The organism is Micromonospora sp. DSM 43699, assembly GCF_055517075.1.
Map to the genome: position 1 here is coordinate 1 of NZ_JBTMMT010000050.1, position 52,855 is coordinate 52,855.

Below are 52,855 nucleotides of genomic sequence, written 5' to 3' on the forward strand. Positions count from 1 at the left end.
ATAGAGTTACGGCGGTCATGGCGGAGGGGAAACGCCCGGTCACATTCCGAACCCGGAAGCTAAGCCCTCCAGCGCCGATGGTACTGCACTCGGGAGGGTGTGGGAGAGTAGGACACCGCCGGACAACTTTCCAGTCGAGGGCCGCCCCAACCGGGTCGGCCCTCGACTGCGTCGCGCCGTTGGTGGCGCAATCAGGAAGGATGTACCTGTGAGTTCAGGACCGCAGGGCGGAGATCGTCCGCGCCGTTACGAAGACCGCTCCGACCGGCCCCAGCAGCGGGACGCCGGCCCCCGTCGGGACGACCGTCCCCCGTACCGGGGCGACCGCGACGACCGCGGCACCTCGCAGGGTGGACCTCGGGGCGGCGACCGGCGCGAGGAGGGTTTCCGCTCGGGCCCCCGTACCGGTGACTCCCGGCCCGGTGGTTTCCGTTCCGGTGGCGACTCCCGCGACGGCGGTTTCCGTGGCGGGGACCGCCGCGAAGGCGGTTTCCGACGCGATGCTGACGCCCCTCGAAGCGGTGGGTTCCGCAGCGGCGACCGGCGTGAGGGCACCGGTTCCGGCGGCGATCGTCGTGACGGTAGCTACCGCGCGGGACCGCGTGAGGGCGGTTTCCGGTCGGGTCCGCGTGATGGTGATTCCCGTTCGGGTGGTTTCCGCCGGGACGGTGACTCGCGTGAGGGTGGTTTCCGTGGTGGGGACCGTCGTGATGATTCGCGTGGTGGTGACCGTGGTGGTTTCCGGTCCGGTCCGCGTGAAGGTGGTTTCGGCGGTGGCGACCGCCGTGAGGGTGGCTTCCGGGGCGGTGACTCCCGCGAGGGTGGCTTCCGTGGCGGGGATCGTCGGGAGGGTGGTTTCCGGGGCGGAGACTCGCGGCCCGGTGGCTTCCGCCGGGACGGTGACTCGCGTGAGGGTGGCTTCCGGGGTGGTGACCGCCGTCCCGGCGGTGGTGACCGGCGTGAGGGTGGGTTCCAGGGTGGTGACCGCCGTGAGGGTGGTTTCCGGTCGGGTCCGCGTGACGGTGATTCCCGTTCGGGTGGTTTCCGCCAGGGCGGTGACTCGCGTGAGGGTGGTTTCCGTGGTGGGGACCGTCGTGATGATTCGCGTGGTGGTGACCGTGGTGGTTTCCGGTCCGGTCCGCGTGAAGGTGGTTTCCGGGGCGGTGACTCCCGCGAGGGTGGCTTCCGTGGCGGGGATCGTCGGGAGGGTGCTGCCGGGGGTGAGCGTCGTCCGGGTGGTTTCGGCGGTGGCGACCGCCGTGAGGGTGGCTTCCGGGGTGGTGATTCCCGTGAGGGTGGCTTCCGGGGTGGTGACCGCCGTCCCGGCGGTGGTGACCGGCGTGAGGGTGGGTTCCAGGGTGGTGACCGCCGTGAGGGTGATTCCCGTTCGGGTGGTTCCCGCCGGGACGGTGACTCGCGTGAGGGTGGTTTCCGTGGTGGGGACCGGCGTGAGGGTGGGTTCCAGGGTGGTGACCGCCGTGAGGGTGGTTTCCGGTCCGGCCCGCGTGAGGGTGGTTTCCGGGGCGGTGACTCCCGCGAGGGTGGCTTCCGGGGCGCGGATCGTGGCGGTTACGACCGGCCGCGCCGCGACGACCAGCGAGGCGACGAGGACCGACGTCGCGAGGGCGGTTTCGGCCCCGATCGGGAGCGTCGGGACGAGGCCGACGGCCGATCGGCCGCGCCGGCGCTGCCGGACGAGATTGCCGCGAGCGACCTCGACACGGCCGTTCGGGCGGAACTCCTCTCGCTGAACAAGCCGGTGGCGGAGACCGTCGCACGACACCTGGTCGCCACCGGTCAACTGATCGACGAGGACCCGGTCGAGGCACTGGCCCACGCTATGGCGGCCCGGCGGCTGGCCTCGCGGATCTCCGCCGTACGCGAGGCGGTCGGTCTGGCCGCCTACCACGCGGGGGAGTGGCAGACGGCGATCGCCGAGCTGCGTACGTTCCACCGGATGACCGGGTTGCAGAGCCACCTGGCCGTGCTCGCCGACTGTGAGCGCGCCCTGGGGCGTCCGGAGCGGGCGATCGACCTGTTCCGGGGGGCCGACAACGACAAGCTCGACAAGGCCGTCGCGGTCGAACTGCTCATCGTCGCCGGCGGTGCCCGGGGGGACCTGGGGCAGAAGGACGCGGCCGTGGCGATGCTGCAGGTCCCGGAGCTGACCACCGACGTGGCCGAGCCGTGGACCGCCCGGCTGCGCTACGCGTACGCCGACGCGCTGCTCGCGGTGGGTCGCCGCGAGGAGGCCCGGGAGTGGTTCTCGCGCGCCGCCGACGTGGACACCGACGGTGAGACCGATGCCCCGGAGCGGCTGTTGGAGCTCGACGGCGTCGTCATCGAGGGCGACGACGAGGACGACGAGCCGGTCGAAGAAGCGGCCGCCGGCGCGCTGCCGGCCGGCGCGGACACCGGACTCGGGCGAACCCCCGGCGACCGCGACGAGGACGGTGACCGCGACGACGAGGGCGACTTCGACGACGAGGGCGACTTCGACGACGAGGACGACCGCGAGGACGGGGACGGGGACGGGGACGACGATCGTGACCGCGACGGGGACGGAAGCGACGAGGATCGCGGCGACCTCGACGACGACCGGCGCGACGGTGGGCGGGAAACCGCCGCCGACGAGACCGACGGCGGTACAGCGGATACCCGGCCCGGCACGATCGCGCGTCCGGCCGACACCGTCGACGACGTGACGACCCCGGCGGAGACCCGGCCGGTGGACGGGCGTGGGTCGGGGGCGGACCAGCGATGACCGAGGTCGCCGGGGACCGGCTGATCGACGGGTACGCTCTGGTCGTCTTCGACCTGGATGGGGTGGTCTACCTGATCGACCGGCCGATCCCCGGCGCGGTCGAGGCGCTCGGTGCGCTGCGGGCCGAGGGTCGGTCGGTGGCGTTCGCCACGAACAACGCCTCACGACGTTCGAGCGAGGTCGCCGACCTGCTCACGGGGATGGGTGTACCGGCCGACCCCGCGGAGGTTCTCACCTCTGCGGCGGCCGCCGCAGAGCTGCTGCGGGACCGGTTTCCCGGCGACGCTGCGGTGCTCGTCGTCGGTGCGGAGGCGCTGCGCGCCGAGATCCGCGCCGTGGGGCTCACCCCCGTCGACCGCGCCGACGCCGCGCCGGTCGCCGTCGTCCAGGGGTACGGGCCACAGGTGAGCTGGGTGGACCTGGCCGAGGCATCGGTGGCGATCCGGGCCGGGGCGACCTGGGTGGCCACCAACACCGACCGGACGCTACCGAGTGGGCGTGGCCCGCTGCCGGGTAACGGGTCGCTGGTGGCCGCCCTGCGGCATGCCCTGGACCGGGCACCCGACGTGGTGGTCGGCAAACCCGAGCCGGCGCTCTTCGCCACCGCTGCCAGACGCGCAGGCACCGGCCGGACGCTTGTGGTCGGTGACCGGCTGGACACCGACATCGAGGGTGCCCGCCGGGCCGGGCTGGACAGCCTGCTGGTGCTCACCGGCGTCAGCGACGTACCCGAGCTGTTGACGGCTGCCGAACAGCGGCGGCCGACCCACGTCGCGGCGGACCTGGCCGGGCTCTTCGACCCGGCGGCGGTGGTCCGGGTTCCCGGCGATCCACAGGCCGGCGGATGGTCGGCGACGGCGGTGGAGGGGGCGGTGGAGCTGCGCGGTGCCGGACGGCCGCTGGACGCCCTGGCGGCGCTCTGTGCGGTCGCCTGGTCGGCCGGCACCGGTGCGGACGTGCGACCGGCCTCACCGGAGGCGGAGCAGGTGCTGGCCGGGTTCGGCCTGGCCACCTGACCATCTCGACGATCTGACAGCGGGGCCCGGGGCGGCACCGACCCGACAACGGGCGGTGCCGCCCCGGCCTGTTGGCCGGCCCACCGCACCGCACCGGGGCGCCGGTGCCGCCACTCAGAGCAGCTTGCGCAGCTTCAGCAGGTCGAACGGGCTGGCCTTGATGGAGATCCGCCGGGCGGCGACCGCCTTGGTGACGTCGAGCTGACCATGCGTCAGGGCGACCAGATCGTCACTGGTGGTGATCAGCGCGATCTTCGCCTTCGGGTCGTCGCCGTCGGCGAGATCGCGCAGTCGACCACCGCTGATCCGGCCGTGGAAGGCCGTCTCCAGGTCGGTGAGCCGGCAGGCCAGGGTGCGATCCAGATCGATCTTGCCGGATGCCTCGGCGTGCCGGTCCAGGCGATCGGCAAGATCCCGCAGAGCCTGTCGGCACTCGTCCACGCTTGCCACATCGTCTCCCTCGTACCCGCCACGCCGTTTCCCGGCACCGTACCGCAATGGGCGACTCGGGGCGCCCGGTAGCGTGAGGGCCGCACACTGCCCCGGCGGAAGGACTCGGTCATGCAGGACGCGTGGCGCGCCTACCTGGAGCTGGCCCTGGGCCTGACGGAAGCGCCCCGGAAGAGGGCACAGGACACCGCCCGACGGTTGGTCGGTACGAGCGGCGCGACCGCCGGGCAACTCCAGGCGCTCGCCGAGGAACTCCTCGCCACCGGCGCGGCGAACCGGGAGGCGCTGACCAAGCTGGTCCGGTTCGAGGTCGACCGGGCACTCGGCGCGGTGGGCCTCGCCACCGCCGACGAGGTGGCCGAGCTGACCCGTCGGGTGCACGAGCTGGAACGGCAGCTCCGTGAGGCCAAGGGTGGGTCGACCGCGCTACGGGCCGCTGACGCCGCCCCCCACACCACCGTCCCGGCAACCGCGCCGACTCAGCCGGTTCCCGGGTCGGCGGCCGGCGGAGAGCCCGGTGCCGCCGACCCACCGGCCAGGGCCGTGGCGAAAAAGGCGGTGGCGAAGAAGGCCGTGGCCAAGAAGGCGGTGAAGAAGGCGGGAGCGGCATCCGCCGGGTCGGGCCCGCTCGACGAGGGCGCACCGCCGCCGTCCCGGCCGGCCAGGAAGGCCGCCCCCGGCCGACGGGGCGCAGGCGGTGCCGAGTGAACGACGTCCCCCGGAGCCGGTCGTGACCGGCCCGGTCCGTCCGGCCCCGCCGCCGCCCGGCAGGCCCGGCCCGCCGCCGCCCGGCAGGCCCGGCCCGCCGCCCGCCGGCCGCCAGGCCCCGCCGCCGCACACCCCCCGGCCGGTTCCACCGCACGCCCCCCGGCCCGTTCCGCCGCCGGTCGTCGAGTCGGACGAGGGCGGCGACGACGCCCGGCACCCGGCCGTCGACGCCGCCGTCCGGGCGATGGCCAACGCCGAGGGCCTACCACCGGCCGACCAGATCGCCCAGTACGAGGCGGCGTACCAGACGCTGCGGGAAACCCTCGCCACCATCGACCAGGCCTGACCGGACCGGAGAGAACCGCCTCATGGCACGTCGTACCCGACTCGACGCCGAAATCGTCCGTCGCGGCCTGGCCCGTTCCCGTGAACAGGCCGCCGCGCTGATCGAGGCCGGCCGGATCCAGCTGCGCGGGGTGCCCGCGCGCAAGGCCGCCGCGATGGTCGACCCGGCCGATCCGCTGCTGGTCACCGGGGCGGACCCGGCCGACGAGTACGTCTCCCGGGGCGGCCACAAGTTGGCCGGTGCGCTCGCCGCCTTCGCCCCCGCCGGGTTGACCGTGGCCGGTCGGAGGTGCCTGGACGCCGGGGCGTCGACCGGGGGATTCACCGACGTGCTGCTGCGCGCCGACGCGGCCGAGGTGGTCGCCGTCGACGTCGGCTACGGCCAGCTCGCCTGGTCGCTGCGTACCGACGAACGGGTGCGGGTGCTGGACCGCACCAACGTGCGCACCCTCACCCCGGAGGTGATCGGCGGGACTGTCGACCTGACCGTGGCCGACCTGTCGTTCATCTCGCTGCGGTTGGTGCTGCCCGCGCTGGCCGGCTGCACCCGTACCGACGGGGACCTGGCGCTGATGGTCAAGCCGCAGTTCGAGGTCGGCAAGGAGCGGGTCGGTGCCGGCGGCGTGGTCCGAGATCCGGCGCTGCGGGCCGAGGCGGTGCTCGCGGTGGCGGCGAGCGCCGCGGGGCTCGGGCTGGGCCTGGCGGACGTGGCGGCCAGTCCGCTGCCGGGTCCGAGCGGCAACGTCGAGTTTTTCGTATGGTTACGCCGGGATGCGCCGGCGGCCGACCCCGAGCGGGTGCACGCCGTGGTGGTCGCCGGACCGGTCGGCCCCGGGCCGGACGCGGCGTCCGGGAAGGTGGCAGGGTGAGCGTGGTGGGCGACGTCGGGACGGTGTCCCGCGAGGGTGGACGGGAGGCGGGTCCGGTGGACCTCAGCGAGGACCTGGCCGACCGGGTGCGGGACGGGCGGTGGCACCGGTGAGCCGGACCGCGTTGCTGGTGACCCACACCGGGCGGCGACGGAGCACCGAGCACGCCCGGGCGGTCGCCGCCGACCTGATCGCGGCCGGGTTCGAGGTACGGGTGGTGGCCGAGGAGGCCGAGGACCTGGACCTGCCCGGGGTGGTGCCGATGGCCGGGCTGCGGGCCGCCGAGGGGGCCGAGATCGTCTTCGCGCTCGGCGGGGACGGCACCTTCCTGCGCGCCGCCGAGCTGGCCCGCCCGGCGAAGGTGCCGCTGCTCGGGATCAACCTGGGCAAGGTGGGTTTCCTCGCCGAGGCGGAGATCGACGATCTCGACACGGCCGTACGGGACGTCGTCGGGCGCAACTACACAGTGGACGAACGGCTGACCCTCGATGTCACCGCCGAGTTCGACGGTGGTCCGACCATCGAGTCGTGGGCGCTCAACGAGATCAGCGTCGAGAAGGGCGAGCGCGCCCAGATGCTGGAGCTGCTTGTCGACGTGGACGGTCGACCGCTGTCCCGCTACGGCTGCGACGGCGTGGTCTGCGCCACCCCCACCGGCTCCACCGCGTACGCGTTCTCCGGTGGGGGGCCGGTGGTCTGGCCGGAGGTGGAGGCGTTGCTGCTGGTGCCGATCAGCGCGCACGCGCTGTTCAGCCGTCCGCTGGTGACCGCGCCCACCTCGACGTTCGTCATCACCGTCGATCCGTTCACCACCCTGGCCGTGCTCTGCTGTGACGGCCGGCGCGTCTACGACCTGCCGCCGGGCGCCACGGTGACGGTGCGTCGGGGCGCCCTGCCGGTGCGGGTCGTACGGTTGCGGGACCGGCCGTTCACCGATCGGTTGGTGGCCAAGTTCGACCTGCCGGTGCAGGGCTGGCGGGGCAGCCGCCGCTGAGCCCGCCCGGTGGCGGTGTGTTCGTCGTCGCCCCGGGTGCCGCCCACCAGCGGCGCTGCCCCGGCGGCCGGCACGGTGGATCGTTCCCGGCCGCGACGCTCGCCCGTGCCGGCTGGTCAACTGTCGCAGCACGCGTCTACTGTCGGGTGCTGTGCTGGAAGAGCTGCGGATCACCGGACTGGGCGTCATCGAGGACACCACCCTGCCGCTGGCCGGCGGGATGAACGTCATCACCGGTGAGACCGGTGCCGGCAAGACGATGGTGGTGACCGGCCTCGGCCTGCTGTTCGGCGGTCGGGCCGACGCGGGTCGGGTGCGGGCCGCGCCGGGGCGGGCCACCGTCGAGGGGCGGTTGCGGCTCGGTGGCCGGGTCGCCGACGTGGTGCACGCCCGGATCGTGGACGCCGGTGGCGGGCCCGACGAGGACGGCTCGCTGCTGATGAGCCGTACGGTGACCGTGGAGGGGCGGTCCCGGGCGCACCTGGGCGGCCGGAGCATGCCGGTGTCGATGCTCGGCGAGGTCGGCGAGCAGGTGGTGGCGGTGCACGGTCAGTCCGACCAGTTGCGGTTGCTCCGCCCGGCCGAGCAGCGGGCCGCGCTGGACCGGTTCGCCGGCCCCGGGCACGAGAAGCTCGTCGACGCGCTGCGGGAGGCGTACGGGCGGTGGCGGCAGGTGGTCGACGACCTGGCCGACCGGCGCAGCAACGCCCGGGCCCGGCACCAGGAGGCCGACCTGCTGCGGCTGGGCCTGGACGAGATCACCCGGGTCGACCCGCAGCCCGGCGAGGACGACGAGCTGAAGACCGAGGCGCAGCGGTTGGAGCACGCCGAGGGGTTGCGGACAGCCGCGCAGCTGGCCCAGCAGTGCGTGGCCGGAGGGGTGGAGGCGACCGACGACACCCCGGACGCGACGGTGCTGCTCGGCACGGCCCGCCGCACCCTGGAGGCGCAGGCCGGCACCGACCCGGCGCTGGGTGAGCTGGCCGGCCGGCTGGAGGAGGCGGCCACCCTGGTGGCCGACGTGTCGGCGGAGCTGTCGACGTACCTGGCGGTGCTGGACGCCGATCCGGCCCGGTTGCAGACCGTCTACGAACGGCGGGCGGCGTTGCGGGCGTTGACCCGCAAGTACGCCGACGACGTCGACGGGGTGATCGCCTGGGCCGAGCGGGCCCGGACCCGACTGTCCGACCTGGACACCTCCGACGACGTGCTCGACGAGCTGGACCGGGAGGCCCAGCGTCTCGCCGGTGAGGTGGCCGAGTTGGCCGGTCGGCTGTCGGCTTCCCGGCAGGAGGCGGCGGTCCGGTTCGCCGAGCAGGTGACAGCGGAGTTGGCCGGGCTGGCCATGCCGCACGCCCGGATCGAGGTGGCGGTGCTGCCCCGGCCGGCCGGTCGGTCCGAGCCCACGCTGACGGTCAACGGGGTCGGGTGCGGGGTCGGTCCGGACGGCGCCGACGAGGTGGAGTTGCGGTTGCTGGCCCACCCCGGGGCGCCGTCGCTGCCGTTGCAGCGGGGTGCGTCCGGTGGCGAGCTGTCCCGGGTGATGCTCGCCATCGAGGTGGTGTTCGCCGGTTCCGGTGGCCCGCCGACCCTGGTCTTCGACGAGGTCGACGCCGGGGTGGGCGGCCAGGCGGCGGTGGAGATCGGTCGACGGTTGGCCCGGTTGGCCCGCAGCCACCAGGTGCTTGTGGTGACCCACCTGCCACAGGTGGCCGCGTTCGCCGACCGGCACCTGGTGGTGGCGAAGGACACCGGGGGCGCGGTGACCACCAGCGGTGTGCGGGTGGTGGAGGACACCGAGCGGGCCCGGGAGCTGGCCCGGATGCTTGCGGGTTTGCCGGATTCGGATCTGGGTATCGCCCACGCCGAGGAGCTCCTGGCCGTCGCGGCGAAGGAAAGGCGGCCCTGAGCGCGACGATTGTGAGCGGAGGCACACCGGCCCGCGCTCCGGTGTGCTTCCCTGGGTAGGCGGCCCTGCTCAGGCATGTCGCGCTGGAAATGCCTGCTTCCCATGCCAGGATGGTCACGATGCGTCTACCCACGTTGCGCCGGACCCGGAACGCGGAACCGGACTCAGTTCTCGGCACCGCACGTCTGGACCGCCGTACCAAAAGGCTGGTCGGCCGGCTCCGCCCCGGTGACATCGCGGTGATCGACCACGTCGACCTGGACCGGGTCGCGGCCGACTCGCTTGTCGCGGTCGGGGTCGCCGCGGTGCTCAACGCCAAGCCGTCGGTCTCCGGCCGGTATCCCAACCTCGGCCCCGAGGTGCTCATCGGTGCCGGCATCCTGCTCCTGGACGACCTCGGCGAGGGGGTCTTCGAGCGGCTCCGGGAGGGCGACACCGTCCGGATCGAGGGCAACACCGTCTTCGCCGGCGACGAGCCGGTGGCGCACGGTGACCTCCAGGACGCCGAGACGGTCGCCAAGGCGATGGCCGACGCCCGGGAGGGCCTGTCGGTGCAGTTGGAGGCGTTCGCCGCCAACACGATGGACTACCTGCGCCAGGAACGGGACCTGCTGCTCGACGGGGTGGGCGTCCCGGAGATCCAGACCCAGGTGCAGGGTCGACACTGCCTGATCGTGGTCCGGGGCTACGACTACAAGGCCGACCTGGACGTGCTGCGCCCGTACATCCGGGAGTTCAAGCCGGTGCTGATCGGCGTGGACGGCGGTGCGGACGCGCTGGTCGAGGCGGGCTACACCCCCGACATGATCATCGGGGACATGGACTCGGTCACCGACGACGTGCTGCGGTGCGGCGCCGAGGTGATCGTGCACGCCTACCCGGACGGCCGGGCGCCCGGCCTGGCCCGGGTCAACGGCCTCGGGGTTCCGGCGATCACCTTCCCGGCCGCCGCCACCAGCGAGGACCTCGCCATGCTGCTGGCCGACGAGAAGGGCGCCTCGCTGCTCGTCGCGGTCGGCACCCACGCCACCCTCGTCGAGTTCCTGGACAAGGGGCGCGGCGGGATGGCCTCCACCTTCCTCACCCGGCTCAAGGTCGGCGGCAAGCTGGTCGACGCCAAGGGCGTGAGCCGGCTCTACCGGCAGAACATCTCCGGTTCGTCCCTGCTGCTCCTGGTCCTGTCGGCGATCGCCGCGATGGCCTCCGCCGTGGCGGTCTCCACCGTCGGCAAGGCGTATTTGGGAGTGGTCTCCGAGTGGTGGGACAATTTCGTGTTCCAGCTCGGCCAGCTCTTCTAGCTCCCGATCGATCAAGAGGCTGCAAGCGTGATCAACTTCCGGTACCACGTGGTGTCCCTGACCGCGGTCTTCCTGGCGTTGGCGATCGGCCTGGTGGTCGGCACGGCCGCCCTCAACGGCCCGGTCGCCGACTCGCTCAAGGAGACCGTCAACTCGCTGCGCAAGGACAACCAGCAGATGCGCCAGTCGGTCAACAGCCTCCAGAAGGAGCTGGACCTCGAGGAGGACTTCGCCGCCGAGATGGCGCAGCTCTACCTGCCCGGCAAGCTCACCGGCAAGCGCGTGATGGTGCTCAGCCTGCCCACCGGCCGGGAGCACACCGAGGGCGTGCTGAAGATGCTCCAGACCGCCGGGGCCACCGTGACCGGCCGGGTCGACGTGCAGGACAAGTTCATCAACCCGGACAACAACACCAACCTGATGGAGCTGGCCGTCACCGCCGCCCGGCCCACCGCGCCCGCCTCGGCGCTGCCCGGCAACGGCAACGGCGTGGAGACCTCCAGCGCCCTGCTGGCCAGCGTCCTGCTCGACCGCCCGCAGGGCACCCCGGTGGTGACCGAGGCCGACCGGCGGGCGGTGCTGGCCGCGTACGCCAACGCCGGGTACCTCACCAGCGAGGAGAAGGTCACCGGCCCGGCGGAGGCCGTGGTGGTGGTCAGCGGGCAGCCCTACGTCGACAAGGACTCCGCCAAGAAGGACGAGTCGATGGTGAAGATCGCCGAGCAGTTCGACCGCACCGGCGCGATAGTCGTCGGCGGCAACGGCTCCGCCGGGGGCAACCTGGTGGCCGTGGTCCGGGGCGACCCGGTGCTCGCCCAGACCATCTCCACCGTCGACAACGCCAACACCGTGCAGGGGCAGCTGGTCACCAGCCTGGCCCTGGTCCAACAGCTCACCGAGAAGCGGGCCGGTCAGTACGGCGTCGGCGACAACGCCACACTGGTGCCTAGACTGCCCCAGTGAGCGAACGACGTACCCCGGTGACCGGTAACCACCCGACCGCCCCGTCCGGCGGCGTCGCATGAGCGGGCTCGGGCGGCTGCTCGCCGCCGCCGCCGGAGCCGCCGCCGCCCGGTACGCGCTGCGGGAGATCCGTACCGCGCCGGTCGGGCCGGCTCTGGAACGCACCAACTTCCGGGGCCGTACCGTCAGCCTCGCTGCCGGGCCGGCGCTGGCCGTCGGGGCGTCCGGCGCCGGGGCGCTCGGCGCCGCAAGCGTCCCGGCCGGTGCGGCGGCGCTCGTCGCCGGCCTCGGCGCGGGCGCGGTCGGCCTCTACGACGACGTGGTCGGTGCCCGGCCGGAGCAGAAGGCCGCCAAGGGCTTCGCCGGTCACCTCGCCGCCCTGCGTGCCGGCCGGGTCACCGCCGGCCTGGTCAAGGTCGCCGGGGTGGGCGCGGCCGGGCTCGCCGCCGCCGCGCTGCTCGCCGCCGACCCCCGGGTCGCCGCGCACCCCCGCCGGCAGCGCCACGGCTCCCTCGGTCGCACCGTCGACGTGCTGCTCGGCGCGGGCGTGGTGGCCGGCACCGCCAACCTGCTCAACCTGCTCGACCTGCGTCCCGGCCGGGCGTTGAAGTCGGGCGTGCTGCTCGGCGTCCCGCTGGCCGGTGGTCCGCACGCCGGCATCGCCGCCGGCGCGGTCGGCGCCGCCGGTGGGCTGCTCGGCGAGGACCTGGGCGAACGGGTGATGATCGGCGACAGCGGGGCCAACGCGCTCGGCGCGCTGCTCGGCGTGGCGCTCGCCGCCCGGACCGGGCCGCTCGGCCGGGCCGGTCTGCTCGCGGTGCTCGCCGGCCTCACCGCGGCCAGCGAGAAGGTCAGCTTCACGGCGGTCATCCAGCGCACCCCGGTGCTGCGGGAACTCGACGCGCTGGGTCGGCGATCCGACTGACGTGACCAGACCGGCACCCCTCGCCGGCGCCGGTCGGGTGGCCGGCGCCGCCGCCCTCATCGCCGTACTCACCGTCCTCGCCCGGCTCGCCGGGTTCGGGCGTACCGCCGTGTTCACCTGGGTGGTCGAACGCAGCGACCTCGGCGGCATGTACGTGATCGCCAACACCGTTCCGAACATCATCTTCGAGATCGTCGCCGGTGGGGCGCTGGCGAGTCTCGTCGTACCGCTGCTGGCCGGGCCGGTCGCGGTCGGTGACCGGCGGGCGGTGGCCGCCACCACCGGCGCGCTGCTGACCTGGACGGTGACCCTGCTGGTGCCGCTCGCGGCGCTGGTGGCGCTCTTCGCCGACCCGATCGTCGCGGTGATCTCCGACGGGCGCTCCCCGGCCGAGCTGGCCGCCGGGGCGCGGATGCTGCGGGTCTTCGCCCCGCAGTTGCCGCTCTATGGCATCGGGATCGTGCTGACCGGGGTGCTCCAGGCGCACCGCCGGTTCGCCTGGCCGGTCGTCGCGCCGTTGCTGTCCAGCCTCACCGTCGTGCTGGTCTACCTCGTCTTCGGGGCCACCCAGGGGCGGGACGCGAGCATCGCCCAGGTGAGCCGGGCCGGGGAGCTGGTCCTCTCCGGCGGCACCACCCTCGGTGTGGTGGTGCTGTCGCTGTCGCTGTTGATCCCGCTGCGCCGGCTCGGGCTGGCCTGGCGGCCCGGCTACGCCTTCCCCGCCGACGCCCGGGCCCGGGTCGGCGGGCTCGCCGTCGCCGGGGCGGTCACCGTCACCGCCCAACAACTCGCCCTGGTGGTCATCCTCAACCGGATCTCCGGCGGCCCGACCGAAGCCCCGCAGGTCTACAACCTCGCCCAGACCATGTACCTGCTGCCCTGGGCGGTGCTCGCGGTGCCGCTGGCGGTCGCCGCGTATCCGGGGCTGTCGGCCGCTGCGGCCACCGGCGACGAGCGCGGCTACCGCACGACGGTCGCCGCGACCACCCGGGGGGTGCTGCTGTGCAGCTTCCTCGGCGCGGCGGCCCTGATCGGCACCGCCGAACCGGTCGGCCGGTTCTTCCCGCTCGGCGCGGAGCCGACCGCCGCCGCCATCGCCGGGTTCGCCCCCGGGCTGGTCGGCTATGGGCTCTTCGCGGTGCTGTCCAGGGCGCTCTACGCCCGGGGCACCACCCGGGTGGCGACCGCCGCCATCACCACCGGTTGGCTGGTGGTGCCGCTGGTCGCCGTACCGCTGGCGGCGCTGCTGCCGCGCGCCGACCGGGTGCTGGCCGTCACCCTGGCCAACTCCGTCGGCATGCTGGTCCTCGGGGTGCTGCTGGTCGGCGCGGTGCTCCGCGCCGCCGGTCGGGCCGCCCTCGCCGGTTGCGGTCGGGCTGCCCTCGCCGGTCTGCTGGGCGCGCTGCTGGCCGCCCCGGCCGGCGTCCTCACCGCCCGCCTGCTCGCCGGCGACGGCACCCCGACGACAGCGGGAGCATTCGTTCAGGGCATGCTGTCCGGGGCCGTGGTCGGTGTGCTGTTCCTCGCCGTGGCCTGGCTGGCGGACCGGCGGGACGTCGGGCCGCTGCTCGCCGGCGTACGTCGTCGGCTGGGCGGCCGGCGACCGGCGGGTGCCCCGCAGGACGGCGTTGCCGGCAACGCCGGTGACGGGAAGGAGACCCGCTCCCCATGACCCACGCGACGCCCGCCCCCGACCCCCGGGGCACTGTGGTGCTGCTGCTCGCCTCCAGCACCGGCGGGGTGGGGCAACACGTGCGGTCGGTGGCCCGGGGGCTCGTCGAGGCCGGCCAACCGGTGCTGGTCTGCGGCCCGGCCGCCACCGGCGAGCAGTTCGACTTCGCCGCCACCGGGGCCCGGTTCACGCCGGTGGAGATCTCGGCCAACCCCACCCCCGCCGACGCCCGCGCGGTCACCGCGCTGCGCCGGGCGCTGGCCGACGTGGACGCCCGGGTGGTGCACGCCCACGGGCTGCGCGCCGGGCTGGTCGCGGCGCTCGCCCGGCCCGCCGCCCCGCTCGTGGTCACCTGGCACAACGCGGTGCTCGCCGGAGGGCTGCGCGGACGGCTGTCCCGGCTCGCCGAACGGGTGGTCGCGCGGTCCGCCCGGGTCGCCCTGGGGGCCTCCGCCGACCTGGTGGACCGGGCTGCGGCGCTGGGTGCCACCGACGCCCGGCTCGCCCCGGTCGCCGCGCCGGCCCTGCCCGCCCCACGTCGCCGCCGCGCCGCCGTCCGCGCCGAGTTCGGCGTCGCCGGTGATCGGCCGCTGGTGCTCTCCGTCGGCCGGCTGCACCCGCAGAAACGCTACGACGTGCTCGTCGACGCCGCCGCCCGGTGGCGTACCCGTACGCCGCCGCCGGTGGTGGTGATCGCCGGCAGCGGCCCGGCGTACCTGCCGTTGGCCGCCCGGATCTCCGCCGCCCGCGCCCCGGTGACCCTGCTCGGGCACCGCACCGACGTGGCGGACCTGCTCGCCGGTGCCGACCTGGCGGTGGTGACGAGCGACTGGGAGGCCCGGCAACTGTTCGCCCAGGAGGCGCTGCGGGCCGGCGTACCGCTTGTGACGACCGCCGTCGGTGGGCTGCCCGAGCTGGTCGGCGACGGCGCGCTGCTGGTCCCGCCCGGCGACGTCGACGCGGTCGACGCGGCCGTCCGGTCGCTGCTGGACGACCCGAGCCTGCGTGCCGACCTGGCCCGTCGGGGCGCCGCCCGCGCCGCCGGCTGGCCCACCGAGGCGGACACCGTCGCCGCGCTGGGTGCCCTCTACGCCGAACTCGACGCCGGCCGTGCCGATCGCCGCGACGACGCCGGGCACGCCCGGCCGGCCGGGCGTGGCGACCAGGTCGGGCCGGCGGCGCCCGGCACCGACACCCCCTCGACGGGACGCGCCTGATGCTGCGCAGATTCACCCCGGTCCTGCTCACCCTGATCGTGGTGGCGCTCGGCGTGACCGCGTTGGCCGCCCGCCCCGACAGCAGCCCACCCCGGCGCACCGCCGACTACGTGGTCCTCGTCGGAGTGGCGGGGTTGCGCTGGTCCGACGTCGACCCGCAGCGGACCCCGGCGCTGTGGCGAATGGCCCAGCGGGGCTCCATCGGCTCGCTGTCGACCCGCTCCGCGCACCGTCCGACCTGCCCCGTGGACGGTTGGCTCACCCTCGGCGCGGGCAGCTACGCCGGTTGGAACGGCAACCGCCAACCGGGCGGCTGTCCGCCGGCAGAGGTGACCGTCGAACAGCCCGACGGGATCGGCGCCAACCTGCCCGACCAGGAGAGCGTGGTCGCGTACAACGCCGACCGGCAGCCGTGGGGCACGGTGCCCGGCTCGCTGTCGGAGTCGGTGCGCTGCTCGGTGGCGGTCGGCCCGGGCGCCGCCGTCGCCGCCGCCCGTCCCTTCGGCCGGGTCGACCGGTACGCCCCGGCGCTGCCGGCCGACCCGGCGGAGCTGCTCGGCTCCTGTGTGCTGAGCATCGTCGACCTGGGCACGGTCAGCGGCACGGATCCGGCCGACCGGCAGGCGCAGGCCCGCCGCGCCGACGAGGCGCTGGCGAAGGTGCTCGCCGCCCGGCCGGAACGCTCCCTGGTGTTGGTCGCCGGGGTGTCCGACACCGAGGCTCCGGCCCGGCTGCACGTCGTCGTCGCCGACGGCCCCGGCTGGGAACACGGCTGGCTCACCTCGCCCAGCACCGGCCGGGAGGGCTACCTGCAACTGGTGGACCTGGCCCCGACCGCGTTGATCGCGTTGGGCCGGCCGATGCCCGAGCGGATCTTCCTCGGTCGTCCCGCCGTCAAGATCGACGATCGACCCGACGACCTGGCCACCGCGATCACCGCGCCCGCCGACGCCGACCGGGAGGCCGCCGCCCAGCGGGCCGTGGCCGGCTGGTTCTTCGCCCTGCTCGCCGCGGCCCAGATCGCCCTCGCCGTCGCGGTCCTGCCGCTGTTGCGCCGGGCCCGCCGGCTCGCCGGCCCGCACAGCCCGCCGCCGGTGTCCCGCCGCATCGTGTCGACAGTGGAACTGCTGTTGATCGCCGTCGCCCTGGCGGTGCCCGCGGCCCTGCTCGCCGACGCGGTGCCGTGGTGGCGGGGCGACCACGCCGGCGCGTACTTCGCGGGGGTGACTGTCGCGCTGGTCGTCGGCGCGACCGCCCTGGTCCGGTTCGCCCCCGGCCACGACCGCACCCTCGGACCGCTCGGCGTGGTCGCCGGCCTGGCCACCCTGGTGGTCGGGGCGGACGTGCTCAGCGGTGCCCGGTTGCAGCTCAACGGGGTGGTCGGCTACTCCGCGCTGGAGGGCGGCCGGTTCTCCGGCCTCGGCACGGTGGGGCTCGGCGTCTTCCTCGCCGGTTCGCTGCTCAGCGCCGGCTGGCTCGCCCAGCGGGTCCGCCGGCAGTGGCGACCGATGGTGGTGGTCGCGGTGGGCGGACTGGCCGTGGTGGTGATCGGGAGCCCCTACCTGGGTGCGGACTCCATCGGTGCGATCGCGCTGACCGCCGGGGTGGCGGTGGCCGCCGCGATCAGCACCGGCGGCTGGCTGACGGTCAGTCGGCTGGTCTGGGCCACCATGGCCGGGCTGGCGCTGACCATCGGCTTCGCGGTGGTGGACCTGCGCCGGCCGGTGGAGGAACGGGGGGCGTTGGGCCGGTTCCTGACCGCACTGGGCGAGGGCACCGGCGGGCTGACCGTGCACCGGTCCAGCACGGCGAACTTCCAGACGTTGGTGAACAGCCCGTTGACCGTGCTGGCGGTGGTCGGCCTGCTGCTGGTCTGGTTCGCGTTGCTGCAACCCTGGGGCGGGTTGATGCGGTTGTTCGGCATCTACCCGGCGATCCGGGCGGCACTGGCCGGTACGGCGGTCGCGGCGGTCATCGCCGGACTGCTCGGCGGTTCCGCGCTGGACGTGGCCGGGGCGGCCGCGGCGCTGGTGGTGCCGATGGCGGCGCTGGCCTCGCTGCGGGTGCTCGACCACTCCACGGACCGCACCCTGCCCGATCCGGGTCACCCCCGGCCGGAGGGCCCGGCTGGACCACCCGGCGGTGCCCCGTCCGACGGCACCCCGCCCGGCGGACGGCCCGACGACGGCGGCGACCCGGTGGGGGACGGCGACGACCCGACCCCGGAGCACGCCCCACCGCCTGTGGCGTCGGACGGCGATCCGGCAGCTGGCCCGGGTGGGGACGGGGCCCGGCCGGCGGGGCGGGGTGGGGCGACGGTCCCCGCGGCACGGGTGCCCGGCCCGGCGGCTCCGGCGTCGACCGAGGTGGTGGCCGGTCGGCCCGGCGCGGGGCCCGGATAGCCCGGGATCGGGTGCGACGCCGGAGGGCCGCCGGGGAGGTGTTACCGTGGAGTCCCGTGGATCGCGTGATCACTTTGCTGATCGGCACGGCGGTTCGCACGACCGCTACGGACGACACGGGAGCAGGCCTTGGCCCCTTCAGCACGGACGACCCGGCACATCTTCGTCACCGGGGGCGTCGCCTCCTCGCTCGGAAAGGGCCTCACCGCCTCCAGCCTCGGTAATCTGCTCACCGCCCGGGGTCTGCGGGTGGTGATGCAGAAACTCGACCCCTACCTCAACGTCGACCCCGGGACAATGAACCCGTTCCAGCACGGTGAGGTCTTCATCACCGAGGACGGCGCGGAGACCGACCTCGACGTCGGGCACTACGAGCGCTTCCTCGACCGGGACCTCTCCGGCAAGGCCAACGTCACCACCGGTCAGATCTACTCCGACGTGATCGCCAAGGAACGGCGCGGCGAGTACCTGGGCGACACCGTCCAGGTCATCCCGCACATCACCAACGAGATCAAGGCGCGGATCGTCGGCATGGCCGACCCGGACGCCGACGGCCAGATCCCCGACGTGGTGATCACCGAGGTCGGCGGCACCGTCGGCGACATCGAGTCGCTGCCGTTCCTGGAGGCGATCCGCCAGGTCCGCCACGACCTGGGCCGGGACAACTGCTTCTACCTGCACGTCTCGTTGGTGCCCTACCTGGCCCCGTCGGGCGAGCTCAAGACCAAGCCGACCCAGCACTCGGTGGCGCAGTTGCGCAACATCGGCATCCAGCCCGACGCCATCGTGCTGCGCTGTGACCGGGAGATCCCGGTGAAGCTCAAGGAGAAGCTCTCCCTCTACTGCGACGTGGACTCCGAGGCGGTCGTCGCCGCCCCGGACGCTCCGAGCATCTACGACATCCCGAAGGTGCTGCACCGCGAGGGCCTCGACGCGTACGTGGTGCGCCGGCTCGGCCTGTCCTTCCGCGACGTCGACTGGACCAGCTGGGACGACCTGCTGGAGCGGGTGCACCAGCCGCACCACACGGTCACCGTGGCGGTGGTCGGCAAGTACGTCGACCTGCCCGACGCCTACCTGTCGGTAAGCGAGGCGATCCGGGCCGCCGGCTTCGGCCACCGGGCCCGGGTGCAGCTGCGCTGGGTGCCCAGCGACGACTGCGTCACCCCGGCCGGGGCGGCCTCGGCGCTGGCCGGCGTGGACGGCATCGTCATCCCCGGCGGGTTCGGCGTACGCGGCATCGAGGGCAAGATCGGCACCGCCCGGTACGCCCGGGAGAACGGGGTACCGCTGCTCGGGCTCTGCCTCGGCCTGCAGTGCATGACCATCGAGGTGGCCCGCCACCTGGCCGGGCTGGACGCGGCGAACTCCCTGGAGTTCGACGAGGAGGCCAAGCACCCGGTCATCGCCACCATGGCCGACCAGGAGGACATCGTCGCCGGTCGGGGTGACCTGGGCGGCACCATGCGGCTCGGGGCGTACCCGGCGACGTTGGCCGAGGGGTCGATCGTGGCCGAGGCGTACGGCGCCACCGAGATCAGCGAGCGGCACCGGCACCGGTACGAGGTGAACAACGCCTACCGCGACCAGCTCACCAGGGCCGGCCTGCACATCTCCGGCACCTCCCCGGACGGTCGGCTGGTCGAGTTCGTCGAGCTGGACCGGAGCCTGCACCCGTTCTTCGTGGCCACCCAGGCGCATCCGGAGCTGAAGAGCCGCCCGACCCGCCCGCACCCGTTGTTCGCCGGGTTCGTCAAAGCGGCGGTGGCGTACTCGCAGGCCGACCAGTTGCCGGTGGACCTCGATCCGGTGGTCGAGACGCCGAAGACCGCGGCACCGAAGAACGAGGCGCCCACGCCCAAGGACGCGGCCCGCAACGGCGCGTCGGCGAAGGCGTCGGCCACGTCGTGAGCGCCGTCGAACACCGCTACGAGCTGCGTTCCCGGGTCGAGCGCTACGCCGGTCGGATCTTCACGGTGGTCACCGACGAGGTGACCATGCCCGGTGGGGGCACCGCCAGCCGCGACTACGCCCGGCACGTCGGCGCGGTAGGCGTGGTCGCCCTCGACGAGGCGGGTCAGGTGGTGCTGGTCAGGCAGTACCGGCAGCCGGTCGGACGGCACCTGTGGGAGTTGCCCGCGGGGCTGATGGACGTCGCCGGCGAGGACCTGGCGGTGGCCGCCGCCCGGGAACTGGCCGAGGAGGCCGACCTGACCGCCGGCCGGTGGGACCTGTTGGTCGACGTGCACACCTCGCCGGGGTTCACCGACGAGGTGGTCCGGGTGTTCCTCGCCCGGGAGTTGGCCGAGGTGCCCGTCGGGCAGCGGCACGAGCGGCACGACGAGGAGGCCGACCTCCAGGTCGTCCGGATCGACCTGGACGAGGCGGTCGGCATGGTGCTGGCCGGTGAGATCACCAACGGTCCGTGCGCGACCGGCCTGCTGGCCGCGGCCAGGGCCCGGGACGCCGGCTGGTCGGTGCTGCGCCGGGCCGACACCCCGCTGCACCGCTGATTTCCGGTACGCCCGCAGGGGCCGCCGCGGACCGCCGCGACGGCCCCTGCGCCGTCTCCGCCCGGTTCCGGCCGTCGGCGTCGGACACGGTGATCCCGGCCGGGTTCCATCCGGCGGGCGGGGCCGACCGGTGCGACCATGGGGGAGACACCGAACGGCAGGCCCGTGCGCTATGCCTGACACCTCGTCAGGTGGATCGGGCACCGGTTGTCACAGTGCTGGCCGTCGGAGGGTGGCGGCGCGCCTAGACTGCCGCCGGCGGGACCGGTGGACCGCGTCGGCAACGGAGCCGGCGGGGCACCGCGCAGTCCGGGGTGCGTCATCCCGGAGGAAGGTGTCTGCATCGTGAAGGTCGGAATCCCACGCGAGGTCAAGAACCACGAGTACCGCGTGGCGATCACGCCGGCGGGCGTCAACGAGTTCGTCCGCCACGGTCACCAGGTCTTCGTCGAGGCCGGCGCCGGCGTCGGGTCCAGCCTCACCGACGACGAGTTCGCCGCCGCCGGGGCCACCATCCTCGACACCGCCGACGAGGTGTGGGACACCGCCGAGTTGGTGCTCAAGGTCAAGGAGCCGATCGCCGAGGAGCACCACCGGATGCGCGCCGGGCAGGTGCTCTTCACCTACCTGCACCTGGCTGCCTCGAAGGAGTGCACCGACGCGCTGGTCGACCGGAAGGTCACCGGCATCGCGTACGAGACGGTCGAGCTGCCCGACCGGTCGCTGCCGCTGCTCGCCCCGATGTCCGAGGTGGCCGGGCGGCTCGCCCCGCAGGTCGGCGCTTACCACCTCCAGCGGCAGGGCGGCGGCCGGGGCATCCTGATGGGCGGCGTCTCCGGGGTGTACGCGGCGAAGACAGTGGTCATCGGCGCGGGCGTGTCCGGCATGAACGCCGCCGCCATCGCACTGGGCCTGCAGGCCGAGGTGCTGCTGCTGGACATGAACGTGGCCCGGTTGCGGCAGGCCGACGCCATCTACCGGGGCCACCTGCAGACGGTCGCCTCCAACGCGTACGAGATCGAGCGTGCGGTGCTCGACGCGGACCTGGTCATCGGCGCGGTCCTCGTCCCCGGGGCGAAGGCCCCGACGCTGATCTCCAACGAGCTGGTGTCCCGGATGAAGCCCGGCAGTGTGCTCGTCGACATCTCCATCGACCAGGGTGGCTGCTTCGAGGACTCCCGTCCCACCACGCACGCCGAGCCGACCTACCAGGTGCACGACTCGATCTTCTACTGTGTGGCGAACATGCCCGGCGCGGTGCCGCACACCAGCACCTACGCGCTGACCAACGTCACCCTGCCGTACGCCCTGGAGCTGGCCAACCAGGGCTGGCGCGACGCGCTGCGCCGCGACCCCGCGTTGGCGCTGGGCCTGAACACCCACGACGGTCGGGTGGTCTACGGCCCGGTCGCCGAGGCGCACGGCATGGCCGCCCTCCCGCTGGCGGAGGTGCTGGCCTGACCGGTCGGCCGCGCGGCGCGGCACCGGACCGGGTGCGCGCCGCAGCACCCGAGCCGGCACCCGAGGGTGTTCCCGGCAGCACGGACGACGGGGCCGGAGCGGGCGGGGAACCCGCGCCGGCCCTGCGTCGGGCGGTGCGTGGCTACCTCGACCACCTCACCGTCGAGCGGGGGCTGTCGGCGAACACCCTCACCTCGTACCGTCGGGATCTGGAGCGTTACCTGGGTACCCTGGCCGCCGCCGGGGTGACCGACCTGGCGTCGGTCGGCAGCGGACAGGTCGAGGCGCACCTGGCCCGGCTGCGCGCCGGCGACGACGACCATCCGCCGCTGGCGGTGGCCTCGGCCGCGCGGGCCGCCTCCGCCGTGCGGGGACTGCACCGGTTCGCCGTCCGCGAGGGGCTGACCGGTGCCGACCCCAGCCGGGACGTCCGCCCACCGCCCGCCGCGCGCCGGTTGCCCCGGGCGTTGCCGGTCGACGACGTGACCCGGCTGCTGGAGGCCGCCGGCCCGGTCACCGCCGCCGGCGACGGGGCGGCCCTCGCGCTGCGGGACCGGGCGCTGCTGGAGTTCCTGTACGGCACCGGGGCGCGGATCTCCGAGGCGGTCGGCGCCGCCGTGGACGACCTGGACCTCGACGAGGGCACCGCCCTGCTGCGGGGCAAGGGCGGCCGGACCCGGTTGGTGCCGATCGGCGGGTACGCCGTCGAGGCGCTGCGGGCCTTCCTGGTGCGGGCCCGACCGGGCCTGGTCGCCGCCGGCCGGGGCACCCCGACGGTCTTCGTCAACGCCCGGGGCGGTCCGCTGACCCGGCAGGGGGCGTGGACGGTGCTGCGGCGGACCGCTCAGCGGGCCGGGCTGCCGGTGGACGGCCCGCACGCGGTCTCCCCGCACACCCTGCGCCACTCGTACGCCACCCACCTGCTCGACGGTGGCGCCGACGTGCGGGTGGTGCAGGAACTGCTCGGCCACGCCTCGGTCACCACCACCCAGGTGTACACGTTGGTCACCGTGGAACGGCTGCGCGAGGTGTACGCCACCACCCACCCCCGCGCCCGGGACGCCAGCCCTCCCTCGGGCCGCTGACCGTCCGGGGCGCGAACCGCCCGTCGGGCCGCTCCTTCCCGCCGCGCCCGCCGGTGACCCGGCCGCTGACCGGCCGATACGCCCGACACGCCGGACCGGTGCCGAACGCGCTGGTCGTCGGTGGCGTAGAGTCGGCATCGGCGCGGACCTCCTGGGGCGACAACCGGGGTGCGCAGCGGCGCCGCGAAGGACGTCGGACTGCTCCGATGCCGGGTGGGTCGTCGGGAGGGGGCAACGAGGACATGGCTGGCAACGGTGATCGTGCCGACGCCTGGACGTCGGAGCTCCGTGAGCAGCAGGCGTCGCTCGGCGCCGACCTGGGCCCGGCCGACCCGGCCGCCTACACGATGCGCAAGCCGATCCCCGAGCCGATGCCCACCGACCGGCACGGACCGGCCCGGATCATCGCGATGGCCAACCAGAAGGGTGGCGTCGGCAAGACCACCACCACCATCAACCTGGGCGCGGCGCTCGCCGAGTACGGCCGCAAGGTGCTGCTCGTCGACTTCGACCCGCAGGGCGCGCTCTCGGTGGGGTTGGGCGTCAACCCGCACAACCTCGACCTGTCGGTCTACAACCTGCTCATGCAGGACGACGTCATGGCCGAGGACGTCCTGATCAAGACCGACGTGGCCGGCCTGCACATCCTGCCCGCCAACATCGACCTCTCCGCCGCCGAGATTCAGCTGGTCAACGAGGTCGCCCGGGAGATGGCCCTGGCCCGGGTGCTGCGCAACGTGCGCAAGGAGTACGACTACATCCTGATCGACTGCCAGCCGTCACTGGGCCTGCTGGCGATCAACGCGCTGACCGTCGCGCACGGGGTGCTCATCCCGCTCGAATGCGAGTTCTTCAGCCTGCGCGGGGTGGCGCTGCTGCTGGACACCATCGACAAGGTTCGTGAGCGGCTCAACTTCGACCTGGAACTCGAAGGCATCCTCGCCACCATGTACGACAGCCGCACCACCCACTGCCGGCAGGTGCTCCAGCGGGTGGTCGAGGCGTTCGGCGACAAGGTCTACCAGACGGTCATCACCAAGACGGTGAAGTTCCCCGAGTCCACGGTGGCCGGTGCGCCGATCACCACCCTCGACCCGGCCTCCTCCGGGGCCCGCAACTACCGGCAGCTGGCCCGTGAGGTGATCGCCGCCCAGGCCGACCGGTAGGCCTGGGGTGCGTCTCCGCCGCGCCGCGTCCGAGGTGCCCGGGACGGCGAGCACGTCCGCGCCCGGGGCGTGGACTACGGTCGTCCGGTGACCGCCCCGCCGCTGGACCCGCCGACGACCCCGGAGCAGCCGCCCGTGCTGGCCGCCGAGGTCGCCGCCGACGTGGCGACCGACCCGGCGGGCGTACCGCAGGACGGGCAGAGCGGCGGCTTCACCGTCCGGCTGGCGAACTTCACCGGCCCGTTCGACCTGCTGCTGCAGCTGATCAGCAAGCACAAGCTGGACGTCACCGAGGTGGCCCTGCACACCGTCACCGACGAGTTCATCGCCTACATCCGCGCCATGGGCGACCAGTGGGACCTCGACGAGACAAGCGAGTTCCTGCTCATCGCCGCCACCCTGCTCGACCTGAAGGCCGCCCGGCTGCTCCCCTCGGCGGAGGTGGAGGACGAGGAGGACCTCGCCCTGCTGGAGGCACGGGACCTGCTCTTCGCCAGGCTGTTGCAGTACAAGGCGTACAAGGAGGCGGCGGCGCACATCGCCGAACTGGAGGCGGTCGGCGGGCGACGCTACCCGCGCGCGGTCACCCTGGAGGCCCGGTACGCCGACGCCCTGCCCGACCTGGTGCTCGGCATCGGCCCCGAACGGCTGCTCAAGCTGGCGGTCCGGGCGATGACCCCGAAACCGGTGCCCGAGGTCTCCATCGCGCACGTGCACCTGGTGCGGGTCAGCGTCCGGGAACACGCGGCGATCCTCGCCGAGCGGCTGCGCCGGGCCGGCCTCGCCACCTTCACCCTGCTCTGCGCCGACTGCGAGATCACCCTGGAGGTGGTGGCCCGCTTCCTGGCGCTGCTGGAGCTCTACCGGGAGGGACTGGTCGCCTTCGTGCAGGAGGAGGCCCTGGAGGAGCTGACCGTGCGCTGGACCGGCCCCGCCGACGGCGGGGCCGCCCTGCACGTCGACGAGTACGCCGGCACCCCCGCCGACCCCGACGACACCGCTCCCGCCCCGGACGGGCCCGCTGCCCCGGCTGGTCCCGTGCCGGGCGGACCCGCCGTGTTCACCGACCCGGCGGGCGATCCCGCGACGACGCAGGAGTGACGTGATGAGCGACGAGGAGCACCGGGACTCGCTGGCCGATCAGGCCGCCGCCTGGGTCCCCCCGTGGGAGCGGCCCACCCCCCGGCAGAAGCCCGTCCCCACGGACGACACCGCCGACACCGCCGGTGAGACCGCCGACACCGCCGGTGAGACCGCGGACTCCCCGGCGGACGTCGCGCCCGCCGCACCGGGTGATGCTCCGACGGACGCCGTGACCGTCGACCCGGACGTACCGGGTGGACCGGCGGAGCGGGTCGGTGCCGGAGCGGCCAGGATGGGGGAGGGGACGGCTGAGGACGTACCGAAGCGGCGGCCGGCGGGGCGGCGGCGGGCGACGGTCGTGCCGGAGCCCGCACCCGAGCTGGACGACGCGGAGCTGCGCGGCGCGTTGGAGGCCATCCTGCTGGTGGTCGACGAGCCGGTCAGCGAGCTGGTGCTGGCCCAGGTGCTGGAGCAGTCACCGGAGCGGATCGGGCCGGTGCTCGACGACATCGCCGCCGGCTACACCGCCGCCGGGCACGGTTTCGAGCTGCGCCGGGCGGCGGGTGGCTGGCGGCTCTACACCCGGCCGGAATACGCGACGCACGTGGAACGGTTCGTGCTGGACGGGCAGTCGGTACGGTTGACCCAGGCCGCGCTGGAGACGCTCGCGGTGATCGCCTACAAGCAACCGGTGACCCGTGGCCGGGTCTCGGCCATCCGGGGTGTCAACTGCGACGGGGTGCTCCGTACCCTGGTCTCCCGCGGGTTGGTCGAGGAGTGCGGCGCCGAACCGGACAGCGGGGCGTTCCTCTACCGGACCACCACGATGTTCCTGGAGAAACTGGGCCTGGACTCGGTCGCCGACCTGCCCCCGCTCGCCCCGTTCCTCCCCGACGACGTAGAAGAGCTTGCCGATGCCACGCGATGACCGTTCCCCCAAGCCCGACGCCCCCGTGTACGAGGGTGCCGAACGCCTCCAGAAGGTGCTCGCCGCCGCCGGTGTCGGTTCCCGCCGTGCCTGCGAGGACCTGATCTTCCGGCGTCGGGTCACCGTCGACGGGCGGGTCGCCAAGCTCGGCGACAAGGTCGACCCCGCCACCGCCGTGATCCACGTCGACGGCGAACGCCTCCAGGCCGACAACCGCCTGGTCTACGTGGCGATGAACAAGCCGCGCGGGGTGGTCACCACGATGGCGGACGACAAGGGCCGCAACGAGCTCGCCGAGTTCATCGGCAACCGGGTGGAGCAGCGGGTCTACCACGTCGGGCGGCTCGACGCGGACAGCGAGGGACTGCTGCTGCTCACCAACGACGGGACCCTCACCCACAAGCTGATGCACCCGTCGTACCAGGTGCTCAAGACCTACCTGGCCGAGGTGGCCGGGCCGATCCCGCGCAACCTGGGCAAGCGGCTGCTGGCCGGCGTCGAGCTTGAGGACGGGCCGGTGAAGGTCGACTCGTTCAAGGTGGTGGACACGCTGGGCAAAAGCGCCCAGGTGGAGCTGAGCCTGCACGAGGGGCGTAAGCACATCGTCCGCCGGTTGCTGGCCGAGGTCGGGCATCCGGTGTCCCGGCTGGTGCGTACCTCGATCGGGCCGATCAAGCTCGGCGACCTGCGTACCGGGCGGATCCGGCGGCTGACCAACGCGGAGGTCGCCGCCCTGTTCAAGGCCGTGGGTGACTGAGTTCAGGGCCGTGGGTGACTGACCGGAGTCGCAGCGGGTAGGTGTGCCGGTAGGCTTCCCCCCGGCCCGCGGGCCGTCGGGTGGCGCGGGTCGCCCCCGGCGGCGGCGCGCGGCCGACCCGCGAGGCGCGGGATGATTGACGACGATGGAGAACCGCTCAACGGCGCCGGGGTAACCGGCGACCCGCGAGGTACGGGCTGAGGAGGACAACGGTGGAGGAAAACGTACGGGCCGGGCGCTGCGTGGTCGCTGTGGACGGGCCGTCCGGTTCGGGTAAGTCCACCGTCTCGCGGCGGCTCGCCGCCGGCCTCGGTGCCCGCTACCTGGACACCGGCGCGATGTACCGGGCGGTCACCTGGGCGGTGCTGCGCTCCGGCGTCGACCTGACCGACGCCGCCGCCGTGGGCAAGGTCGCCGGTGAGGTCGAGCTGCGCATCGGCACCGACCCCCAGGGGTACGGCGTGAGCGTCGACGGGGTGGGTGTCGACCAGGAGATCCGGGGTTCCGAGGTGACCGGTGCGGTCTCCGCGGTGGCCGCCGTGCCGGCGGTGCGGGCGTTGCTCGTGGCCCGGCAGCGGGAACTGATCGCCAATGCCGGCCGGATCGTGGTCGAGGGCCGGGACATCGGTGCCGTGGTGGCCCCGGACGCCGACCTGAAGGTCTACCTGACCGCGTCCGAGGCGGCCCGCGCCAGGCGGCGCAGCGCCGAGGACGCCGCCGACGTCACGGCGACCGCCGCCGACCTGGCTCGGCGGGACCGGCTCGACTCCACCCGCACGGTGAACCCGTTGCGGCAGACGGCCGACGCCGTCGAACTGGACACCACCGAGCTGGGCATCGACGAGGTCGTCACCCGGCTGCGTGAGCTGCTCACCGAGCGGGGAGTGGCATGAGCGACGGATGGGTGGAGCTGCGCGAGCCGGAGGCCGCCGTCGAGGAGCCGACCGGTCCGCAGCCGGTGGTGGCCGTGGTCGGTCGCCCCAACGTGGGCAAGTCGACACTTGTCAACCGGATCATCGGCCGGCGGCAGGCGGTCGTGGAGGACGTCCCCGGGGTGACCCGGGACCGGGTGCCGTACGACGCACAGTGGAACGGTCGGTCGTTCACCGTGGTGGACACCGGCGGCTGGGAGCCGGACGCGAAGGACCGGGCGGCGGCCATCGCGGCCCAGGCCGAGACGGCGGTGGTCACCGCCGACGTGGTGATCTTCGTGGTCGACGCCATGGTCGGCTCCACCGATGTGGACGAGGCCGCGGTGAAGATGCTGCGACGCAGCGCCAAGCCGGTGATCCTGGTGGCCAACAAGACCGACAACACCGCCATCGAGATGGAGGCGACCTCGCTGTGGTCGCTGGGTCTCGGCGAACCGTTTCCGGTCTCCGCACTGCACGGCCGGGGCTCCGGTGAACTGCTCGACGCCATCCTCGACGCGCTGCCCGACGCGCCGAAGATCATCGAGAACCGGCCGCGCGGCCCCCGCCGGGTGGCCCTCGTGGGTCGGCCCAACGTCGGGAAGTCCAGCCTGCTCAACCGGTTCTCCGGCGAGGAGCGGGCGGTCGTCGACTCGGTCGCCGGCACCACAGTCGACCCGGTGGACAGCCTGGTGGAGATCGGCGGCGAGACCTGGCAACTGGTCGACACCGCCGGGTTGCGCAAGCGGGTCGGCAAGGCCAGCGGCACCGAGTACTACGCCAGTCTGCGTACCGCCGGGGCCATCGAGGCGGCCGAGGTGGCGGTGGTGCTGCTCGACTCCAGCGAGCCGATCAGCGAGCAGGACCAGCGGATCCTGACCATGGTCGTCGAGGCCGGCCGGGCCCTGGTGATCGCCTTCAACAAGTGGGACCTGGTCGACGCCGACCGTCGGTACTACCTGGACAAGGAGATCGACCGGGAGCTGCGCCGGATCCCCTGGGCGATCCGGCTCAACCTGTCGGCGCAGACCGGCCGGGCCGTCGACAAGCTCGCCCCCGCGCTACGCAAGGCACTCGCGAGCTGGGAGACCCGGGTGCCGACCGCACAGCTCAACCAGTGGCTCACCGCCCTGGTCCAGGCCACCCCGCACCCGGTGCGCGGGGGCCGGGCCCCGAAGATCCTCTTCGCCACCCAGGCGGGTGTCTCCCCGCCCCGGTTCGTGCTCTTCACCACCGCACCGTTGGACGCCGGCTACCAGCGTTTCGTCGAGCGCAAGCTCCGCGAGGAGTTCGGCTTCGAGGGCAGCCCGGTGGAGATCTCGGTACGCCCCCGCAAGAAGCTCGGCCCCGGTGGCCGGGGCAAGGCGCACGGCTGACGTACCTCCTCCACTCGACGAGAACCAGAAAGAGGGCCGGGAGTTCATCTCCCGGCCCTCTTTCCTAGGATGCCTTAGGAGTGGTGGCGGCGGGCACGCGATGCGGCAGGGGCCTGTGCGTGCGGCACGAAGATCCTGCGCTAAGCTGAAGCGGCTGCTGCGGGGGAGACCCTGCGGGGAGCATCGGGACGTGGCGCAGCTTGGTAGCGCACTTGACTGGGGGTCAAGGGGTCGTCGGTTCGAATCCGGCCGTCCCGACAGTTGCTAAGGAACCCGTTGACCAGGGTGTATGCCCTGGTCAACGGGTTCTATTTCATTCTTCCTCAGTAGAGGATTGCTGATCTAGACGGCGCGTAGCTGGGGACCACCTGGGGACCGGCGGGCCTTCAAGTGGGCGCTGAGTGCCGTTCCCGTGTCGGTGATCGACTGCCGGTCGGGGTGCAGGTAGCGCTGTGTCGTGGTCAGCGACCCGTGGCCGGCGATCTTCCGCAGGACGTGCACCGGGACCCCGGCGTCGGCCATCCAGGTCAACCCTGTGTGCCGCAGGTCGTGCCGTCCCAGGTGTTCGTAGCCGAGCTTCGTCACCACCTCATCCCAGTGCGTCGCGTCCCGCAGCACGGCAGTGCTGATCCGGCCACCACGCGGGCCGGTGAACAGCCGGGAGTGCGGCGCGGTCACCGAGTCCAGGCGGCGGACGACGATCGGTTGCACTTCCTCGATCAGCGGCACCATCCGGGCGCGCTTTCCCTTGGTGCCCTTGTCGATCAGGCCACCGGGGCCGGGTGTGGTCTGTCGGCGGACGGTCCACATCCACGTTTCCCGGTCGATGTCCTCGGCGCGGACGCCGGACACCTCGCCGATCCGGGCGGCGGTGCACGCGGCGAAAATCGTCACGTCGCCCCATCCGGGGAACCCGTTCGCGGATCGTTCGACCAGGGCTGTGGCAGGTCCGGTCAGCGCTTCCCAGTGCGGCAGGGCGAGCGTGCGCGGGTCGTCCAACTCGTCTTCGGCCCGCTGGTATTCGCGCTGCCACCCGGTGACCTGTGCGGGATTCCGCGCGATGACGCCGTCGCGTACTGCCTGCTGCATCACCCGGGCCAGCACGGCAAGACTGTTCTTGACCGTCGATCGACTGCATTCGTCAGCGATCCAGCCGTGAACGGCCCGGTCTGTCGCGCCGTTGGTGATCATGCGAATCGGGATGTGGCCGAGTGCGGGGACCACCCGTTTACGCCACCCGGCTAGGTACGGGTCGAGCGTCTTGCGTTCCAGGCCGCGCAGGGCCAGCGTCATCACGCTTTCGCCGTACTCGGCCAGTCGCTTTGTCGCGGCGAGCGGGTCGACGCCACCCTGTGCCGCGCTGACCATGGCGTCGATCCACGCTTGCGCCTCCTCGGGCGTTGCCACCGATTTTGCAGGCCACAACGGCAGAGCCGATGCGGGCACGACGAGCACCTACGCGCGAGCAGACGTTTACGAGGTCGCCCGGGCGCTTTCGATGTTGACCGGTGAGCAGCACCCGCTGTTGTCGGTCTCAGCAACCACTGCTACCCCGCCGTTTTCAGGGACCTTGCACTGGCACCCCGCAGGGTAGGCCAAGGAGCTGCACATGGACGCCGCCCTGCCGCATCGTCGGCGGCGGGGGCGAGGGGTGCTGATGGTGGCTTGGCGATCACCTCATGAGGGTCGTGAGGAACAGTTCCTCGGACTGCTCTCCTTCCAGGACAGGTCCGCCCTCGAAGCGGAAAGCCGGCGGCTGGACGCCGAACCGTCGTACCCGCTCAAGTTCGGCCCGCAGGCCGGCGGCACCGGTCTCGCTGGTCACCACTCCCGTCTCGCTTGCGAGTCGGGTAAGCGTGTCAGGATCGGCGATGTTCAGTCCGTCGGTGAAGTAGGCCCGGAACAGCCGTTCGGCCATCTGCTCGCCCCTTCCCTGGGCAGACGCCTGAGCAGGGACCCGGTGCGCGTCGAACGTGTTGGTGAACCATGCCCGACCGAAGTTCAGCTCAAGACCGTCGGCAACACCGAAGGACTCATCGGATACGAGGGCACGCGCGACCTCCTCGCCGCGTTGCCGCTTCCCGACCTCGAACAGCGGCTCGCCGGCGCAGGACGCTTCGGGCTGGAACTGGAACGGGCATTAGACCGTTTCCACCTGGCCGCCATCGGCGCGGAAGCGACGAGTGGCTCGAGTAAAGCGGCTGAATCCACGATAAGAATGCACACACATGAAGTCCAGGACGACCTCTACCCTGCGCGGCTTTTCCATACTCGACCCCTTCTGCGGCTGTGACTGTTTGGTCGTTCGGCGGACACGGCCTCCGGGTGCTGGCCCGGCAGCGGGTGGCCTTCGATGCGTCACCAGGGAACCGGACCGCAGGCGGCGAAGTAGCCACCCGTCGGGCCGTCCGGCCCGATCACGGCCATCCGCACGATGATCTCGGCGCCCTCCTCGACGCTCTGGGCACCGGTGCGGCCGTTGAGGTCGGTAGCGGTGTGACCGGGATCGACCGAGTTGACTTTCATTGTTGGATACGCGTGGGCGTACTGTGCGGTGACCATGTCCAGCGCGGCCTTGGCGGAGCCGTATGCCAGCGCCGGGACCCAGACGGGCACCACCGACGCGTGGCCCACGGGGTCGGCGGTGACGGCCAGTGAGCCCAGGCCACTGCTGACGTCCACCACGACGGGAGCCGCGTGGATGGCGTGTAGGCGCCTTGCAGAGCCAGGACGGCCTGCAGCAGGGGGATGGTAGGGAGCTCGGCCTCACCCGGCCGGCACGGTTCTGCACCGCCTGCCGTCCGCACGATCGCCGCAGCGGGCTGCGGTCCTCGCCGCCCGGTCAGCGCGGCGCGTCGCCCCTCACCGAACGCGGGCGATCAGTCTGCTGTTTCGAGCCCCGTGCTCCGGCTGCGGCACCGAGTCCACCCGCCCGTTTCGGGTCAGTGTCACGCGTGAGGGCGCGGCCTGAGCGGACCGCCTCACCCTCGACATCCCCGGCGGTGCCCGCCGCCTGCGCCTGTTCCACACGGTCCGGCCACGGCGGGGGAGGGGGAGTGGCCCGCGGTCGTTACCGAAGGTGCGTGAAGATTCACTCAGGGCTATCGGATTTGACGGGCGGCGTTGTAGCATCGAACTCGACCTTGGGAGACCAAGCCCCTTTCGAAGTGGTTATTGGCGTCCTGATTCGGTGACCTCGCCGGAATCGATGCGAAGGCGGGTAGGAATTCGGGAACTCCTCGCGATGATGATGTGAATTCACCCTGCCGTCTCGCGTCCTTCGGGCGCGGCGCAGGGCTGATCGGTGAAGCGGTACTGCCCGTCCGCCGCCGCAGGACCGGGCGACCATCATAAATTAACCTGACCGAAACGCGTTTTGCGATCCGGAAAATGCCCTGTTGGTTCACTGAGAAGTGACTCTCTATGAACCCGACGAGCTTCCCTTGATTTTTTGACTAACTCCTATCAGGATGGCTCATCGTAGGGCGTCGGAGCGGACGAGTTCAGAGTTGATTTCCCGGTCGACACGGTGTGCTGGTGGTCGGCTCGGCCGGGGAAAGGATATCCGTCGTCGGGGAGATTCCCGGCGGCAATTCACCTTCGATGGGAATGCTGAGAATAGGCCCGGAGTCCGGGTCCGAGGTATGGGTCGGGCGAGCGCGTGAGCTGAGCCTCACGCAGACAGCGTTGACCCGGCTGGCGCGGGGGACCGGCTCGGTGCTCCGGTTGGTCGGTGAGCCGGGCATCGGCAAGACCGCACTGCTCACCATCACCGCCCGGGCCGCAGCCGCCCGCGGCTACCAGGTGTTCCACGCCGTCGCCGACGAACTCTCCCAGCAGTCACCACTGAGCGTCCTGCTCGCCTGCCTCGGAGTCCGGCAGCGGCCGGGCGACCCGTCCCGGGCGGAGATCACCCAGACCCTGGTCGGCCAACCGCCGGTCTTCCCCGCCAACGGGCCGGCCCTGGCTGCCGTGGCCGAGATGCTGGTCTCCCTGGTCGACGACCTGTGTACGGCGGGCCCCACCGTCCTGATCGTCGACGACGCGCACTGGATGGACGAGGCGTCGACAGTGGTCTGGCGGCGCCTGGCCGCGAGCACCGAGCATCTGCCCCTACTCCTGGTCGCCGCGCACAGTCAGGACCCGTCCCGTCCGGCCCGTACCCCGGCCAACGCCGGCCGGGGCCACGAACACCTGCTGTGCCTCGTGCCGCTGGACGAAGCGGAGGTCTCGCAGCTGCTGGCCGGGCTGCTCGGAGCGCCGCCCGGCCCGACCCTCAGCCGGTGGTCGGATGCGGCGGTGGGTAACCCGCTCTACCTGCGTGAGTTGGCCGACGTCCTGGTGCGGGAGGACCTGGTCCAGGTCGTGGCGGGACACGCGGACCTGCGTGACGACGACGACCGGATACCTCCGGCCCTCACCGCCGCGTTGACCAGCCGGCTCGGTCTGGTGCCGGACGCCGGGGACGTGTTGCGGACCGCCGCACTACTCGGCACCGAGTTCACCGTCACCGACCTGAGTGTCGTGCTGGGGCGGCCGGTGCGGGTCCTCGCCGACGTGCTGCAGCGGGCCGTCGCGGCCCGGATCCTCGCCGGCACCGGTGAACGAATGACCTTCTGCCATCCGCTGATCCGCCAGGCCCTGTACGACGCCGTCGCGCTGCCGTTGCGCCGGGCGCTGCACCTCGACCTGGCCCAGGAGTTGGCCGCCGCAGCCGCCGAACCGCTCACCGTGGCACACCAACTGGTGGCGGCGGGCGGCGTCGAGAACCGGTGGGTGCCCGACTGGCTCCACAGGTCCGTCCACGCGTTGGCGGACGCCGACCCGGGACTCACGGTCCGGCTGCTGCGCGCACAGCTCGGACAGCTTCCGGCAAAGGACCCGCACCAGGCTTCGCTGAGCGTTGCGCTGGCCCGCTCACTACAGCTGTTGGGCCGGTGGGAGGAGGCCGCCGACCGGGCCCGCGAGGCCCTCGCGTCGTCGACCGGGCTGGACGCGCACGGCGAGCTGCACTGGCTGCTGATCCGTGCGCTCAACAACAGCGGGAAGACCGACGAGGCCGAACTGATCCTGCGGCAGGTGCTCACCCGACAGGCGATACCCGAACCGTGGCGCGGACGTCTTCTGAGCACCCTGGCCCTGATCAGCCGGGCCGGCACCGGCGGGCCGAACGAAGCCGAGGCTCTGGCCGGTGAGGCCCTCGACGCCGGTCGCCGATCGGGCGACGACTGCGCCATCGCGGGCGCCAGCGTCGTGCTGTCCCTCACCCGCTCCGACCGGCGTGACCACCTGGCCGCACTGCGGTACGCCGAACAGGCGCTCGCCGCCCTCGTCGGTCACCCCGACCACCCGGAACTGGAGATGTTCGCCCTGCACTGCCGCGTGGTGAGCCTGCAGAACATGGCCCGGTGGAGGGAGGCCGAACGGGTGCTGCGGCTGTCCCGGGAGATCCGTCGCCGGGCACACGACGTCGCCGCCGGGTCCATCGGCGTCACCGAGGCGATGCTGCACTACTGGGTCGGCCGCTGGGACGAGGCGTTGACGGCACTGGTCCCGGTGGCTGACGACCCCTGCGGGCCGTTCTATCCGGGTCTGCACCGGGGTGGGCCTGCGCTACTGCGGCGGGGCGTCACCGCGCTGATCGCCGTCCGGCGCGACGACCGCGCGCTCGCCGAGGCGCACCTGCGCTCTGACCCGGACGCGCCGGCCGACCGCAGCATCGACGAGGACAGCGAGGGCTTCCTCCTCGCCGCCCGGGCCGTGCACGCCGAACAGCGGGGCGAACCGGAACGGGGCGCCGCCCTGCTCGCCACGATGCTGCAGCACCGACCCGACTCCGGGACGGGGCCCCACCATCCGTGGTTCGCGGACCTGATCCGGATGGCGTCGGCCGGCACGGATTCCTCGACCGTGACGGCTGCCCTCGAACGGACGCGGGTCTGGACCGAGGCCGAGAAGACGCCGGGGCGGGCCGCGACCATGCGGCAGCGCTGCGTGGGCCTCGCCACCGAGGACCCCGAGCCGCTGCGCACAGCCGTGCAGCACTACCGGTCGGCCGGCCCCGGGACCGAGTTGGCGGCGACACTTGAGGACCTCGCGGTGGTGCTGGCCGGCCACGGCGCGACCGCCGAGTGCCGGGCGGCCGCCACCGAGGCGGTCGGCCTGTATACCCGGATGGGCGCGACCTGGGACGTCCGGCGCACCGAGGCGCGGCTGCGGGGCAGGGGCGTACGCCGAGGGGTCAGCGGCCCCCGCGCAGCCCGGCCGGTGTCGGGCTGGGCGGCGCTCACCGCCACAGAACGGCGCGTCGCCGTCCTCGTCGCCGAGGGCCGTTCGACGCCCGAGATCGCTGCCGCGATGCTCCTGACCCGCCGGACGGTCCAGACGCACATCTCCCGCGCCCTGCACAAGCTCGGGCTGCGCAGCCGTAACCAGATCGCCCGGGAGGTGCTACGCAACGCGGGTTCCCGATGACGGATGACTCGGCGACACCGGGTCGGTTTTGTGGGTCAACTGACGCATGTCTCGTTCGTCATCCCGGGGGAGGCTATCCGCATGACCGTGTCCCCCCAGCCGGACGACACCACAACCCCCCGCACCACCGTTGTGATCGCACTCGAAGGCGGCCCGGCGAGCCTTCCGCCCGAGCTTCGCAGTCAACGGATCTCGCCGGACGCACCGAAGGTGAAGGTCCCGCACCACGGTGGCTACGAGCACTTCGAACGCCCCGACGACGGCGACGGTGAGCCGCTCGTCTTCCGCTGGGCGTACCGGTCGCGGATCGCGGAATAGCCGGCCGGGAACCTGCCCCGGCCGGGCGGTCCGGGCCGGGGTGACCGCAGGGTCCATCCGGACCCGCAGGCCGCACGTCGTCGATTGTCCCTGCGCCGGCACGGCGCGCCAGAGCCCGTTCACCGGGACGGAAACGAGGGTGACGCACATGGTGGATTCTGTCTTCGTCATGCCCGGCACAGTGGCTGCTCCCCGTACGGGCATCCTGCGTGACCTGCACAGCCGCTACGAGACGGTACGTGAGGCACTGACCCGCATCGACAAGGCGGCCCGGGAGTTGGGGTTGCCCGACATCAGCACCCGTCTGATCGAGGATGTGGCAGGTGGGCGCCCCTACAGCCCCGAGGTGCAGTACCTGGAGATCTTCGCGGTCAGCCTCTCCACGTACCACCTGCTCGTCGCCGAGGGCGTCGAACCGGTGGCGATCGTGGGACAGAGCATCGGGGAACTCTGGGCCCTGGCCGCCGCCGGGCACGTGTCGGTGGGCGACGCCGCGCGCCTGGCGGTGGCCCGGTCCCGGGCACTGACCCGGCAGGCGTGGCCGGGCACGATGCTCGCCGTCGGGGTGGACGGCCGCCGCGCGGGGTCACTCGCCGGGCTGATCGGCCACCCGCACCTGGTGCTGGCCTGCGAGAACACACCCCGGCAGAGTGTCCTGAGCGGTCCGCGACGGCAGATCGACGAGGCGGAGCGGGTGGCCGAGGCACTCGGCTGGTCGAGTGTCCGCCTCGACGTTCCGCACCCCACCCACACCCCGGCGGTCGCGCAGGCCGCCCGGGACCTGCTGGCCACCGCCCCCCGGGTGTCCTACGGCGGCGGACGGTGGCGGGTGTCCTCACCGTGGCTGGGCCGGGACATCGGCGACGAGGACCCGGTCGAGCTGGTGGCCGGCGCGCTCACCGCCCAGGTCCGGATGCTGCACACGGTGCGTGCCCTGCACGCCGCCGGCGCGGACACGTTCATCGAATGCGGGGAGTGGCCGGTCGTCACCCGGTTCGTCGAGGCGTCGGTCCCGGGCATCCAGTCGGTCGTTCCGCTGAGCGAACACGACCCGGTCGCGGCGGTCCGGGCGCTGGTCGCCGGCCGCACCGAAACGGTGTCACCGCAGGTACGGACGCCGGCGTCGCCACCTGTCCCGGTTCGACCGGCTCCCACCCTCGTGCTGCCGCCACCCGTGGCGACCACACCCGCCGCGGCGGTCCCGGCGGTCCCGACCGTCCCGGCGGCTGCGGTCCCGGCTGCCCCAAGCGCCCCGGAGGTCCTGCCCGCCCCAATCGCCCCGACGCCGCCTGTCCTGTCCGTCCTGGCGCCGCCGACCCCGCAGGCACCGGTGACGCCGGCCTCCCCGGCCACCGTGGACCACTTGTCGTCCGCGTCGGACGCCGACGGGCAGTACGCGGTGGTGCTGACCGAGATCCGGGCCCTGTACGGCGACTACCTAGGCTATCCGCCGGAGCTGCTCGGCGACGACGACGGCCTGGAATCCGACCTGGGCGTGGAGTCACTCAAGCAGGTCGCCCTCCTCGGCCGGGTCGCCGACCGGTACGGCCTGCCGGACCTGCGGGCCAACACCTCCCTGCTGACCGTCGGCACCCTGGGGCGGATCGCGCAAGCCGTCGTCCAGGCCCGGGGGGAGGCGACCGCCCGATGACCGACACGCCAAGCCTGCACGGTCGGATCGCGTTGGTGACCGGCGCGGCCAAGAGCCTCGGCGCGGACATCGTCCGTCGACTGGCCACCTGCGGCGCACACGTCGTCGTCAACTACTTCCACTCCGTCGAGCAGGCCGAACTGCTGCGCACCGAGCTGGCGGAGGCCGGCCTCAGCGCGGAGTTCATCCGGGCCTCGGTGGCCAAACGCACCGAGATCGACCGGATGTTCGGCCTGGTCCGGCAGCGGCACGGCGGCCTCGACTTCCTCGTCAACAACGCGGCCGGCGGCGCGTTCCTGCCCCTGTTCGACGTCGACGACACGTACTGGCAGCGGGCCTGGTCCACCAACGTCATGGGGGCGTACCACTGCTCCCGCCGGGCGGCCGAGCTGATGGTGGGCCGCCCGGGAGCAGCCATCCTCTGTCTGTCCAGCGTCGGCGCCCACCAGCCGGTCCCCGGGTACGGCCCCGGCGGCGTCACCAAGGCCGCCCTGGAGTCCCTGGTCCGGTACCTGGCGCTGGAACTGGCCGACCAGGACATCCGGGTCAACACCGTGCTGCTGGGCTCCGTGGCCAGCGAAATCGTCGTCAACCTCGACGACCCGGCCGCCGCGCTCGGAGACTCGCCGCGCACCAGCGACCTGATGCGCCGCACCATCTCCACCCCCGAAGCGGCCCGGCTGCTCGTCCACCTCCTGCACCCGGACACCGGATTCATCACCGGGCAGACCCTCGTCGCCGACGGCGGCATCAGCATCGGCGGAATGCAGAGTCTGCGACTGCACAGCAAACTCGCCGCGCAGGTCGGTGTGCCCACCCGAACCCCACCGGTCCGCCCCACCGCAGCAGCCAGGGCACCCGAGGCGCACCCCTCGACCACCGAGGTCGTCGTCGTACCCGAACCGGCCCCCGCCGCCGCGACACCACGCCCGGTGCGCGACCCGCAGCCGCGCCGACCGGAGACCGGCCCCGCCGAGCAGGACCCGGATGCCATCGCGGTGGTCGGCCTCGGGGTGGTCCTGCCCGGCGCCAACAACCCCGCCGAACTCTACGACCGGCTCCGGGAGGGCGTCCTGCTGGCCAGCGAGCCGTCCGCGTTCGACCTGCGGCACTTCTGGTCGGCCAGCGCGGCGGAGACCGACAGCTTCTACATCCGGGAAGCCGGCTACGTGCAGGGGTTCGTCCCCGACCCCGCCTCGATCACCGAACCCGACGGGTTCCTGGGACACCCCGGCTGGCCACGCACCACCCGGTGGCTGCGGCACTGCACCGTCCAGGCCCTGGCCGGAGTGCGCCGCCGGCCCGGCGACCGGTGGCTGGCGGCGGCCACCGGCATCCACGACCAGACCGGGCTCGGCACCCAGGGCGTCGTCCTCGGCGACGAGTACCAACGCCTGGTCCGCGACGCCATCCAGAGCAGCGGCGGCGACGACTGGCTGGCCGAACTCGCCGACCACGCCATCAGCGCCCACTACGGCGGCGACGGCGGCAACCCGCTGGCCTACCTGCCCGCCTCGGTCTCCCGCAACGCGCTACGCGGGCTGATCCCGGGCGACGCCCAACACCTGACCCTCGACGCGGCCTGCGCCACCGGCCTGTTCTGTCTCGACGCCGCCGTCAAGGCCCTCCGCGAGGGAAGCTGCGACGTGGCACTGGTCGGCGGCACGTCGGTGATCGAACCGATCGGCTTCACGCTGTTCTGCCGGGCCCAGGGAATCACCGTCAGCGGCCGGATCCGCCCCTTCGACCAGGCGGCCGACGGGACACTGATCGGTGAGGGCGCCGTCATGCTCGCGCTGAAACCGTACGCCCGCGCGGTGGCCGACGGGGACCACATCCACGGCGTCGTCCTCGGCACCGGACTGGCCGCCGACGGCCGCGGCAAGGGCATCCACGCCCCGGCCACCCGGGGACAGGAACTGGCGATCGGCCGGGCCTGGGCCGACGCCGGCGTCGACGCCTCCGACGTGGACTGGGTGGTGGCCCACGGCACCGGCACCCCCGTCGGTGACGAGGTGGAACTACGTTCCCTGTTGTCACGACTGGGCGAGCGGGACCGGCCGTGCCTGCTGACGTCGAACAAACAGGTCTTCGGCCACACCGGTGTCCTGGCCGGGCTGGTGTCGGTGGCGCACGCACTGGTCGCCCTCGCCCACCGCACGATTCCCGGCCACACCGTGGTCACCGATCCCCACCCGCTGCTGGGCGACGGCACCCGACTGACGGTGCCGGTCACCGATGCGCCCTGGCCGGTCGACGAGGCCCGCCCCCGGATGGTCGGGGTGTCCTCGTTCGGCCTCGGGGGAGCCGACGCCCACGTGGTGCTCGCCGACCGGGTGCCGTCGACCCGACCCGCGCCCCGACCGTCGGTGCCCGACCGCACCCCGGACACCGAGGACCTGGTCGTGGTGGGCTGGAGCACCCACCTGCCCGGCCTGGACCGCGACCGGGTGCCCGGCTGGCTCGTCGGCGACGGCCCGGCCCCGCAGCTCAGCTTCGGCAGCCCGTACCCGCTGCCGTCCCCCCTCGACGTGCGGATCCCGCCCCGGACGATGCGGCACATGGACCCCGCCCACCTGATGATGCTCCAAGCCCTCGGGCCGCTCCTGGCCGACCTGGGTGAGCCGGGAACCGCACTGCGACCCACCACCGCGATCCTGGTGGGGGCGAGCCTGCCGACCACGCACAACGCCCGCGCCGCCCTACGGGTGCACGCGCAGGAGTGCGCCTCGACGTTCGACCTGCTACCCGACCCCGGGCAGGCCCAGACACTGCGGGAATACCTCGCCAAGGCGCTCGCCGACGCCGGCGACGTCATACCCGACGAGCTCAACGAGGACGACTTCACCGGTGCCGTCTCCTGCATCCTGTCCGGCCGGGCCGCCAACTACTACGACTTGCGGGGCTTCGGCACCAGCGTCTACGCCCACCGCGACTCCACCCACAGCGCCCTCGATCTGGCCCTGCGCCAACTCCGCCACCGGGCCTGCGACCTGGCCCTCGTCGGCGCGGTGAGCCTCCGACCGATCAGCGGATGGGACCGGCACCTGGACACCCTCGTACCGGCGGGTCGATCGGTCGCCGAGGGCGCCGCCGTCGTCGCCGTCGCCCGCCGCTCCACCGCCCAGGAGTACGGCCTGCCCATCCTGGGTACGCTCGCCACCGCACCCGAGGGCACCGCCGACGACCCGGCACACACCCTGCCGGCACCGGCCGGCACCGACCGCACCTACCTGGCCCTGGACGCCCTGCTGGCGGTGCTCCGGGCCGTCGTCACCGGCACCGACACCGTCGTGTCACCGGCCGCCCCCGGATCACCGTCGATCCGGTTCACCGGGCCGACCGGCTCCGGCCCCGACCCGGGCGGGGCCGTCCCGGAACCGGCCGAACAGCCGATCGGCCGCCGGCAGACCCTTCAGCTGCGTCCGCTGACCCCACCGGACCCGGACGGGCCGGCGATCCCGGCCGGGAGCATCGTGCTCACCGACGCCGCGGACCTCGCCGCTGCGGTCACCGGACCGGACATCGCCGTCTGGTCACCGCGGCCGGGAGTCGACGCCGCCACCCACGTACCGCCCGACGCCGCCGCCGACGCGCTGGCCGACCTGCCGTTCGTTCCACGCCACATCCGGATCCTCACCCGGCTGGAAACCCCCGACGGCGGTGCCGACGACATCGAGGCCGCCCGGTTGGAGGACCTCCAGGACCTGGCGTTCACCACCATCCAGGCCGCGCTGCCCGCGCTGCGGGCCGGCGGGTCGCTCGCCGCGCTGCTGCTCGCCGCCCTACCGCAGGGAACGACCCACCCGCTCGCCGGCCTGTTCAGCGGACTCGTCCGCTCGGTACGGGCCGAGGTCCCGCAGTGCAGCGGGAACACCCTGATCACCGACGCGTCGCAAGCCCCGACCGCGCTGGCACAGCTGGCCCGGGCGGCGACCGCCCGGGTGCCCACGCACACCCTGGCCTGCCACGGACAGACCTGGTCCGAGCTGGCCGTCGCCGACGACGAAGCCCGACCGCACCGCACGGCAGAACCCACCCTGCCACCGGGCGCGATCGTGGTCGCCTTCGGTGGCGCCCGCGGCATCACCCCCGAACTCCTCGATGCCGTGGCCCGCACCACCGACCGCCCCCACCTGTACCTCGTCGGCCGTACCCCGCTACCCGAGACCGACGACGAACTGCCACCCCAGGCCGAGTTCATCGCCGCCGGACGCCGGGAACACCCCGACGCGTCGGTGCGGGATCTCAAGACCGCCTACGAACGTGCCCAGGCCCGCCTGGAGGTACGCCGGACCGTGCACCGGCTCGCCGAACTGTGCGGGCCGGACCGGGTCCACCACCGGGTGTGCGACGTTCTGGACGCGGACCGCACCAGGGCGGTCCTCGACGAGGTCATGGACCGGCACGGGCGCATCGACCTGCTCATCAACACCGTCCTCGACCTGCGCTCCCGGGCACTGCACGCGAAGACCCTGGCCGACTTCCGGGCGGTACGGGCCACCAAAGCCACCGGCTACCGCAACCTCAAACGCGCCCTGGCCGGCCGGCCGCCCCGGACCTGGTGCAACTTCAGCACCCTGGCCACCCTCGCCCCCGCCCCCGGAGACGTCGACTACTGCGCCGTCAACGAATACCTGGCGTACGCGAGCGCCTGGGCCGACCGGCACGCACCCGAGGGACACCGCGAACTCGCCATCCTCTGGAGCGGCTGGCGGGAAGTCGGCGTCGCCAGCAGCGCCGCCATGCAGGAAACCCTGCGCCGCAACCGGATGGACGCCTACATCAGCAGCAGGCAGGGTGCCGCCCAGTTCCTCGACGCGGTGACCCGGCCCGGCAGCGGGGCGGCGGTCTTCTACATCCGGGAGGAGGAACGCGTACTGCTGGGACAGCGGGGAATCAGCACCGACACCACCAGCGGCCGGCTGCCACTGCCCGTACCCGACGCACCACCACCCACCCCACCGGATCCGTCCCTGGCCACGCCGCTGCTCGACGGCGTGCTGCTGCGCGGCCGCCGCTGGGCGGTGTTCACCAAGACCTGGGAACCACACACCCTCGCGGAGCAGGACGGCCGATGGATGCGCCACCACCGGGTCAACGGGGAGTACGTCCTCCCCGGCACCTTCGCCCTCGAGGCCGCCGCCGGCGCAGCCGGACACCTCTGCCCCGACCTCGTCGTCACCGGATTCCGTGACCTGGTCTGCCGGACGTCGGTGACGGTCAGGTCCGCCGGACCACCCCGCACCATCACGGTGCAGGCCCGACTCACCGACCGGTCCCCGGACCGGGCCGTGGTGACGGTCCGGATCACCACCAACCGGGTCGGCCGCAACGGCAAGGTCCTGCGCTTCGACGACCTGCTCTGCGAGACGACAGTCGTGCTGGCCGACCGGCACCCCGCACTGCCCGCGCCGACCGACCAGGTGGCGCACCGACCCGAACCGGACTTCACCATGCCGGTCTACTCCGCCGACCTGCCGATCACCCTCAGCGGCCCGTTCGCCGGCACCAGCGGGTACGCCCGGGGACCGGACGGCACGAGCGCCACGTTCCGCCTGGACCACGAGGCGTGGAGCCCGGCCCTGGCCGGGATGACCGTACCGGCGATCCTGCTGGACGCGATGGTGCACCTGCTGCTCCTGCCGCCACACGGCGACCGGCCACCCCTGGTCGGCCCGATGGCCGGCATCGAGGCGGTGGACCTCGGTGGACCGGGCAACGACTGCCAGCTCAGCGCCGCGCATCCGACGATCCGGCTGCACTGCCGGTTCGCCGACGGCGCGTTGACCGCGTCGACCACGGACGGCCACGTCCTGGCCCGGATCACCGGGGTCAGCGCGCACGCCACCGACCACAGCGGGAGGTTGATCCGGCCGCACGCCGACATCCCCCAGCCGGCCCTTCCCTGACAGCCGAGGAGACAGCGGTGTTGTGGCACGACATCACGATCGCCGGAACCGGTTCCTGGATACCCCCGATCCGACCTGAGCAGGACCCGTGGGGCGGCACCCAGGCCGGTCCGTCGTCCATGGCGGCGGCCAACGGGTTCACCTCGGCGGCGGTCTCGACCGGGGAGACCGCGACCCAGATGGCGGCCCGGGCCGCCCTGCTGGCACTGCGCCACGCCGAGGTCCCCAGCGCCGACGTGAGCCTGTTGGCCCACGCCACCTTCCAGGACGAGGACCACTACACGCCCGCGCCGTACCTGCTGCGGGTCCTCGGAGCCACCCGTACCACCGGCATCGAGATCGGCGCGGCCAGTGACGGCGGCGCGGCCGCCCTGGTCACCGCAGCCGAACACCTCACCGCCCAACCCACCGCCCCGGCGGCCCTGGTCACCGCCGGAGCCCGCTTCCCCCACCAGCGGTGGGGCCACGTCCGCGACATCGGCTACGTCGCCGGTGACGCCGGCGCCGCCGCGGTGCTCACCCGGGGCACCGGTTTCGCCCGGCTGCTGGCCACCGCCCAAGCCACCGAACCGGAGCTGGAGGTGCTGACCCGCGCCGGTGAGCAGGGCACCGCCGCCGGCGACGGCCGACGGTTCCTCGCCGAACAGACCGGACTCCTGCCGCACATCGGGACACTTCAACGCCGCACCCGGCACTGTGTCGACACCGTCCTCGGCGAGACCGGCCTGGCAGCGGCGGACATCTCGCACGTGGTGGCCATCGCGATCGGGTCAGCCGTGCTCGACCTGGTGCTCTCCGGACCCCCGCTGCACCGCCGCGCCACCGACAGCAGTTGGACCTTCGGCCGCCACCTCGGCCACGCCGGCCCCTGCGACGTGCTGCTCGCCCTGGACCGGATGTTCCGCACCGGCGCACTGCGGGTCGGGGACCACGTCCTCGTCGTGAGCTTCGGCCTCGGCTTCCGCTGGACCACCGCCCTGCTCGAGATCACCCGCCCACCGCCCGGTGCGACGACGCCAGACCGGAGAACGAGGTAACCCATGACCGAGACGACTACGACGACCACCGCGTCGATTCCCCTGGCACCAGGCGCACTGCCGCTCCTCGGACACGCGTTGCCCCTGTTGCGGGATCCGCTGGCCTTCATCCGCTCCCTGGCCGGCTACCCCAGGATGGTGCGGGTCCGGTTGGGCCCGACCTCCGCAGTGCTGATCTGCGACCCGACCCTGACCCGGCACATCTTCGTCAACGACCGGACCTTCGACAAGGGCGGCCCGATCTACGACCGGATCCGGGAGGTCATCGGCGACGGGCTGTCCACCTGCCCGTACCCGCTGCACCGGCGACAACGACGACTGTGCCAACCGTCGTTCCACCCACAGCGCCTACACGGGTACGCGGCGGTGTTCGGCCGGGCCTCCCATGCCACCGCCGGCTCCTGGCACGACGGTCAGGTGCTCGACGTCACCCGGGAGATGATGACGCTGACCACCCAGGCCACCATGGAGACGATGTTCAGCGGGTCCCTCCCCGCGGACACCCTCCGCCGGGCCCTGGCCGACACCAACACCGTGGTGAGCGCCTTCTTCCGCCGGATGATGACCCCGGCCCTGATGCGCCGGCTACCTACCCCCGCCAAGCGACGCTACGACCAGGCCCGGGCCCGGCTCTTCGCCACCATCACCGAGATCGTCGCCGCCCGCCGGGCCGACCCCACCGACCACGCCGACCTGCTCTCCGCACTGGTCGCGGCCGTCGACGTGGAAAGCCGTGACCACGAGCAGCGGCTCAGCGACGCCGAACTGGCCGACCAGGCCCTCACCTTCTTCCTCGGCGGCATGGAGACCACCGCCATCACCCTGGCCTGGGCACTGCACCTGGTGGCCACCCATCCGGAAATCCAACACGCACTGCAGGCCGAAACCGACACTGTCCTGGCAGGCGCGCTCCCCGGCCCCGAACACCTGCCCCGACTCGACCTGGCGACCCGGGTGGTCACCGAAACCCTCCGGCTCTACCCGCCGGCCTGGATGATGACCCGCACCGTCGCCCAGGAGGCCGAACTCGACGGGGTACGGCTACGACGCGGCGACACCCTCGTGCTCAGCCCGTACCTGATCCACCGGCGGCCCGACCTGTACGCCGACCCGGACCGCTTCGACCCGGACCGCTGGCGCGGCACCTCACCCGACCGGACGGGCTACGTCCCGTTCGGCGCCGGCGCACGCAAGTGCATCGGGGATCAGTTCGCGCTCACCGAGGCGATCCTGGCCCTGACCGCGGTGGCGGCCCGCTGGGAGTTGTCCCCTGTCGGCGAGGAACCCTTCCGACCCAAGGTGGAAACCAGCCTCAGCTCCCGCGGGCTGCGCCTGCGGCTGCGGTGTCGGACGGAGACCTCCGGGACCGACGCGCCGCCGGTCGCCACGTCGCAGCCACTACCCGTTCCGTCGACCCCCGGACCGGGCCCTGACGCCTGCCCGGTCGCCCACTAGGAGAACAACCATGAGGTCGCTGGTCAAACAGCTGCTCCGTAACCGTGAGATCCGCCGGCACACCGCCGCACCGGCCGACCGGCTCCACCCGCCCACGCGTCCCGACCCGAACGGGTGGTTCTGCGTGGCCTTCTCCGACGAGGTCCGCCCCGGGGCCATCACCACCCGCCCGTTCATGGGTGGCGAGGTGGTCGTCTACCGGACTCCCCGCGGGTTGCTGCGTGCGGTCCGCCCACGCTGCCCCCACCTCGGGGCGCACCTGGGCGTCGGTGGAACACTCGAAGGTGAGGAGATCGTCTGTCCCTTCCACCGGTTCGCCTTCGACCCCTCCGGGGCCTGCGTACGGACCGGGTACGACCTGCCGCCGCCCAAGGCGACCCTGACCCAGTTCCCGGTCTGCGAGGCCAACGGGTCGATCTACGTGTGGCGGCACGCGCTCGGCCTCGCACCGCAGTGGCAGGTGCCGATCTTCGGCATGGACGAGCGGCAACCCTTCAGCCACAACACCTTCGACATCGCCGGTCACCCGCAGGACGTCATCGAGAACGCCTTCGACTGGGGGCACCTCCCGGCCCTGCACGGGCTGCGGGACCTGGTCATCGAGGGGGCACCGGTGATGGGGGAGCCGATCAGCACGGTCACCGCGACCGCCCGGGGCACCGTCATGCGCCAGAGCCGCCAGTCCTACACCCTCACCGTGATCGGACTGGCCACCATCGCGGCCCGCACCCGGTTGCCCAACGGCGCGGGCGACCTCCACGTCATGCTGCACGCGACCCCGACCACCGCCGGTCGGATCCAACTGCGGTTCGGTACCAAGTTGGAGCTGGCCGGTCTGCCGTTCCTGCCCGAGCGGGCCGCCCGCGCGACGGCGATGCCCGTCGCCCGGCTGCTCGGCGCGATCGCCCAACGGGTGGCCTCGGTCGACACCGGCGCGGACCTGCTGATGTGGCACCACCAGGAGCACGTCGAACAGCCGAAGCTCGCCCGGGGAGACGGCCCGATCGGGCGGTACCGGCAGTGGGCGCGGCAGTTCTACACCGACCCCACCCCGTCCGGCGATCCCACCGACGCCGCCGCCACCGGGACGTCCATCACCAACGGTTCGCCGGCCGCCAACGGTGTGCCGGCTGTCAACGGATCGTCAGTTGTCAACGGTTGGCCGGTCGCCAACGGATCGTCCGTCGACGAACGGAAGGCCGGCCGTTCCGGGGTGTGACCGTGGCCACCGTGGCCTGTGAACCGTGTCGGTGCCGTCTCGGCAACGAAGGGAGACCCTCATGGCGGGGCAGAACACCACGCCGGGTGCCGCGCGACGACTGGCGGTGCTGGGCGCGGGAGTGATGGGGACGGGCATCGCCGCACTGGCGATCGGGCACGGGATCGCCGTGTCCATGATCGACGTGGACCGCCGTCGCCTGGCCGAGGCCACCGACCGGGTCGACCGGCAGGTCCGGACGGCCCGGCTGATGGGTGCCCTACCGGAGGGCACCCGACCCGGCCTGCTCGACGTCGGAGTGTCCCTCGCGGACGTCTCGACAGGGCGGACCGGCACCCTCACCGCGGTGGTCGAGGCGGTCACCGAGGACCCCAACGCCAAGGCGAAGGTGCTGGCGGACGTCTCCGCCCTGGTGGCACCAGGCACCCCGGTGGTGTCCAACACCTCCTCGATCCCCATCGGCGAACTGGCCCGGTCGGTGGCACGACCGGAAGACCTGATCGGCAGCCACTTCATGAACCCGCCCTACCTGATCCGGACCGTCGAGGTGATCCGCGGCCCACGTACCGGTCCGCACACCCTGGACGCGGTACGCGGGCTGCTCACCACCCTGGGCCGGGAATCGGTGGTGGTCGAGGACGCGCCGGGCTTCGTCACCAGCCGGATCCTGCACCCGATGATCAACAGTGCGGTCCGGGTGGTGGCCGCCGGCACGGCAAGCGTCGAGTCCGTCGACAAACTCCTGCAGGGATGTCTGGGACATCCGACCGGTCCGCTGCGCACCGCCGACCTGATCGGCCTGGACAACCTGGTCGACTCCCTGTGGGTGCTGCACGAACGCACCGGCGACGAGAACTGCCGCCCCTGTGAGCTGCTGCTGACCAAGGTCCGGGCCGGCCACCTCGGCCGCAAGAGCGGACGGGGTTTCTACCACTACGAGGGAGACCTGTGATGACTGTGCCATCCGACCAGGAGGTGTCGGACACCGGTGACCGGGTCGACACCGCCGCGCCGGAACTGGTGCGCTTCCTGACGGCGCTTACCGGGCGGACCTGGCCGCCGGACACGGACCTCTTCGCCACCGGTGGGCTGTCGTCCCTGTTCGCGATGGAGCTGGTGGTGCACCTGGAGCAGACGTACGGGGTCTCCGTGCGCGGCACCGACCTGCGGTTGGACAACTTCCGCACGGTGCGCCGGATGGTGGCCCTGGTCGACCGGCTCCGCAACAGCGAACCCGGCGACCACGGTGCCTGAGACCGTCGCCGCCACCGCGCCCACCGTCACGCCCGCCCAGGCCGCCACGCTCGCCGCCCGCCTGGTCGGCGACCGGGCGGGCGACTGGGACCGGGCGGGCCGGCTACCCGTGGACGTGGTGCGCGCACTCAACACCGCAGGCCTGCTCGCCCCCCAGATCCCGACCGGGTACGGCGGAGCGGGATGGAGCAGCCTGGACAGCGGCGAGTTCACCGCCCAGGTGGGCAGCCTGTGCAGCTCCCTGCGCAGCGTCATGACCTCCCAGGCAATGGCGGCCTGGACCATCGAACGGTTGGCCGACCGGGCCCAGGCCAGGTCGCTGCTGCCCCGCCTGGCCGCCACGGACACGGCCGCCGTGGCCTTCAGCGAACCGCAGGCGGGCAGTGATCTGTCGGCGATGACCACCACCGTCACCATGACCGGCGACACCCTGCGCCTCGACGGCCACAAGGTGTGGGTGACCGCCGCCGACCACGCCGACCTGCTCCTGGTCTTCGCCCGACTCGGCGACCAGGGAGCCGTGGTGGTGGTGCCCCGGGCCACCCCGGGGGTACGGGTGCACCGGCGGGCGGATCCCCTGGGATGCCGGGCGGCCGGACACGCCGACGTGTGGTTCGACGCGGTACGGCTGCCCACCAGCAGCCTGCTCGGTGCCGGCGGGCAGTCATTGTCCCTGCTGGTGACCACGGCGTTGAGCTACGGCCGGATGTCGGTCGCCTGGGGTTGCGTGGGGATCCTGCGGGCCTGTCTGACGGCGGCCGTCGCACACGCCGGTTCCCGCCAGCAGTTCGGCCGCCCGCTGGCCCAACACCAGCTCGTCGCCCGGCACCTGGCCGACCTGTGGGCCGCCGAGCAGGTGGCCACCCGGGTCTGTGAGCACGCCAGCCGCTGCTGGGACAACGGCTCACCCGAAGTGGTCACCGCCACCGTCCTGGCCAAGTACGTCAGCGCCGGGCACGCCACCCGGGCCGCCGCCGACGCGGTCCAGATCCTGGCGTCGGCCGGTGCGGTCGACGGGCACCCCGTCGCCCGGGCGTACCGCGACGCCAAGCTCATGGAGATCATCGAAGGCAGCACCGAGATGTGTCAGCTGATGCTGGCCGACCACGCGGTGAACCGCCGGTGACCCCACCGCCGCGCCGATCGCCCGCCCACTCATCCCATGCTGCCGACGAACGGCAGTCCACGAAGGAGTCGACGTGACCGACGAGGTCCCGACGGTCCCACCCGTGACCGTGAAGTGCCTGGTCTGGGATCTGGACGACACCCTCTGGCAGGGTGTCCTGCTGGAGGACGAACAGGTCGTGCTCCCCGACCCGATCCGGGCGGTGATCACCGGGCTGGACGCCCGGGGCATCCTCCAGTCGGTCTGCAGCCGCAACGACCACGAGCCGGCCTGGGCCCGGCTGTGCGCGCTCGGCGTCGCCGAGTACTTCGTGGCACCGCAGATCGGGTGGGGACGCAAGTCCGACGCGGTCCAGCGGATCGCCGACCGGCTGGGCTTCGCGCTCGGCACCGTCGCCTTCATCGACGACCAACCGGTCGAACGGGCCGAGGTCGCCTTCCACCTCCCGCAGGTACGCTGCTACGACGCCAGCGCGGCCACAGCCCTGTTGGACCGGCCGGAGTTCACTCCGACGTCGGTGACCGTGGACGCCCGGCGACGCCGGCAGATGTACCAGGCCGGTCAGCGGCGGGCCGACGAGCAGGCCCGGTTCACCGGCCCGGCGGAGGACTTCCTGCGTTCGCTGGAACTGGTGATGCGCATCCGGCGGGCCGACGCCGCAGACCTGTCGCGGGTCGAGGAGTTGACCCTGCGGACCAGCCAGATGAACGCGACCGGAGTGCACTACCCGGATCAGGCGTTGCGGGCCCTGCTGGCCGACCCCCGGTACGAGGTCCTGGTCACGACGTTGACCGACCGGTTCGGGCCGCACGGCGCGGTCGGTGTGCTGGTCCTGGAGAAACACCCCGGGGTGTGGCACCTGCGGCTGCTCGCCACCTCGTGCCGGGTGGTGTCCTTCGGCACCGGCACCGTCCTGCTGACCTGGCTGGTGGACCAGGCCGCTCGAGCTCGCGTGCACCTGATCGCCGACTTCCGGCCCAACGACCGGAACCGGATGATGGAGATCGCCTACCGGTTCGCCGGCTTCGACGAGGAGCCCTGCGCATGCCGGGACCGCATCGCCGTCGACAGCGACCGGGCCGTCCAGCGACTGCACCTGGCGGCACGCCGGCAACCGGCACCGTCGACGTTCCACCTGACCGCCCCCGACCTGGCCGGCCCGGCGACCGTCGGCGCGGGTTGACCGCCCGCACCCGGCCTCCACCGGCCGGACCGCGGTGTGGAGATCAGCCGGCCCGCCGCCGGGCCAACGTGATGCCGTCGGCCATTGGAAGCAGACACACATCCACCCGTTGGTCGTCGCGGATCATGGCGTTGACCCGCCGCACCCCGGCGGTGTCCGGATCACCGGCGGTCGGGTCGACCACCCGGCCGAAGAACAGCGTGTTGTCCACCACCACCAGACCGCCGGGGCGTACGAGTTGCACCGCGAATTCGTAGTACTGCGGATAGTTTGCTTTGTCGGCGTCGATGAAAACGAGATCGAAACTGCTGTCGGTGCCTTCGTCGAGCATTTTGTCAAGGGTCTCGACGGCCGCACCGATGCGTACCTCGATGCGGTCGGCGACCCCCGCGCGGTGCCAGTACTCGGCACCGATCTCCGGCCACCGCGCGCTGATGTCACAGGTCACCAGCCGGCCGTGCGGTGGCAGCGCCCGGGCCATGCACAGGGTGCTGTAGCCGGTGAAGGTGCCCACCTCCAGCACCCTCGTGGCCCCGACCAGGGACACCAGCAGCGCAAGGAGTTGTCCCTCCTCGGCCATCACCTGCAGGGACTGCCCGCCGGGAAGCTCGCCGGTGTGCGTGCGTAGCGCCCGAAGGACGTCGTCCTCTCTGAGCGAGAATTCCCGGACATAGGCCAGAAGCTCCGGGCCGACCCCGATCTGATTAGCCATGCCAGCAATTCTAGAGAGCGTTCGCCACCGTACTCAAGGTGTGGCACAAGCCATTTTTGCGGCTACGAGAATGCGGCGGGAAGCGGTGGTGCCGTCGCCGAGGGCGGGGCCGGTGGTGAATTTGCAGGTGCCAGCCAGCTCCGGCTGGAGCTGGCCACGGTGTCTCTGATCGAGATCAGTTCCAGCAACGTAGCTGTCGACCATGACGCGGTCATCCGACGTGTCGCCACGATGGGAAGGTCCGCCAGCGGTGCTGAGGTTGGCATGAACGCCACGGTGTCGTCTTTCCGACAACGACTCCGATGCGGATCGCGATACCGGACCCTCAGCGAGGCTGACCTCCTCTGTATTGGGCCTCTGTGCATCTTGCGCCGCAGGGGACAGTTTCGCGGCCCTGCGCCGTTGATCACCCACGACAACCTCTGCTGCCAGGGCGAGTAGTAGCCGACCGACGCGCCCAGCATCGCGAGCTGACCTATGCCGGCGGAGGCGTCGCCGGCGTAAAGCCGAAGCAGGAGCGGGTCGATGATCAACTCAGCCCCTTCTTCTCCGCCCTCGCCTGCCCGCACTGCGACCAGCCGTGGGCTGGCCAACCGGCAAAGTGGCACGGCTCGTCATCGGTCTCGGCGTTCGTCCGCTCAGGATGAGATGAAGGCAACGTCGGATGACGATCTCAAACGTCATCGGTCATTCGTTCTAGTGCCTCGTCACGCAGCCTTGAACGGCGCAGGGTCTTGAGGAAGGTCAGGGACTCGCGCCACCGTTTGCGGTCGCGGATGCGGTAGTGCAGGCGGCCGGTGGCCGGGTCCAGGGCGGCGATCATGTGTCGTACCCCTGGTCGCGGGTGTAAGTGGCACGAAGTCGCACCGGGTGTGCGACGGATCGCCAGGCCCGTCCTGGGCGGTTTTGAGGTTCAGCGGCCCGAACTCGTCGACGCAGAGCACCCTGCCATCGGCGGGTGGGAGGTCGTAGAGGTGGCGCATCTTCGTGGTGAAGCCGGGGTCGGTGCTGGCCTTCCACGTCTTGGTGGCCTGCCACGTCACCCCGCGTTCGTGCAGGACACGACGCACGGTCTCGACGCTGATCGTCGTGACGTAACCCGCGGCGACGAGGTAATCGCGCAGTTCGGCAAGCGACCAGCGGGAGAACGGTTGGCCGAGGAAGCGGGGGTCGCACCGGGCGGTGACGCAGATCCAGTCGCGGGTCTGCTCATCGATCCGTCTCGGTGCGCCCCCGCTCCATTTTGGGTCCAGGGCGTCGAACCCCCGCTCGTTGAACGCGTGCATCACGTCGCGGACGTCATCCACGCTGCTCGTGAGCAGGTGAGCGATGTCCGGGGCCGGCTGTCCCTGGGCGGACATCAGCACCACGATCGCCCGCCGCAGCTTCACCGGGTCCTTCGCCGTCCTGGTGATCCGCCGCAACCGCTGGCCCTCAGCCATCGACACCTGCCGGACGCACACTTCCGGCTTTCTGCCCACCGGCCACCACCTCCTACCACGAGTGCTGGGAGACAGCCTGTCCGATCCATCCCCAGAACCGACGCATTACCCGACCAACGTTCAAAGACGAGGCGCTAGTGTCCTGCGCCGGAAATTCGCCTGATAAGTGGGTAGGGTGGTGGGATGCCGAGAACCGGGCGTCCCACTGCGCCGCTGACGCTGACCGACGATGAGCGAGCGACGTTGACGCGGTGGTCACG

General features: G+C 72.7%; 41 protein-coding genes, 1 tRNA gene and 1 rRNA gene. 36 read left to right on the forward strand and 7 right to left on the reverse strand.

From position 1 onward, the window contains the following. Nucleotides 1–7: 7 nt before the first annotated feature. Nucleotides 8–124 (forward strand): 5S ribosomal RNA (rrf, locus tag AC0AIB_RS21955). A 90-nt stretch (nt 125–214) separates the two neighbouring features. Here rrf and AC0AIB_RS21960 read toward each other — a convergent pair. Beyond that, complete coding sequence (locus AC0AIB_RS21960) at nt 215–1,801, reverse strand: hypothetical protein (RefSeq protein WP_465097388.1); 1,587 nt, start codon at nt 1,799–1,801, stop codon at nt 215–217. Here AC0AIB_RS21960 and AC0AIB_RS21965 point away from each other — a divergent pair. Both AC0AIB_RS21965 and AC0AIB_RS21970 read left to right on the forward strand, forming a co-directional pair. Then, nucleotides 1,760–2,764, forward strand: a complete 1,005-nt coding sequence (locus AC0AIB_RS21965) for a Replicase polyprotein 1ab (RefSeq protein ID WP_465097389.1) — start codon at nt 1,760–1,762, stop codon at nt 2,762–2,764. The genes AC0AIB_RS21960 and AC0AIB_RS21965 overlap by 42 nt on opposite strands. Continuing rightward, nucleotides 2,761–3,780, forward strand: a complete 1,020-nt coding sequence (locus AC0AIB_RS21970) for an HAD-IIA family hydrolase (RefSeq protein ID WP_465097390.1) — start codon at nt 2,761–2,763, stop codon at nt 3,778–3,780. The genes AC0AIB_RS21965 and AC0AIB_RS21970 overlap by 4 nt, the downstream gene beginning before the upstream one ends. A 114-nt stretch (nt 3,781–3,894) precedes the next feature. Here the strand turns inward: AC0AIB_RS21970 and AC0AIB_RS21975 are convergent, their stop codons facing one another. Continuing rightward, on the reverse strand, nt 3,895–4,230 hold the full coding sequence (locus tag AC0AIB_RS21975) for an SCP2 sterol-binding domain-containing protein (protein WP_465097391.1): 336 nt from the start codon (nt 4,228–4,230) through the stop codon (nt 3,895–3,897). A 111-nt stretch (nt 4,231–4,341) separates the two neighbouring features. Between AC0AIB_RS21975 and AC0AIB_RS21980 the strand changes: the two genes are divergently transcribed. The 22 genes from AC0AIB_RS21980 to AC0AIB_RS22085 all read left to right on the forward strand — a co-directional run bounded on the left by AC0AIB_RS21980 (nt 4,342) and on the right by AC0AIB_RS22085 (nt 29,070). Beyond that, nucleotides 4,342–4,938, forward strand: coding sequence for a phasin family protein (locus AC0AIB_RS21980; RefSeq protein WP_465097392.1), 597 nt, complete (start codon nt 4,342–4,344; stop codon nt 4,936–4,938). 22 nt (nt 4,939–4,960) lie between these two features. Then, the gene (locus AC0AIB_RS21985) at nt 4,961–5,284 is read left to right on the forward strand and encodes a hypothetical protein (RefSeq protein WP_465097393.1); all 324 of its coding nucleotides are present in this window, start codon (nt 4,961–4,963) and stop codon (nt 5,282–5,284) included. Nucleotides 5,285–5,306: 22 nt separating this feature from the next. Next, the gene (locus AC0AIB_RS21990; protein ID WP_465097394.1) at nt 5,307–6,152 is read left to right on the forward strand and encodes a TlyA family RNA methyltransferase; all 846 of its coding nucleotides are present in this window, start codon (nt 5,307–5,309) and stop codon (nt 6,150–6,152) included. 109 nt (nt 6,153–6,261) lie between these two features. Next, nucleotides 6,262–7,146, forward strand: a complete 885-nt coding sequence (locus tag AC0AIB_RS21995) for an NAD kinase (RefSeq protein ID WP_067313367.1) — start codon at nt 6,262–6,264, stop codon at nt 7,144–7,146. A 151-nt stretch (nt 7,147–7,297) separates the two neighbouring features. Continuing rightward, the gene (gene recN, locus AC0AIB_RS22000; protein ID WP_328348355.1) at nt 7,298–9,055 is read left to right on the forward strand and encodes a DNA repair protein RecN; all 1,758 of its coding nucleotides are present in this window, start codon (nt 7,298–7,300) and stop codon (nt 9,053–9,055) included. A 119-nt stretch (nt 9,056–9,174) separates the two neighbouring features. Beyond that, entirely contained in the window at nt 9,175–10,353 is a 1,179-nt protein-coding gene (gene steA / locus AC0AIB_RS22005; protein ID WP_328348353.1) for a putative cytokinetic ring protein SteA, read from the forward strand. 27 nt (nt 10,354–10,380) lie between these two features. Beyond that, entirely contained in the window at nt 10,381–11,316 is a 936-nt protein-coding gene (locus tag AC0AIB_RS22010) for a copper transporter (RefSeq protein ID WP_328348351.1), read from the forward strand. A gap of 58 nt (nt 11,317–11,374) precedes the next feature. Next, a complete protein-coding gene (locus AC0AIB_RS22015; protein WP_465097395.1) occupies nt 11,375–12,241 on the forward strand; it encodes a hypothetical protein in 867 nt (288 codons plus the stop codon). Between the two features lies 1 nt (nt 12,242). Further along, the gene (gene murJ, locus AC0AIB_RS22020; protein WP_465097396.1) at nt 12,243–13,913 is read left to right on the forward strand and encodes a murein biosynthesis integral membrane protein MurJ; all 1,671 of its coding nucleotides are present in this window, start codon (nt 12,243–12,245) and stop codon (nt 13,911–13,913) included. After that, nucleotides 13,910–15,130 (forward strand): glycosyltransferase family 4 protein, encoded by a 1,221-nt coding sequence (locus AC0AIB_RS22025; RefSeq protein ID WP_328348347.1) that lies wholly within the window; start codon nt 13,910–13,912, stop codon nt 15,128–15,130. The genes murJ and AC0AIB_RS22025 overlap by 4 nt, the downstream gene beginning before the upstream one ends. Further along, nucleotides 15,130–17,532 (forward strand): hypothetical protein, encoded by a 2,403-nt coding sequence (locus AC0AIB_RS22030; protein WP_328348346.1) that lies wholly within the window; start codon nt 15,130–15,132, stop codon nt 17,530–17,532. Before AC0AIB_RS22025 ends, AC0AIB_RS22030 begins: the two co-directional genes overlap by 1 nt. 129 nt (nt 17,533–17,661) lie before the next feature. Next, nucleotides 17,662–19,443: a CTP synthase gene (locus AC0AIB_RS22035; protein WP_328348344.1), complete on the forward strand. Its 1,782-nt coding sequence runs from the start codon at nt 17,662–17,664 to the stop codon at nt 19,441–19,443. Further along, complete coding sequence (locus AC0AIB_RS22040) at nt 19,440–20,045, forward strand: NUDIX domain-containing protein (RefSeq protein ID WP_465097397.1); 606 nt, start codon at nt 19,440–19,442, stop codon at nt 20,043–20,045. Before AC0AIB_RS22035 ends, AC0AIB_RS22040 begins: the two co-directional genes overlap by 4 nt. 345 nt (nt 20,046–20,390) lie before the next feature. Beyond that, nucleotides 20,391–21,506 carry an alanine dehydrogenase gene (gene ald, locus AC0AIB_RS22045; RefSeq protein WP_328348340.1) on the forward strand — a complete coding sequence of 372 codons (1,116 nt, stop codon included), beginning with the start codon at nt 20,391–20,393 and terminating at the stop codon, nt 21,504–21,506. 122 nt (nt 21,507–21,628) lie between these two features. After that, entirely contained in the window at nt 21,629–22,591 is a 963-nt protein-coding gene (locus AC0AIB_RS22050; RefSeq protein ID WP_328348834.1) for a site-specific tyrosine recombinase XerD, read from the forward strand. A 242-nt stretch (nt 22,592–22,833) separates the two neighbouring features. Then, nucleotides 22,834–23,757, forward strand: a complete 924-nt coding sequence (locus tag AC0AIB_RS22055; protein ID WP_067315071.1) for a ParA family protein — start codon at nt 22,834–22,836, stop codon at nt 23,755–23,757. Between the two features lie 162 nt (nt 23,758–23,919). Beyond that, nucleotides 23,920–24,858, forward strand: coding sequence for a segregation and condensation protein A (locus tag AC0AIB_RS22060; protein WP_442930826.1), 939 nt, complete (start codon nt 23,920–23,922; stop codon nt 24,856–24,858). A 4-nt stretch (nt 24,859–24,862) separates the two neighbouring features. Next, nucleotides 24,863–25,768, forward strand: a complete 906-nt coding sequence (gene scpB, locus AC0AIB_RS22065; protein WP_465097398.1) for an SMC-Scp complex subunit ScpB — start codon at nt 24,863–24,865, stop codon at nt 25,766–25,768. Continuing rightward, nucleotides 25,755–26,525 (forward strand): pseudouridine synthase, encoded by a 771-nt coding sequence (locus tag AC0AIB_RS22070; RefSeq protein ID WP_328348331.1) that lies wholly within the window; start codon nt 25,755–25,757, stop codon nt 26,523–26,525. Before scpB ends, AC0AIB_RS22070 begins: the two co-directional genes overlap by 14 nt. Nucleotides 26,526–26,737: 212 nt before the next feature. After that, nucleotides 26,738–27,418, forward strand: coding sequence for a (d)CMP kinase (gene cmk / locus AC0AIB_RS22075; RefSeq protein WP_328348330.1), 681 nt, complete (start codon nt 26,738–26,740; stop codon nt 27,416–27,418). Continuing rightward, nucleotides 27,415–28,812, forward strand: coding sequence for a ribosome biogenesis GTPase Der (der, locus tag AC0AIB_RS22080; protein ID WP_328348328.1), 1,398 nt, complete (start codon nt 27,415–27,417; stop codon nt 28,810–28,812). The genes cmk and der overlap by 4 nt, the downstream gene beginning before the upstream one ends. A gap of 184 nt (nt 28,813–28,996) precedes the next feature. Beyond that, nucleotides 28,997–29,070 (forward strand) — tRNA-Pro (locus tag AC0AIB_RS22085). An 84-nt stretch (nt 29,071–29,154) separates the two neighbouring features. Here AC0AIB_RS22085 and AC0AIB_RS22090 read toward each other — a convergent pair. From AC0AIB_RS22090 to AC0AIB_RS22100, 3 genes are all read right to left on the reverse strand, one after another. Next, complete coding sequence (locus AC0AIB_RS22090; RefSeq protein ID WP_465097399.1) at nt 29,155–30,219, reverse strand: tyrosine-type recombinase/integrase; 1,065 nt, start codon at nt 30,217–30,219, stop codon at nt 29,155–29,157. 265 nt (nt 30,220–30,484) lie between these two features. Continuing rightward, the gene (locus AC0AIB_RS22095; protein ID WP_465097408.1) at nt 30,485–30,907 is read right to left on the reverse strand and encodes a DsbA family protein; all 423 of its coding nucleotides are present in this window, start codon (nt 30,905–30,907) and stop codon (nt 30,485–30,487) included. Nucleotides 30,908–31,170: 263 nt separating this feature from the next. Further along, nucleotides 31,171–31,497 (reverse strand): Rossmann-fold NAD(P)-binding domain-containing protein, encoded by a 327-nt coding sequence (locus tag AC0AIB_RS22100; protein ID WP_328348322.1) that lies wholly within the window; start codon nt 31,495–31,497, stop codon nt 31,171–31,173. Nucleotides 31,498–32,421: 924 nt separating this feature from the next. Between AC0AIB_RS22100 and AC0AIB_RS22105 the strand changes: the two genes are divergently transcribed. The 11 genes from AC0AIB_RS22105 to AC0AIB_RS22155 all read left to right on the forward strand — a co-directional run bounded on the left by AC0AIB_RS22105 (nt 32,422) and on the right by AC0AIB_RS22155 (nt 50,441). Then, entirely contained in the window at nt 32,422–35,286 is a 2,865-nt protein-coding gene (locus AC0AIB_RS22105; RefSeq protein WP_465097400.1) for an ATP-binding protein, read from the forward strand. Nucleotides 35,287–35,367: 81 nt separating this feature from the next. Then, nucleotides 35,368–35,604 (forward strand): DUF5988 family protein, encoded by a 237-nt coding sequence (locus tag AC0AIB_RS22110; protein WP_465097401.1) that lies wholly within the window; start codon nt 35,368–35,370, stop codon nt 35,602–35,604. Nucleotides 35,605–35,752: 148 nt separating this feature from the next. Further along, nucleotides 35,753–37,255 carry an acyltransferase domain-containing protein gene (locus AC0AIB_RS22115; RefSeq protein ID WP_465097402.1) on the forward strand — a complete coding sequence of 501 codons (1,503 nt, stop codon included), beginning with the start codon at nt 35,753–35,755 and terminating at the stop codon, nt 37,253–37,255. Next, nucleotides 37,252–43,167 (forward strand): SDR family oxidoreductase, encoded by a 5,916-nt coding sequence (locus AC0AIB_RS22120; RefSeq protein WP_465097403.1) that lies wholly within the window; start codon nt 37,252–37,254, stop codon nt 43,165–43,167. The genes AC0AIB_RS22115 and AC0AIB_RS22120 overlap by 4 nt, the downstream gene beginning before the upstream one ends. A 17-nt stretch (nt 43,168–43,184) precedes the next feature. Beyond that, nucleotides 43,185–44,204 carry a 3-oxoacyl-[acyl-carrier-protein] synthase III C-terminal domain-containing protein gene (locus AC0AIB_RS22125; protein WP_328348313.1) on the forward strand — a complete coding sequence of 340 codons (1,020 nt, stop codon included), beginning with the start codon at nt 43,185–43,187 and terminating at the stop codon, nt 44,202–44,204. Nucleotides 44,205–44,207: 3 nt separating this feature from the next. Further along, entirely contained in the window at nt 44,208–45,659 is a 1,452-nt protein-coding gene (locus AC0AIB_RS22130; protein ID WP_328348312.1) for a cytochrome P450, read from the forward strand. Nucleotides 45,660–45,669: 10 nt separating this feature from the next. Continuing rightward, the gene (locus tag AC0AIB_RS22135; RefSeq protein ID WP_328348310.1) at nt 45,670–46,878 is read left to right on the forward strand and encodes a Rieske 2Fe-2S domain-containing protein; all 1,209 of its coding nucleotides are present in this window, start codon (nt 45,670–45,672) and stop codon (nt 46,876–46,878) included. Between the two features lie 61 nt (nt 46,879–46,939). Further along, a complete protein-coding gene (locus AC0AIB_RS22140) occupies nt 46,940–47,830 on the forward strand; it encodes a 3-hydroxyacyl-CoA dehydrogenase family protein (RefSeq protein WP_465097404.1) in 891 nt (296 codons plus the stop codon). Then, nucleotides 47,830–48,132, forward strand: a complete 303-nt coding sequence (locus AC0AIB_RS22145) for an acyl carrier protein (RefSeq protein WP_328348306.1) — start codon at nt 47,830–47,832, stop codon at nt 48,130–48,132. The genes AC0AIB_RS22140 and AC0AIB_RS22145 overlap by 1 nt, the downstream gene beginning before the upstream one ends. Continuing rightward, nucleotides 48,125–49,258 carry an acyl-CoA dehydrogenase family protein gene (locus AC0AIB_RS22150; protein WP_465097405.1) on the forward strand — a complete coding sequence of 378 codons (1,134 nt, stop codon included), beginning with the start codon at nt 48,125–48,127 and terminating at the stop codon, nt 49,256–49,258. Before AC0AIB_RS22145 ends, AC0AIB_RS22150 begins: the two co-directional genes overlap by 8 nt. Before the next feature lie 73 nt (nt 49,259–49,331). Beyond that, entirely contained in the window at nt 49,332–50,441 is a 1,110-nt protein-coding gene (locus AC0AIB_RS22155) for an HAD-IIIC family phosphatase (protein WP_465097406.1), read from the forward strand. 43 nt (nt 50,442–50,484) lie between these two features. Here AC0AIB_RS22155 and AC0AIB_RS22160 read toward each other — a convergent pair whose 3' ends face one another. Both AC0AIB_RS22160 and AC0AIB_RS22165 read right to left on the reverse strand, forming a co-directional pair. Further along, nucleotides 50,485–51,153: an O-methyltransferase gene (locus AC0AIB_RS22160; RefSeq protein WP_328348301.1), complete on the reverse strand. Its 669-nt coding sequence runs from the start codon at nt 51,151–51,153 to the stop codon at nt 50,485–50,487. Nucleotides 51,154–51,860: 707 nt separating this feature from the next. After that, the gene (locus AC0AIB_RS22165) at nt 51,861–52,544 is read right to left on the reverse strand and encodes a helix-turn-helix domain-containing protein (protein ID WP_465097407.1); all 684 of its coding nucleotides are present in this window, start codon (nt 52,542–52,544) and stop codon (nt 51,861–51,863) included. Nucleotides 52,545–52,855 lie beyond the last annotated feature (311 nt).

Excerpts from the sequence above, each read along its gene's own strand:
- AC0AIB_RS21970 (WP_465097390.1), top strand. The coding sequence starts at position 2,761 with ATGACCGAGGTCGCCGGGGACCGGCTGATCGACGGGTACGCTCTGGTC.
- AC0AIB_RS21980 (WP_465097392.1), top strand. The coding sequence starts at position 4,342 with ATGCAGGACGCGTGGCGCGCCTACCTGGAGCTGGCCCTGGGCCTGACG.
- AC0AIB_RS21990 (WP_465097394.1), top strand. The coding sequence starts at position 5,307 with ATGGCACGTCGTACCCGACTCGACGCCGAAATCGTCCGTCGCGGCCTG.
- steA (WP_328348353.1), top strand. The coding sequence starts at position 9,175 with ATGCGTCTACCCACGTTGCGCCGGACCCGGAACGCGGAACCGGACTCA.
- AC0AIB_RS22015 (WP_465097395.1), top strand. The coding sequence starts at position 11,375 with ATGAGCGGGCTCGGGCGGCTGCTCGCCGCCGCCGCCGGAGCCGCCGCC.
- AC0AIB_RS22025 (WP_328348347.1), top strand. The coding sequence starts at position 13,910 with ATGACCCACGCGACGCCCGCCCCCGACCCCCGGGGCACTGTGGTGCTG.
- AC0AIB_RS22030 (WP_328348346.1), top strand. The coding sequence starts at position 15,130 with ATGCTGCGCAGATTCACCCCGGTCCTGCTCACCCTGATCGTGGTGGCG.
- AC0AIB_RS22055 (WP_067315071.1), top strand. The coding sequence starts at position 22,834 with ATGGCTGGCAACGGTGATCGTGCCGACGCCTGGACGTCGGAGCTCCGT.
- scpB (WP_465097398.1), top strand. The coding sequence starts at position 24,863 with ATGAGCGACGAGGAGCACCGGGACTCGCTGGCCGATCAGGCCGCCGCC.
- AC0AIB_RS22070 (WP_328348331.1), top strand. The coding sequence starts at position 25,755 with ATGCCACGCGATGACCGTTCCCCCAAGCCCGACGCCCCCGTGTACGAG.
- der (WP_328348328.1), top strand. The coding sequence starts at position 27,415 with ATGAGCGACGGATGGGTGGAGCTGCGCGAGCCGGAGGCCGCCGTCGAG.
- AC0AIB_RS22105 (WP_465097400.1), top strand. The coding sequence starts at position 32,422 with ATGCTGAGAATAGGCCCGGAGTCCGGGTCCGAGGTATGGGTCGGGCGA.
- AC0AIB_RS22110 (WP_465097401.1), top strand. The coding sequence starts at position 35,368 with ATGACCGTGTCCCCCCAGCCGGACGACACCACAACCCCCCGCACCACC.
- AC0AIB_RS22115 (WP_465097402.1), top strand. The coding sequence starts at position 35,753 with ATGGTGGATTCTGTCTTCGTCATGCCCGGCACAGTGGCTGCTCCCCGT.
- AC0AIB_RS22120 (WP_465097403.1), top strand. The coding sequence starts at position 37,252 with ATGACCGACACGCCAAGCCTGCACGGTCGGATCGCGTTGGTGACCGGC.
- AC0AIB_RS22130 (WP_328348312.1), top strand. The coding sequence starts at position 44,208 with ATGACCGAGACGACTACGACGACCACCGCGTCGATTCCCCTGGCACCA.
- AC0AIB_RS22135 (WP_328348310.1), top strand. The coding sequence starts at position 45,670 with ATGAGGTCGCTGGTCAAACAGCTGCTCCGTAACCGTGAGATCCGCCGG.
- AC0AIB_RS22140 (WP_465097404.1), top strand. The coding sequence starts at position 46,940 with ATGGCGGGGCAGAACACCACGCCGGGTGCCGCGCGACGACTGGCGGTG.
- AC0AIB_RS22145 (WP_328348306.1), top strand. The coding sequence starts at position 47,830 with ATGACTGTGCCATCCGACCAGGAGGTGTCGGACACCGGTGACCGGGTC.
- AC0AIB_RS22160 (WP_328348301.1), bottom strand. The coding sequence starts at position 51,153 with ATGGCTAATCAGATCGGGGTCGGCCCGGAGCTTCTGGCCTATGTCCGG.